We start from the raw sequence: 56,461 nt of genomic DNA on the forward strand, positions 1-56,461 counted from the left end.
TGTTTCATACGGTGTGATGTAGGCTAAAATAAATCAACCGTGCGAAATAATATGAGGTGCGCCACTGATGTGCCAGAAGGGTGGGATCGCCACTGTGGCGAGCGAATCGTTCCGTGTGCCGCTCCGGTGGCGGGATCTCGACAACCAGGGCCACGTGTATCACGCCGAGTACCTGACCCTGTTCGATCAAGCCCGGACCGCATGGCTGCATTCAAGCCTGGGAGTGCGTAACCCGGACGAGTATGTGATCGCGCGTATCGAGATCGATTATCTGGACGAGTTGGTGGTGGAGATTGCTGGGCCGCCTGCCGTAGACGTCTCCTTCACGATTGAAAAGCTCGGCAACAAGAGTGTCACTACCAGAGAGACGATGACCCGCCCGGACGGTACCCAGGTGGCTACGGCATCCACAGTGCTCCTCATGTGGGACCGGGACACGCGACGCACCCGCCGTTTGAGCACGGAAGAACGCTCCCTCATTATTCCGTACCTCTCTTCGGTGAGGAGTGAACCATGAACCAGGTTCCAGTCATCGTCGCTTCGGCGCGTACACCCATAGGCCGTGCCTTCAAAGGGTCGCTTGTCGAGGAACGGCCGGACGACATGGTGGCAAAGGTCATCCGTTCAGCTTTGGAGCAGGTCCCGCAGATTGAGGCCGGGGACATCGACGAGATTCTCGTAGGTTGCGGTTCGCCGGGCGGTGAACAGGGCTTCAATATCGCCCGGGTCGCCGCCGTGCTGTTGGGCTACGACACAGTGCCGGGGGCTACGGTGAACCGTTACTGCGCCTCGAGTGTGCAGACCACCCGCCAGGCCGCGCATTCGATCCTGGCAGGCGAGGCGAGATTCGTCGTGTCTGCCGGCGTGGAGTCTTGTACGTCTTACAAAAAAGGGGAAGCCGATTCCATCCCGGACACGATGAATCCGGCTTTTGATGAAGCGCAGACTCGTACGAGCCAGATGGAACGGATCTCCGCTACGGCATGGAGTGACCCCCGCGCCGACGGCCGGCTTCCGGACATCTATATCGCGATGGGACAGACGGCGGAGAACGTCGCGAACTTGCACGGCGTGACGCGCGCCCATCAGGACGAATACGCATTGTTGGCGCAACAGCGCACGGCCGCAGCCAGTGAACGCGGATTCTGGGCACGGGAGACGTCGCCCTATGTCAGGCGGGACGGCACTGTGGTTGAAGCTGATGACTCGCCTCGGCCGAACACCACAGCGGAGGCCCTGGCCGCCCTGGCGCCAGCGTTCCGTGAGGGCGGCACGGTCACTGCTGGCAACTGCTGTCCGCTTTCTGACGGCGCATCTGCCCTCATCATCGCGGGCGACCAAGACGCCGCGAATCTGGGACTTCAGCCCAAAGCACGGATCCAGGCTACAGCTGTCTCCGCCCTCAGCCCAGAGATCATGGGACTCGGTCCGGTGGAGTCAGTGCGGAAGGTCTTGGCGTACGCCGGCATGACCCTCGCGGATATCGACCTTGTTGAACTCAATGAGGCGTTCGCTGCGCAGGTGATTGCCTGTCAGCGTGAACTCGATATTCCCTTGGACAAGCTCAACGTTAACGGCGGAGCCATCGCGATCGGCCATCCCTTTGGATCAACCGGGGCACGGATGACTAATACGCTCATCCACGCCCTTGAAGAGCGTGACCTGGAACGCGGGATCGTCACCATGTGCGTGGGGGGCGGACAAGGCATGGCCATGATTGTGGAGAGGATCTGATCGTGGCAGAGCGGTACCTGTCCGGGGCCCTCGGATTCGCCGACCTCAGGCCCGGCATGTGTTTTGAATCTGCGGGCCGGACGGTGACCGAAGCGGACATCGTCGCCTTCGCCGGGCTCAGCGGTGATTTCAACCAGCTCCACGTCGACGAAGAATGGGTCAAAGGCAACACTCCGTTCCGGAGTCGCATCGCGCACGGCTTGCTCGTTCTCTCCGTGTCGAGCGGGTTGCGTACACCTGGCTACGACGCTCTCAATATCCAGGCATATCTCTCAGTGCACCGGGACATGGTCGCCCCCACGTATCCGGGAGACACCATCGTCGCAGTGAACACGGTGACAGACGTTCGTCCCAGCGGGAGCCGGCCGGGCCACGGGGTGGTGCACATCGCGGTGGAAGTTCGGAACCAAGAGGGCGAGTGCGTGCAGCGCGGAACAGACACACTACTGATCGGGCCGCGCGAGGCCTGAGACGGGCACGTATAGCGCCTGCGACAGCGCGGCGCTTCCATGCCCGGGCCGGGCATGCGAGGAGAGGAGAGGTCCGATGAGTGAAGCCGGGAGGGCGGTCCTTATCACTGGTGCCGCCCGGGGAATCGGGCGTGCCACCGCGGAACGGCTCGTGACGGCAGGAGTCCGCGTTGCCGTCGCGGATATCCGCAGCGAGGCGGCTGAAGCCACCGCACAGGAACTCGGTGAAGGCGCCTTGCCGTTGACTCTTGACGTCTCCAGTCGGGAGTCTTGGCGTCATGCCTACAGCGTCTTGCAGGAGCGTTGGGGTAGCCTCCACGGACTGGTCAATAACGCAGGCGTGCTCCGTGATCGCACGCTGCTGAAGATGGACGACGAGGAATGGCAGCGGGTGATCGATACGCACCTGCGCGGAACCTGGCTGGGCTGCCAGATCATGCAGCCGCTCCTGGCTGAGGATGGCGGTGCGATCGTGAACGTCTCCTCCTCGGGCAGGCACGGAGCGTACGGCCAAACCAACTACTCTGCGGCGAAGGCCGGCATCGTCGGTCTGACCAAGACGGTGGCGATGGAGTTCGCCCGCTACCGGATACGTGCCAATTGTGTGGCCCCCGGCGCTATCGAGACTGAGATGACGTTGTCCGTACCAGAACGCGTCCGCCAGACCTGGCTCGAGAACATCGTCCTCGGACGTCTGGGGCAGCCGGAGGAGATCGCCAAAGCCGTCGTCTTCTTGCTGTCAGAAGAAGCTTCCTACATCACCGCGCAGGTGCTCGATGTGAATGGAGGCGAACTGCACGCATGACCACTTTCCCCTTGACGGGCTACCGTCCGTCCACGCCAGTGGCCGATCTGCTCCGGCAGGTGGCTACTCAGCCAGACAAACCACTGCTCTTGTGGGAAGACGGGCAGTGGAGTTACGCGCAGTTCGCCGACTACGCCAGACGCTGCGCTGCGCACCTGCGTCGGGGTGGGATCGAACCCGGTCAGCGGGTGGCCATCATCGCCCGGAACTCGGCGTGGCGGCAGGCATGGCAATACGGCGCATGGTGGATCGGAGCGGTCGAGGTCTCGGTGAACTACGACTTGAACGGCGAGCTGCTCCGCAATGTCCTTGCCGACGCTGAACCCGCTGTGATTGTGCTGGACGAAGAGTTCCGGGACACCGTCAGCGCGGCGTTCCCAGGGCATCCGACGCTCCTGGAGACGACGGGCGTGCCGGGCCGAAGTGATGAGGTATGCCCACAAGAACTCGACGAGCTAGCCGGAACCCCCAGACCTGGTGACCTTGCCTCGTTGATCTACACCTCCGGTACCACCGGCCCCTCAAAGGGGGTCATGCTCCCAGCCGGGTACCCTTCCGGACACGGCTACAGCATCCGGCACGTGCTGGATCTCAGGCCGGATGACGTGGGGTATTTCGTTCTCCCCTTCTTCCACGCTGATTTCCACGTCGTGATGGCGGCCGTCGTTCAGTCCGGCTCCGCGGTGGCCTTCCGGCACAAGTTCACCGCATCAGGATTCTGGGACGAGGTGAGGAGATACGGTGCCACATGGTGCTGGGTCGTTGGCTTCGTGCTCTCTGCGGTCATGGCGCAGGGAATCGAGGTGGCCCGAGGGCACACGATGCGACGGTTCCTTGGCGCCCCCATCCCCGAAGGCGCCTACGAGTTCTTCGAGGATCGCCTGGGAGTCACGATCCTCACCATGTACGGGCAAACCGAAGCTGACGGGCCGACATTCGACACGTTCGAACGCCGTCGCAGAGGTGCCGCTGGCTGGCCGAGCGTCGGCTTCGAAGTCCAGATCCACGACGACGATGGTGTAGCTCTCCCGCCCGGCGAGCCCGGCGAGCTCGTCTATCGCCCGCGTTATCCGCATATGACCATGCTTGGATACTGGAACCGGCCCGACGCCACGGTGGCTGCCTGGAGAGACCTGTGGGTCAGATCCGGTGACCAGGCCAGGATGGATGAGGACGGATTCCTGTATTTCATGGGTCGCATGACCGACAGCATTCGGCGTCGCGGCGAGAATGTCTCCGCGTACGAGGTAGAGACGATTCTGCGGCGGCATCCCGGCATCGCCGAGTGCGGCATCGTAGGGGTGCACGACGAGTTCAGCGGAGAGCAGGAGATTAAGGCTTTCGTCGTCCCGGAGGACGAGGATCGCTTCGATGTGGACGATTTCGTTCGCTACTGCCGGGAACACCTCCCTCGGTACGCCGTGCCGCGGTTCTTGGAACTGACCGCTATGGAGAACATCGTCCGTAGCGCGGGAACCGGCGTTGTGCAGAAACACCGCCTACTCAGCTTGCGGGAAGAGCAACGGCGAGCCGTATACACCATCGATGTTTCACCGGAACAGGACCGCCTGTCGGACGGTTCCGTGCCGGAGTGCGCAAAAGCTGAAGGTCCCCCTACGCGAGGAGCAGCCACATGAATGACGAGTGGAAGGCCAAACTCACTGAGTTTGAGTCCCGTCGGAAACGTGCCCGTGAGCTCGGCGGACAGCGCCGGATCGACCGCGCGCACACAGCAGGACGGTATACGATTCGTGAGCGCTTGGAACGCGCCGCGGAGAGCTTCTCCGAGGTGGGAGAATTCGCCACCTATGACGATGTCGACGCGCTGGGAAACCTACGCGGACAGCTGCCGGCCAGTTACGTTATGGGCCTGGGCACGTTCGCAGGGCGGCACGTCGCCATCGGCGGCGAGGACTTTACTGTCCGTGCCGGTGCGCCGCAGACGTATCTGGATCGGATGAAAGGCGGCCTCGGCGGTTTCATCGAGGATCTCGCCCATGAGTATCGCATCCCCCTTGTCATGTTCATGGAGGGGGTCGGCGGCGATGTTGCTGCGCAGGGGGAGAAGGGCCATTCCTACCTGGTCAGCTCTCTGTCGTGGAAGCGCTCCTATGAGCTGCTGGCCGAGGTACCCGTCCTGGCCATGGTTTCCGGTGCTTCTGCCGGCGGCACCGCCGGGCGGACGGTACTCAGCCACTTCTCCGTGATGACAAAGGACTCGGTCTTCTTTGCCGGCGGTCCGCCTTTGGTCAAACGGGCTCTCGGTAAAGATCTCACCAAGGAGGAACTGGGCGGAGCCCAGGTGGCCACCCGCTCCGGTGCCATCGACAACCTGGCCGAAGACGAGGACGACGCCTTCGAACAACTGAAGACGTTCCTGTCTTATATGCCGCAGAATGTCTGGGAGATGCCGCCGCGTGGCGAGCGGACGGATCCAGTGGACCGGCCCCTCGATGAGATTCTCGATATTCTGCCCACCAACGGGCGTAAGCCGTATAAGGCGGTCAGTGTCATCGAGCCGATCGTGGACCGGGGTTCCTTCTTCGAGATCGGCAAGTACTGGGGTAAATCCGTCACGACCGGATTGGCGCGCCTGGACGGGATCCCGGTCGGCGTGCTGGCCAGCAACCCTATGCACCTGGGCGGTGCCATGGACGCTCAGGCGGCGGAGAAGCAGATCCGTTTCGTGGACATGTGCTCGACATTCCACCTGCCGCTGGTGTACCTGGTCGATGTGCCGGGTTTCATGGTGGGCCCGGACGCGGAGCGCAACAACGTGGTGCGCTGGGGTATGCGCGCCATTCAGTCTCTCGTGGAGGCAGAAGTGCCCGTGGTCACCGTGCAGGTGCGGAAGGCATACGGCATGGCAGTCTCGGCCACGTCAGATCCGGACGGTTTGAGTCTCCGCATCGCCTGGCCCACAGCTGAATGGGGCGACCTCCCTGTGGACGGTGGCGTGGACGCCGGATTCCACCGCGAGATCGAGGAGGCGGAGGACCCGGACGCGTACCGAACGGCCGTGCAGCAGCGGATGCGCGATCTGGCGGATCCGTGGCGCACCGTGGAAGCGTTCGGGGTGGAAGCCATGATTGACCCCAGAGAGACCCGGGCGATGGTTGCTGACTTCCTCAATGCTTCGTTGCACAAAGTCCGTACCGACCTGGGACCCCAGAAACGCCAGTGGACCATCCGCCCGTGAGGCTCGAGAAGAAGGGACATGCCGCCATGGCCACACACCACGCACCCACCGATGCCACCGTCTGGAAGATCGTCAAGAACGTCGGCGACGTCGTCGCGGAAGGTGAGGAGATCGTCATCCTCGAATCCATGAAGATGGAAGTTCCGGTGCTGGCAGAGCAGGACGGCACAGTGACGAAGCTGCACGTCGAGCCGAACCAGGCCATCGCCGAGGACGAGCCGGTCGCGGACGTCGAATGAACGCGACGAGCCACTTGAGGTGGACTCGGGACGTTCAGATCGCACTTGCGGTCAGCGCCTCGGGGAGCCTGGTCGAGGACAGGAGGAGACGACGATGATCACGAAGGTCCTCGTGGCCAACCGCGGCGAGATCGCTGTGCGGGTCCTTGCGACACTACGCCGACTCGGCATCGCCAGCGTGGCCGTGTATTCCGAGGCGGATGCCGAGGCGCTGCACACCAGACTTGCGGATGAGGCTGTGTGCATCGGCCCGGCGCCGACCTCCGACAGTTATTTGCAGGCCGAACGAATCATCGAGACAGCGCGCTCCTGCGGTGCTGATGCGATCCATCCCGGTTACGGGTTCCTGGCGGAGAACGCTGGTTTCGCTCAGGACTGTGAGGACGCGGGGATCATCTTCATCGGGCCTCGTCCGGAGACCATCAGGGCGATGGGGTCGAAAATCTCTGCGCGCGCACTCATGGATGCTGCCGGAGTGCAGACCGTCCCCGGCACCCTGGAAGCACTTACCACCCTGGAGGAGGCCTACGTTGCCGCGGAGGGGATCGGTTATCCCGTCGCGGTGAAGGCCTCTGGAGCAGGCGGGGGAAAGGGCTTCCGCGTCGCTCAGGGACCGGATCAACTGGAGAGCGCTTTCACTGGGGCTCGAGGAGAAGGGGAACGCTTCTTCAGCGACGGAACGGTTTACCTGGAACGGTACCTGGACGATCCACGCCATGTGGAGGTTCAGATTCTCGGGGATGTTCACGGTAACATCGTTCACCTCCATGAGCGGGATTGTTCGATCCAACGGAGGCATCAGAAACTCGTCGAAGAAGCTCCGTCTCCGGTGGTGGACGCCGAGTTCCGCAGTCGGATCACGGACCAGGCCCTGGCCGCTGCTCGCGCCGTGGGCTACGTCTCGGCCGGCACCGTCGAAGGTCTGGTCGCAGGAGGGGAGTTCTACTTCCTGGAGATGAACACGCGTATCCAGGTGGAGCACGGCGTGACCGAACTGGTGACCGGCGTGGACATCGTCGAACAACAGCTGCGGATCGCCAACGGCGAGGAACTGAACCTCCGGCAGGACGATATCCGCATCCGTGGGCATGCCATCGAATGTCGCGTCAACGCGGAGAACGCGGCGAAGGGCTTCCTCCCGGCGCCGGGGACGATTACCGCGTATCAAGAGCCCCACGGCGACGGTATCCGGGTGGATTCAGGCGTAGAGACCGGTACGAAGGTCCTGCCGTTCTACGATTCGCTCCTGGCGAAGGTGCTCGTCGTCGCGGAGGACCGGGCGGAAGCCACGAACAGGATGATCGCGGCTCTGGAAGAGTTTCAACTGGAGGGGCCCAAGACACTCATCCCGTTCCACTTGGCGTTACTGCGGTCAGGAGAATGGCGAAGCGCCGGCACGGCGCGGGAGATCGTAGCCGATCCAAGAGCCTTCCTGGATCGCGGATGACGGAACAGTACGAATTCGACCATCTTTCCATCGGGCTGCAGGACCCTTATGCCGGGGCTACGGAGTTGAGGTCCCGTTTGGGTGCGGTGCCGCTCATCGGCGGAGTCCTGGACGATTTCCGGTATGTCCTGGCCCATGTCGGTACGGTGGATCGTGGCGGGCGGTTAGAGATCATCGGACCTGGGACGGCAGGCACGGGATTCATGAACCGTTTTCTGGCCAGGCACGGCCCGATGGCGCATCACCTCTCCTTTTCCGTCCCCGATCTCGCCGCGACGCGGACGCAGCTCCAGGATGCAGGCTTCACCTGGGTGCGGGAAGACCTGGGCTATCCTCGTTGGCAAGAGCTTTTCCTCCCGCCAGACGACGTGCATGGCCTAGTGATCCAGATCGCCAGCACACAGACGCCCCTCCCGCCCCTGCGGGAGCTCTTGGCTACCCGGAAGCGGAACTACGGGGTGATGCCGAACAACCGGGGCGCCCGCCAACCGGATTGGTGGGAAAGCGTATGGGACGTGCCGGTGGAGAATCGCGCCGTGCTGGGACCCGTGCTTCTGGACAGCACGGATCCGGCCCGTACGCATGTTCTGCTGCACTGGATTCTCGGCGCTGAGGTAGTAGCACACTCACCGGTGCCGGGCAGTCGCCTATATCGGTGGCCGACTGGGGAGATCGCTGTGCGTCGGGCGGCCACCGGTGGAGTTCGGACGGTGCTGTTGACCCAGAGCGCGTTGCCGGACGTGCGCATCGGAGGAGTCGTCCTCAGCCGCACCGACGCCCTGGGCGGCATCGGTAATCCGGGCGAGCATCCATCATAAAACGGACTCCAAGGTCCCAGGAGGAGCGCATGAGTACATCTACTGACGTCCGCCAAGAACGTCCGGGGGTTCTGCATGTGCGGATCAACCGGCCGGAGGCCAGGAATGCGATCAATGATGTCGTCGCAGGGGAGCTGGCCAGAACGTTCGAGTCGGCCGAGAACTCTCGGGAGGTCCGGGTTCTGGTGCTCTCGGGCGCGGGCGAAGGGTTCAGCGCGGGACTGGACCTCAAGGCGTTTGCGGACCACGGCGAGACCGGTGAGGTTCCGGGCCGCGGCTTTGCCGGAATCGCGAAGCGGCCTCCCTCGAAACCGCTGATCGCCGCAATCGAGGGGTTCGCCCTCGCCGGCGGTTTTGAGCTCGCGTTGGCGTGCGACATGATCGTGGCGTCCAGGGATGCGAGAGTGGGGTTGCCGGAGGTCAAGCGGGGCCTGGTGGCCGACGGCGGCTCGCTTCTTCGCCTTCCGGAGCGGATGCCCTTACCGATCGTGATGGAACTGGCGCTGCTAGGCCACACCGTTCCGGTGGAAACACTCCATCGCTGGGGAGTCGTCAACCGGGTCACTGAACCGGGTGGGGCGGTGACCGAAGCACTGGAGCTGGCCTCGGCGATTGCCGCCAACGCTCCGTTAGCGACTGCGGCCACCAAACAGGTACTGGCGCATTCATCCCGGGCGTTGCATGCTGCTGGCTGGGAAGAGCAGGCTCGAATCACACAGCCGGTGTGGGCCTCGGAGGACGCTCGGGAGGGGGCGCGCGCTTTCAAGGAGAAGCGGGACCCGGTCTTCCGAGGTTCCTGATGTACGTGACGGCGACTGCTTCAGGCTCAGACCGGGGCATGCGGGATTTTGACAGCACGCCAACTGTCGTCGATGAAGGAGATCGTCACGGTGCCGCCGTCTGTGAGAAGCGGAACGAGAACGTCAGGGTCCAACAGCGCGTGCATAGACAATCCGTCGGTCATCGCCACGAGCTCTACGGCGAGGGTTGAAGCCTCCCGTGAGCTAGCGATAGAACCTTCCTCTTTGCATTGCTGAATCAGCCTAGTTGCGGCATTGCGCCAGTTTCGGAGGTACTGCGCCACCTCCTCCTGTGTGTCTGCTTGCGCGTTCGACTGCGCGTAGTACTCCAGGAATATCTTCGTCATCGCGACTCGCCGCTCATCGAGCGGGAGAATGCTCTCGGTCATTCGGTGTAACCGTTCCATCGGCGTGGCATCGCCCCGGTGCAGGATCCTTTTGAGTTCCCGTCCTTGGAGTTGAGCGGCTCGCCGGAGCGCTCCGAGCATGAGTGCTTCTCGGGACTCGAAGTAGTGATTGACGGTGCCCGCGGACCACCCCGACTGCTTGGCGACGTTCCGCGTGGTGACGGCCTTGGTGCCACCGTTGGCGATGAGCGTGAGGACCGCGTCGGCGATCTCGTTCCTGCGCTCACCGTGATCGACAATCTTCGGCATCGAGACTCCCGTTGTGACAGGTTTCGGCATATGGCGTCCAGGCCTGATGGCCTTGCCGCGGTATTGCGAATGTACACGAGGAGCTGGGCCGCGACTTCCGCCGCGGCCCAGCTCCTCGTTATGGTGTATGCGGATGTTCAGCTGGCAGGCCTGGTGTCAGTGCCCTTACCGCTCCCCCGTCTGACGAGAGCCCTGTCCTTGAAGAAGATCAGGTAGACCCCCCGCGTCAGCAGCGGTAAACCGAAGATGATGAGCATTCCGTAGGCACCGGCGGTGTAACCCTGCGCCACGAGATCGATGATGCCGAGACGCGAGATCAGCAATGCCGCGACTAAGACCACGACCGCTGTGATGCCTCGGGTTCGTGCGGACAACGGTCGCCTTCCGAAGTCTTCGAGATTGACGCTGATGCGGGTGAGTGAGCCTTGGATCAGACCGACAGCCGTCGCCAGCAAGGTCCACCCGACCAGAAGGCCGAAGACCACCACGACCCAGTTGCCGTAGCCGCTGAGCATGGACAGCCACGGGATGGGGGATTCCATCACATCGGCGTCGGGATAGAAGGACATCAAGGAGAAGAATGTGAGGAACAGCGGAACAGCGATTAGCCAACCCAGGTTGAATGCTGCCCACGCGGCATCGGACCTGCTTCGTTTGTACCGGGATGCGGGCATGGACGAGGGAAAGATCACGAGATAAAGAGCTCCATACACCAGCCCGGAACGGATCGTATCCCACAACGTGCTCTCTGGGTTGAGCGGTGGAGCACCGGAGGTCATGGTCTCGACCATCTCGTCCGCTCGAGTACTGAGCACGAGTACCGCGAAGAGAACGAATCCGGCGGTCAACAGGATGGTACCCGTGCTGTTGAACTTCTCCATCAACTCCTGTCCGTAGAAGAGCACGACCGCAACGATGACGACCAACGCCACCGACGTCACCCAGCTCGGTATGCCAAGAGTGTCGTGCATGATGTTGCCGGCCGCGGAGATCAGCACACCGACGATCGTGAGGCCGAGCATCAGGTACAGCAAGTCGTACAACCAGTGAGCCGGTCCTACGAGTAGCTTCAATAGGCTTCGGTAGTCGAAGATCTGGTACTTGCGGCACAGTTCGAACACCAGGAATGCGAAAACGGTGAGAATGGCGAAAGTCGCAAGGACGGACAGCCACCCCTGCGGGCCGAAGCGGGCCGCGTACTCGACGCTTTCACGGCCTGTGGCGTAGGCCCCGCCTATTGCTACCGACTGAAAGATGAGGCCCCCGAGAAAGAGGCGCTTGAAGACCCCGGGGGAGGACTGGACGGGTGCGGTTCCGTTTGTTGTGGCCATGTGTGCTCCAGGGTGCAGGCAGCGGGCGCTGCAGGACATAGCCCGTCCGTGTGTGCTAGAACACTTTATTTCGGACGGTTGAACTACAACCTAGGCCAAGCAGACGTGTGATTCAAGACACGGGCGCGTGAGTTACGGCGATTTAATACGACGCCACAGCAGAAGCGGCCCGCCCCGTGTCATCCAGGGGCGGGCCGCTTCGTCTGCTCTGGAGCCCGGCGCGGCAGGTGGTGGCGCGGCACCGCGTACGGGCAGCCGGATATCAGCTCAAGGCGTCGATGAGCGTTCCGCTGAAGGCGTCCAGATCACCGGGGTTGCGGCTGGTGATGAGGTTGCCGTCCACGACGACCTCGGTGTCCTCCCACTGGGCGCCTGCGTTCTTCAGGTCCGGCTCGAGGGAGGTGTAGGAGGTGAGCCGGCGGCCCTCCGCCTGCCCGGCGTCGATGAGGACCCAGGGAGCGTGGCAGATCGCGGCGACGGTCTTGCCCTGCTCGAAGAAGGACCGCACGAAGGCGACGGCGTCCTCGTTGATGCGCAGGCCATCGGCGTTCAGGGTGCCGCCGGGCAGAACAAGCGCGTCATAGTCCGCGGCCTGGGCCTCGGCGACGGGCTTGTCCACCGGGAACGAGTCGCCGCGGTCCCAGTCGTTGTTGAGCGCATGCACCTGGCCCTCATCCGGAGAGACCAGCACGGTGGTGGCGCCGGCATCACGCAGCGCCTGCCATGGATGCGTGAGCTCCACCTGCTCGACGCCCTTGCTGGCGAGGAATGCGATGGTCTTGCCGTTCAGCGTTGCCATGTTCACTCCTATCCGGGCCGGCGATCTGTCCCGGGGCTCCTCCGGTCCGGAGCCCCGCGCCGCCCTTCATACGGTTGTCCTTGAGGTAGCGGGACAGCGCCGCTGATTATTCCTTCGGTTCCGCTGGCGCGGGAGTCCGGATCGTTCCCGGGCCGCGCTCCGGTCCGGGATCTGCATGAAACATCTCGCTGCCCGCGGGCCGCGGCGGGCTGAACACGGTTCGCGCGGCCTTCGTCGCCTGCCGTACCGCCACCTGCCAGGTAGCGCCAGCCCGAGGCGGCATGGGAGCCGGCCGCCGCCAGCACTCGGCCCGGCGCCAGGATCAGCCGCGGCGGTACTGGGCGATGATGGGGCACTCGAACGGATCGCGTGCGGCCAGTCCGACCCGGTTCAGATAGGCGATGACGATGCCGTAGGACCGCCACAGGCTGGTCTCCGTATACGGCACGTCCTCGATCCTGCAGACATCGCGGACGATCCTGCGAGCTGCGGCAAGGTGAGGACGCGGCATGCTCGGGAAGAGGTGATGCTCGATCTGGTAGTTCAGGCCGCCCATCAGCCACGTCGCCCACCAGCCGCCGGCGATGTTCCGGGAGGTGCGCACTTGCTTGGAGAAGAAGTCGAGTTTGGCGTCCCGGGCGATGACGGGCATGCCCTTGTGGTTCGGGGCGAAGGATGCGCCCATATAAACGCCGAAAACGGCCAGCTGCACGCCCAGGAACGCGAACGCCATGCCCAGCGGCAGCAGCCAGAACACCGGCACCAGCACGACGGCGAACCGTGCCGTGAGCATGCCCAGCTCCAGCCAGCGGCCCTTCACCTTGCCGGGCGAGACCAGGTACCGCACGCTCTGGTAGTGCAGGTTGAGCCCCTCCAGGGTCAGCAGCGGGAAGAACGCCCAGCCCTGGTAGCGGGTGATCAGCTTCTGCAGACCTGTGGCGCGGGTGGCATCCTCCGCGAGGAAGGAGATGGTGTCCACCGCGATATCCGGGTCCTTCTCCACGCGGTTCGGGTTGGCGTGGTGGCGGGTGTGTTTGGAATCCCACCACGAATAACTCATCCCGACGATGGCCGTGCCGAGGACACGGGCGAGCCGGTCATTGGCCGGGCCGGTCGTGAGGATCTGCCGGTGTGCCGCCTCATGTGCCAGGAACGCCACCTGGGTGAAGAGGATGCCGAGGGCGCCGGCGATGAGCAGCTGGAACCAGCTGTCGCCCAGCAGCAGGAAGCCGGTGATGCAGCCGGCGAAGCCGAGGGCCAGGACGCCGCCGACGAGCGCGTAGAACCAGCGCGTGCGGTTCAGGAGCCCGGCTTGGCGGACGGTTTTGGAGACCTCGGCGTAGGTACGCACGAGTGGCGGGAACGTAGACGCATCCGCGTACTGGGTTGAGACGGCAGGGTGGACGGCGATGGGGGAGGGTGAAGAGATGAGCACCTGCTTAATCGACGGCGACACCGCTGTGCGCCGGAAGTGAGGCGGCCGACCCGAACGCCAGGCCGCTATTGTCAGGCTAACAGCGCCGATCCCGCCGGCCGCCGGTGCCCGGTGCTTTCACCGGCTTTCCGCTTCGGACGCCCAGCTCGGGGTCAGGGGGCGGCCGGTGCGGGTCTTACCGGCACATACGGCCCGGCGGCCCGAGCATGCGGGTGGGCGCCCGGCATCCCGGAGGGGTACTCGGGGCGGCGTCGGCCCGGAAGGCAGACCCGTCGGACCGGCCGTGGTCCGGCAACGCAGTCACCTTCCCTCGCGACCGGGAACCCATATGTGTGCCCCTGGCCCGAAACAGACAGCGTCCAGAAGGCAGGGGCGAACCGGCCGGATGTGAATGGCGGAAGGCCCCTCGCCCGGTGTTCTCAAGGGCGAGGAGCCTTCCGACCTGCGCGGAGGATAGGGGATTTGAACCCCTGAGGGCGTTAACCCAACACGCGTTCCAGGCGTGCGCCATAGGCCGCTAGGCGAATCCTCCGGGAGGACACTCTACCGGAACCGGCGGGCGAACGCAGAATCGTGGGCGTCCGGACGTCCTCCGGGCGTCCAAGGGTCCGAGAGCCGGGGGGCGCCCGCCCGCGAGCACAGGTGAGCAGATGAGCCGGGGCGCCCGCCCGCGCGCGAGCACCCGTGAGCAGATTAAGCACAGCGGTCGTCATCGGCGGCCGGTCAGATACTCCTCGTCGGCTGTCAGTCCGGCGGCTGGGGCGACCCCGGTGTGCGCGGGCGTGCAGCACCATCATGAGGCCCCTTACCTGGCAGGCTCCGGCTGAGCGCGGATCCGGTGCGATTCGGCACAGCGCGCACGGCTCACGTAGACTGGTCTCCGGCTCCCCGCGCGGCGTCATCCTGTGAACTCCCCCAGGGCCGAAAGGCAGCAAGGGTAAGCGGGCTCTGGCGGGTGCGCGGGGAGTCCTTTTATGCCTCTTCCCCCGGGATGAACGGACTCTCTCCCGTGGGGCGAGCGGACTCGTTCCGGCGTCGTCGCTGCGTTCTCACTCTCCATGATCGTCTGCGGCCAGATGACGACTCCTCACTGCGACAGCCAACACCACGCCAGTCTGCGCAGAAGGCATGACCTTCCGGGTTGATACCGAGAGCGTGTGCGGCCCGGGTGTGTCACCGGCCCCGTGCGGCCCAGCCCTTCCCGCCAGCGCATGGCCTTCGCGTTACGATCGCGCCGCCGACGATGCGGTTCTGGTGCAAAGAGTTGGCGCCAGAGAAGGTCGTACTTCGTGCCGCACCCGCTCATCCCCCTTCTTCGTGCCGCGCCGCTACTCCGGCCTTGCGGTCTTCTCGCCGCCCTGTACCAACAAAAACCACTAGACCAACAAGAACCACTAGACCAGCAAGAACCACTAGATTGCGTGTCTAACTAGTAAGGCATACCATCTAGCTGTGAATCCGAGTCAGGAGTGGCCTGCGGAGTGGCTCCGCGGAGTGCTGGAGATCTGCGTGCTCCGCGCTCTGGCAGCTGGCCCCACGTACGGGTACGAGATCTCCGCGCGGCTCGAAGCGAGCGGCCTGGGAAAGGTCAAAGGCGGGACGCTCTACCCGCTTCTGAAACGCTTCGAGGCCAAAGACTGGGTGGAGGTCGAATGGAAACCCGGTGAGGGCGGTCCGGGGAGAAAGTACTACGAGCTGACCGGTGAGGGCCGTTGGCGGCTGGCGGAGATGACCGCCCTCTGGAAAGAGTTCGCCGCCGTGACCGGCGGGCTGCTCAGTGAATCCGAAGCAGCCTCTACCGCCGATGAGAAGTGAGGACAGCATGACCAAGAAGAAAGAACACCGGTACACGCTGGAGGAAGAGATCGCTCCCCACATCGACCCGCGGTGGTCGGAGGAGTTCATTCTTGAGCTGCGCCTGACCGGTGTCTCCGGTAAGCAGATCGGCGCGGCCCTGGCGGAAGCGGATTCCCACTGCGCAGAGAGCGGTGAAAGCGCCGAGGAGGCTTTCGGCGCGCCTGCCGTCTATGCACGCAGCCTGGATCTTCCCGTGCAGAGCGAAGACCGGAGCCTTAGCCGGGGGCCGCTCCCCACCGTGGTGAAGCTGACGGGCATGCTCATGCTCGTCTGGGCCGTGTCCTCATTCGTGCAGGACCAGCCGGCCTCGATCCGGCTGGGCGGCATGCTCAGCCTCGTCCTCCTCGCCGGGTTAGTGGTCTTCACGATGCGTAGTGCCGAGGCGGTCCTCAGGCTGGCGGTGCAGAGAACGGGACTCGTCATCCTGGCGAACGTCCTGGTCGTGGCCACGGTGGTGCTGCTCTCGTGGTTCCTCAGACAGGAGCTCTTCTACGTTCCCTCCGTGCTGCTGATGACGGTGGGAGCTGCGGCGCTGGTCGCCGGGACGCTCTGGGAGTTCGTGATGCTACGGAACAGGCCGGCGGCGTCCGGCGACCTGCTCATCTCCCCGCTGGAGGGGCACGAGGCGGCGGCTCGCAGGGGTGCGGCCCTGGGATGGGCGGAGTATGCCCAGGTGTTCCTGCTTCCGGCGGCGACCGGCGTCATCGTGCTGCTGTTGATCCTGGTGGGCTGAAGGACGCAGCATGGACCGCGGGGCTTCCCGTGGTTTTCCGACCGGCAGGAGAGACGATGACCAACCAGCAGGTGGGTGACGCACTCGTGGCGTTGTCCCGGTGGATCGACGAGGGCAACGCGGACCGCGACCGGGAAGCGGTGACCTGGGGGCGCCTTGCCAAGATCGCGGAGGAACACGGCGAGGCGATCGCCGCGTTCATCGGGGCCACCGGTCAGAACCCCCGCAAAGGCGTCACCCACAGCATGCAGGACGTCAGGGACGAGCTTCTCGATGTCGCCGTCACCGCACTGGCCGCCTACGAGCACCTGGACGCCCATAGAGGTCGTGCGCTGATCGAGCTGGAGAAGAAGATCACGACGGTGGCGGCACGGGCGGGAGCCACGGCGCCTCCCGCCGGGAAGTAGAGTGCTGAGCAAGCTGGGAGTACCCATCGTCTGCCGCAAGGAGGCCCGTTGATCACCGTCGATGCGCAACGTCTGAAGAAGGACCTCATCGATCTGGGAAGCATCGGGCGCACGCCGTCCGGCGGGCTGAGCCGGACCTCGTTCTCCGCGGAAGACCTCAAGGCCCGCGAGTGGTTCACCGATCGCTGCACTGAAGCCGGGCTGAAGGTGGAGACCGACGGCATCGGCAATCTCATCGTGTCGAGCCCGCGTGCGGACGCCCTCACTGATCCGAGCCTGCCCGCCGTCTGGTCGGGCTCCCACATCGATACGGTGCCGGACGGCGGCGCCTTCGACGGGGCGCTCGGTTCGATCGCCGCGCTGGAATGCCTGCGCCGCATCCATGAGACCGGGGCGGCGCTGAACCGTCCGGTCCGCTGCGTCGTCTACGCCGACGAGGAGGGCAACTATGCCAGCCTGCTTGGCTCCCGGGCATTGACCCGGGGCTTCTCCCGCGCCGAGCTGGAAACCCTGACCGGTCGCGACGGGGACCGGTTCGCCGACACCTTCACCGCGGCCGGCGGGGACCTGGACGCCGCAGCAGCGGCGAAGCTCCCGGACGGCATCGTCGATTCCAGCGTCGAACTGCACATCGAGCAGGGTCCCGTGCTGGAGGAACGGGGAATCGACATCGGCGTGGTCACGGGCATCGTCGCCCTCGGCAGCGGCACTGTCACGTTCCACGGCCGAGCTGATCACGCCGGCACGACGCCGATGAATGCCCGGCAGGACGCCGGTGTCGCGGCCGGCGCCTTCCTGGCCTCCCTGCCGGAGGTCGCGGCGCGGGCCGGCGAGCGCGCTGTCGTCACCGCCGGGATGGTGACGTTCATACCCGGCGGCGCCAATGTCGTGCCGGAGGCGGCACGGGTGACCCTCGACTTCCGCGAGCCCACGGCCGATGGCGTCGCAGTGCTGGAAGCACTGCTCATCGCCCAGGCCCACGAGATCGCCGCCGCCCACGGGCTCGAATGCACGGTGGACTTCGCGCCGACCGTGCCGCCGGCACCGCTGGACGAGGGCGTCCAGGCCATCATCGCCGACGCGGCCTCTGCACGCGGACTCAGTCACATGCCCATTCCCTCCGGTGCCGGGCACGACTCGCAGAACATCGCCACCATCGCGCCCACCGGGATGATCTTCGTGCCCAGCGTCGGTGGCAGGAGCCACTGTCCCCAAGAGAACACCCGGTGGGACGACGTCGCACGCGGTGCGCAGGTGCTCATGGATACGATCCTCGCGCTCGCGAACCGGTGAGCCGGCATGCCGCCGTGATCGGCGGACCGTCTCCTTTCAGCTGGCGTTCACGACGTCACGGGGAAACACATCTAGCGCGGCCCGCCGCGGGCCGAACAGGGCTTACGCGGATGCCATGACATCCGTCACGGCGAAAACCTGACACGCGGCCTGCGCGGGTTGCCGTCCTGACGACGACACTGCTGTCATGAACATGATCAGCACAGACAGGAACGCGGCACCCGTCATCGAGGTCCGCGAGGTCTCTCGGGGCTTCCCCGACGGCGATGGCGGCTGGATCACCGCGGTGGACCGGGTCACCCTCGGCTTCCAGTCCGGCGAGGTGACCGCCCTCCTGGGCCCCAACGGCGCGGGGAAAACCACGTTGATCGACATGCTGCTCGGCCTGAGCGCACCGGAGTCGGGCACCATCGTCGTCGCCGGTACCGCTCCCCGTACGGCGGTGCGGGAGGGCCGCATCGGCGCGCTCCTGCAGACCGGCGGGTTGCTGCCGGATCTCACCGTCAAGGAGACCGTGCGCATGATCGCCGCGCTGTACCGCGACCACGCACCGGTCGAGGAGGTCATGGAGACCGCTGGCCTGACCGATTTCGCCGCCCGCAGGGTCGGCAAGTGCTCCGGCGGACAGCAGCAGCGGCTCAAGTTCGCCCTCGCGCTGCTGCCCCGACCCGCGATCATCGTGCTGGACGAGCCCACGACCGGGATGGACGTCACCGCGCGGCACGAGTTCTGGGAGCGGATGCGGGCCCAGGCCGAGACCGGGACCACGGTCATCTTCGCCACGCACTACCTGGAGGAGGCCGAGCAGTTCGCGCGCCGCACGGTCCTCATGCACCGCGGACGCGTCATCGCCGACGGCCCCACCGCCGAGGTGCAGCGCAAGGCCGGAGCCGCCAATGTCACCGTCACCTGGTCGCCCACCGAGGATGACCTCGCCGCCCTGCCCCGCATCGCCTCCGCCGAACGCCGCGGCGGGCAGATCACCTTCCGCACCGAAGACGCCGATGCCCTGGCCAGACACCTGCTGACCGCCACCACGGCGCACTCGATCGCCGTCCGCCCGGCGAGCCTGGAAGAGGCGTTCATGCTGCTCACCGACGGCGTCCGAGCAGACGGACAGGACGGTGCGGACGGCGTTGCCGCCCCCGTGGCTCCCGCGGAGCGTCCGGCCACCACCGAAGGAGCGTCCCGATGAACCTCGCCACCTACATCGCCATGGATTTCTGGCGGAACTTCCGCAATGCCGGCAACACCTTCTTCATCGTGGTGCTCCCGGCCATCCTGTTCCTGTTCTTCGGCGTGAACATGGACAACACGGATCTCGCGGTGGGCCACGGGAACGTCAGCGCCTGGATCATGATCGGCATGGCGACCTACGGCGCCATTACCGCCACCACCGCCCTGGCCGGCTCCGCGGCAGTGGAGATCCAGCAGGGCTGGGGACGGCAACTGGCGTTGACGGCGCTCCCGCACGGAGGGTTTGTCCTGGCCAAGACCTTGATCGCGCTGGGAATGGCGGTTCTGCCCGTGGCTGTTCTCAACGTTCTGGCGCTGGTCACGACGGCCCAGATGCCGCCCCTCACGTGGCTGGCGTCGGCGGCCCTCACGCTTCTCGGTTCAGTGCCGTTCGCCTTGTACGGCCTGGCCGTCGGGCTGCTGTTCCGCTCCGACGCGGCCGTGGGAGCGGCGTCCGGGGTCGTCGTGGTGCTGGCGTTCTTCGGCAACGCTTTCAACCCGATGGCGGGCGTCCTCCTGGACATCGGGCGTTTCACGCCGATGTACGGCCCGGTGGCGCTGGCCCGGTACCCGCTCATGGAGGGAGAGATCGTCGGCACCTCCGGGCCGGTCGGAACAGACCCGCTATGGGGCATCCTGCTCAATGTGGTCGCGTGGAGCGTCGTGTTCGCCCTCGCCTGCCTGCTCCTCCAGCGCCGGCGTACCGCACGGCAGTGAGCCTTCGGAAAAGACCCGCACCGTGAAAGGCTAAGAGCCATGGGACACGCATCGGCGCCCGGCCGGGATGAGCTCAAGGAAACCGGGAAGGCGACGCAGAGGCACCTCGCCGCCCGGCATATCGCCGGTTTCGTCTACGCCGGCATCTGGGCGGTCTTCCTGGTGGTGCCGGCGATCGGCACGGCCTACAGCGATGCCGCCCTGCCGTGGAAGGTCCTCGCTTGGACCGCTACCGCGGTGTTCACAGCCGGGTATCTCGCCCTGGCCTGGCGGTGGTTCTCCGATGAGGCGGAAGATCCCATGCTGGCCGGTCAGGGCGCGGTGCCGTCGCAACGGGAACTGGTGACCGGCGTGCTCGTGCTCGCCGCCGTCGCGGTCCTGGCGATCCCCGGCGCCGGTGCTTATGTCTCGGCCTTCGCCCCGTACCTGTCCGCGCTCATCATCTTCACCCGGCCACCACGTCTGGGTGTGCCCCTGGGCCTGCTGATCTGGGCGGTGCCCAGCACACTCGCGTATCTCCTGGACGGCGGCGGTGTGCTCTGGATCGTGCTGGGTCCCGGGATCGGTTTCGCGTTCATCGTGATCATCCGGCTCACCGAGTACTACGACACCCGCGACCGGCAGCGGGCAGAGGAGCTGCGGCACGCGGCCGAACGCGACGCCATCGCACGGGACGTCCACGATGTGCTCGGCCACTCGCTCACCGTCCTGTCCATCAAGGCGCAGCTGGCGGCGCGGCTGCTCGATTCCGACCCGGCACGGGCCAGGGACGAGCTCACCCAGATCGACGCTCTGGCGCGCGAATCCCTCGGCCAGATCCGCTCCACCGTGTCCCGGCTGCGCACCCCCGAACTGCGCGGCGAGCTCGATGCGGCCCGCAGCGCCCTGGAAGCGGCGGGCATCGACGCGGAGATCACCGTCGGGACGGACACAGCGGCCCACGCAAGGATCGGCACCGCCCTCGGCCGTGGGGCTGGCACAAGGACCGGCACGGGGAGCGTCGATGCCGGTGACCTCCGGGACCCTGGCGGTCTGCTCGCCTGGGCGCTCCGGGAGGCGGTGACGAACGTGCTCCGGCACTCCGGCGCCGGCCGCTGCCGGATCCAGCTCGCGCCGGGCCTGCTGCGGGTCGCCGATGACGGGACCGGGATGACCGGGCAGGAGGGCAACGGACTGCGGGGTCTGCGCGAGCGGGCGCGGGCCGCGGGCGCCACGGTCCGCCTCACGCCCGCGCACCCGCATATGGAGGGCACCAGCCCGCAGCGTCCGGGCACCCTGATCGAGGTGAGGAAGTCATGAGCGAGCAGATCACCGCCGGGCGCCCCATCCGGGTCGTCCTGGCCGATGACCAGGACCTCGTGCGTGGCGGCCTGGCCGCGCTGCTGAACCTGGAACCGGATCTGGAGGTGGTGGGCCAGGCCGGCCGCGGGGACGAACTGGAGGATCTCGTCCGGCGGACGCGCCCGGACGTCGCCCTGGTCGACATCGAGATGCCCGGGATCGACGGCATCGACGCCACCCGCCGGATCGTCGAGGCCGGCCTGGGGTGCCGGTGCCTGATCGTCACGACGTTCGGGCGCCCCGGATACCTGCGCCGCGCCATGGACGCCGGTGCCTACGGCTTCGTCGTGAAGGACACCCCCGCCGAGCAGCTCGCCCAGATGGTGCGCAAGGTGGCCGCCGGGCAGCGGGTGGTCGATCCGGCGCTCGCGGCCGACTCACTGGCCGGGGGAATCGACCCGCTAACCGAGCGGGAACGGGACGTCCTCCGGGCGGCCGCCGACGGCGGCTCGATCAAATCCGTCGCCGCAGCCCTGCACCTGTCCGCCGGGACGGTACGCAACCACCTGTCCAGTGCCATCGGCAAGACCGGGGCGGAGACCCGTTACGAGGCAGCCCGGCTGGCGCGCGAACGCGGCTGGATCTAGCGCCGGGCCAGCAGGCCGCTCAGGACGGTCAGCAGCATCAGTAGTACACGGCCAGCGGCCCCTTGGGCCCCTGGATCACCTGGACCGCGGTGTTGAACACCCGGGTGAGGACCTCGTCGCGCATGATCTCCTCGGGCGTGCCGTACTCCGCGATGGTCCCGTCCTTCATGGCGAGGATGCGGTCGGAATAGTGCGCCGCGAAATTGATGTCGTGCAGCACGATGACCACGGTGCGGCCCAGCTCGTCGGCGGCGTTGCGCAGCTGCGACATCATCTGCACGGCGTGTTGCATGTCCAGGTTGTTCAGCGGCTCGTCCAGCAGCACGTAGTCGGTGTTCTGTGCCAGCACCATCGCCACATAGGCGCGCTGGCGCTGGCCGCCGGAGAGCTGGTCCAGGTACCGGTTCTCCAGCTCGGTGAGATTCAGGAAGTCGATGGCCTCGGAGATGTAGTGCTCGTCCTCCGCGGTCAGCCGTCCCCGCGAGTAGGGGAAGCGACCGAAACCCACCAGCTGGCGGACGGTCAGCCGGGTGACGAAGTGGTTCTCCTGGCGCAGGATGGACAGGATCCTGGCGATGGCCTTCGACGGCGTGTTGACCACATCGTGCCCGGCCACCTGGATGCTGCCGTGGTCGATGTCCAGCAGCCTGCCGATCATCGTCAGGATGGTGGACTTGCCGGCACCGTTCGGGCCCACCAGGGCGGTGATGCCGCCCTGCGGGATCTGCACCGTGACGGGGCCGATGCGCACATCGGAGGCGTAGTCCTTCCGCACACCGGTCAGTTCGATCACAGGCGCCCCTTCCGCAGCAGGAACACGAGGAAGACGATGCCGCCGACCAGCTCGACGACGATGGTCACCGCGCCGCCGGCGTTCCAGACGTGGCGGAGGGTGAAGTAGGCGGCGGCGAGGATGGTGTAGCCGAACAGGAAGCCCATCGGGAACAGCAGCCGGTGCGAGTAGGTGTCGGCGAACTGGTAGGCCAGCATCGCTGAGAGGAATCCCAGGAACATCATCGGGCCCACCAGGGCGGTGGCCATCGCGATGAGAATCGAGACCAGCATCAGCACGACGATGAGTGCCCGCTTGTGGTTCAGCCCGAGGTTCAACGCGGCGGTCTTGCCCAGCGACAGCACGTTCAGCTTGGGCGCCCACAGCCAGAGCACCACGGTGACGGCCAGCGCGATGGGGATGGCATAGGGCAGGTAGTCGGCACGGGCATTCGAGATGTTGCCGAACAGCCGGGCGGTGAGGACGTCGAACTCGCTGGGCGTGAGCATCCGCTGCATGAAATTGGACAGCGAGCCCAGCGTTCCGCCGATCACGACGCCCACGAGCAGCATGATGTGCACATTGGAGAAGCGGCCCGAGAGCAGCCAGGTGTACAGCATGGTGGCCAGGAGCAGCATCGCCACGGTCTGCAGGAGGAACGGCGTGACGCCCACGAGCATGGCCGCCGCCGGGACGCCGAACAGGTAGACCAGCGCCGTCTGGATGGCGGTGTACAGCGAGCCGAAGCCCATGATGCCTGGGGTGATGATGCGATTCCCCACGGCGGTCTGGAAGGCGATGGTCGCCATGGCATGGCAGAGCGCGACGACGCCGATCGTCAGCAGGGAGTCCCGGCGCATCCCGGCGATGGTCCAATAGCCCTCGGAACCGAACGGCATCGGATTGTTCCAGGTCATGATGGCGACGGTGAAGCCGATGGCGAGCACCACCAGGACGGTCATGACGAGTGCGTACGTGCGCAGGTGACGGGCGTCGGAGAACGGCCCGGATTGACGGCGCCCGGACAGGAGCGGCAGCAGGGTCCTCCGGCGGCGCGCGAGGGGCGGAACGCCGGCGGTGACCTGGCCGGAACCGGCCGTGCTCATCCCGGTGCGGCCGGCGATGCCGCCGGTGTCGGCACTGGCGCTGCGGTGCGCGGTTCTCGCGTGCGGCTGGATCGTCATACCGCTAGGCCTCCCTTGCGGCGCTGGCGCAGCAGCAGGCCGACGAACACGATTCCGCCGACGAGTCCCAGCACCAGGCCGACGGGAATCTCGAAGGGCGCGCGGATGACCCGGCCGATGAGATCGCAGACGGTGACGGTGCAGATGCCGACGAGGCACACCCAGGGCAGGTTGGAGCGCAGGTCGTCGCCGCGGAACAGCGCGACGATATTGGGCACCACGAGACCCAGGAACGGCAGTGTGCCCACGACGGTCGCGGTGACGCCGGTGGCGATCGCCACCATCGCCGTGCCCAGGAACAGGACGAAGGCGTAGTTCAGGCCCACATTGGTGGCCATGTCCTTCCCGAGGCCGGCCACCGTGAACTGGTCGGCGACGAGGAAGACCAGGACCGTCACGGCCAGCACGATCCACATCAGCTCGTACCGTCCTTCGATCACACGGGTGAAGGAGCCGGCGAACCAGATCCCCAGGTTCTGCAGGTTGTCCGAGACCAGCGCCAGGTAGGTGGTGAAGGAACTGACGACGGCGCCGAGCATGATGCCGATGATGGGGACGATAAGGCTGGACTTGAGCGAGACCCGGCGCAGGAAGAGGAAGAAGACCATGGTGCCCAGGAACGCCATCAGCGTGGCGCCGGACATCCTGGCGAAGAGGCTGGCGGTGGGGAAGAACCACATCATCAGGATCAGCCCGAGCCCGGCCCACTCGGTGGTGCCGGTGGTGGAGGGCTCGACGAAGCGGTTCTGGGTGAGCAGCTGCATGATCACGCCGCACATGGCCATCGACGCGCCGGCCAGGACGAGCGCGATGGTGCGGGGTATGCGGGTGACGCCGAACATCCAGAAACCCTCGGCGCTGAAGACGTCGTATTGCCCGGTGGCCAGGGAGAGGAGGAGCAGCGCCACGGTGATGGCGAGGCCGATGAGCAGGGCGGGCGTGAAGAGCCGCTGCCGGCGCTGCCCGCGTCGTGTTCCCGTCGATGCCGCGGCGCCCTGCGCGCCGTGCCCCGGAACGGGGTCGCCGGGCCGGAGCGTGGTCCGGTCCGGATGTGGTGCGGGGGAGAGCGGCATGGGCGGGTGTTTCGTCCTGATCTGGGTCGTAGCCGGAAGGCGCGGTCAGTAAGTGTGCGCATCCTCATCTATGTGAGGCAACCCTTCGATGATGTCATCCACAGCCGAGGATGTGAAGCGCGCGCCAGCCGGGTCCGTCGAAGGGGGCGAAAGGACGCATCGGCGCCCAGGCTGAAGAACCCGGGCGCCGATGCGAAAGGCGCGACAGGGAGCGCCGGGCTTCCCTACTGCTGGGACTCCAGGGCGTCGGCGAAGCTGTTGAGGAACTCCGTGTAGGCCTGGATGTCCTCGGTGAGATACATGTTGTCGGGGGCGTAGACGATATTGCCCTCCTGCACCGCGGGCACGTTCTGCAGTGCGGGGCTCTCCTCAATGAGCTCGGCAGCGGGCTGGTAGTCCGGCTCATCGGAGTTCATGGCGTCGCGGTCCAGGACCAGCATCCACTCCGGGTTCGCCTCGGCGATCGCTTCCACCGAGATGTCGTCGCCGTGCGACTCGTCTTCCGCCTCGCTCTCCAGCGCCGGGACCAGTCCGAACTCGGTGAACAGCGGACCCACGGAGCGGCCATCGCCGGGTGCGGCGTAGTTGATGGTGCCACCAGAGGTCAGGACGCCCATGACGCTGGCCTCGCCGTCGTACGCGGCTTCCACCCGCGCGGCGGCGGCGTCCAGATCGTCGACGAGTCCCTGGGCCGCCTCCTCCTCGCCGAAGAGCGCACCGAGCTGCTCGGTCTTTTCCCGCAGCCCGTCGAAGAACGTCTCGGGATCGCGCGTGGCCTGGTCCCATTCGAGGATGACGGAGCCCTCGGGCAGGAGTGCTTCGATGTCCCCGTAGTACTGGGCGAAGCGCTGGCCGTTGATCACCACATCGGGCTGGGCCTCGACGATGGCCTCCAGGTTCGGTTCCTGGTGCGAGCCGAGGTCGATGAGGTCCTGGGAGCCGTAAGCGGATTCGCGGGCCAGGCCGAGGGGCGCTGCGGTCAGTTCCACGCCGAAGGCTTCCAGGGTGCGGAAGGAACGGTTGTCGGTCGCGACGATGCTCTGCGGATCGGCGGGGACCTCGTGAGCGCCGTGGTCGTCCTCGATCTGGATCGTCTCGCCGCTCCCGGCGGCCTCGGATCCGGTGCCGGTCTCGTCCGAGGCGCCGCCACAGGCGGTCAGGGCGAGGGCGGCGCCAGCGGCGAGGGCGACGGTGGTGCTGCGGTGACGGCGGAGCATGATGCGCATCCGGTGATCTCTCCTTGAGTGTGGTCAGGGCGGGAGGTTCGCGGCTCGTCTCTCAGCGTTCGCGCACTCAGAGTTAGCCGAGCCTTAAGGAACTTACCCGAACCTATCCCGGTCAAGGGAGGATCGTCAAAGGATTGCCTTACTTCACTTCCGCGATGTGAGGGAAGTCACTCTCGCGCGTGGTCAGTTCACTGTGAAAGTCGCCGATCGGAGGCCGAGGGACGTGCGCAGCTGGGTCCCGCTGCGGGTCGCGGTCTGGCCCGTGCTCGAGGTCGCGGTGGCCTGGCGGACCATGCTGCCGGCGCTGTTGTTCGCCACCTGAATGCTCACCACATCGGACAGGCCGAAGGCGCGGGCCATATCCGACTGGCTGATGGTCGCGGTCCACGAGCTGTACGGGTTGTTCGCCGCCGCGGTGTGCGCGGCCGAATCGTCCCGGGACTGCAGATAGGGGGTGTTGCTGCCCCACACATCGGCGCCCGGATTCGTCCGGCCTCCCGAGGAGGACGAGTACACCGCGTCGATCAGTGCCCCGTTGTGCCGGACCACCCGGGCGCGGGTCACGGTGGAGCCCGAGACGGTCTGGGTGGCGCGGACCGCGCGCACCCAGTTGCCGGCGGCGTTCTCCTGGTTCCAGCCGCGGAACACCTGGGACTGCACCTCGTCGTAGACGTGGCACTCGCAGGCGGACTTCACCGAGGCCATGTTCCGGTAGGCGTAGGTGCGGGCGGCGATCGCCTGGGCCTGCAGTGCCGCGTCCCGCCAGCCGTTGGGGACCTCGGCCACGCCGGGCAGGTACTCGGAATTGACCTTCAGCACGTTGATGACGTTGAGGTTGCCGCCGGTGCGGCGGACTTCGATGCGGCCGTGCCGGTAGGTGCCGGTGGAGCCGCTCTGGGCATGACTGACCCCGACCGTCGCCGCCGAGCCGGACCAGTACCGGGTGCCCTCCCACTCCACGGTGATCCACCCGGCCTGCACGGTGCGGCCGTCGATGGAGGCGCGCACCTGGCTGCCGGAGGTGTTCACCGTGATCTGCCCGCTGGAGGCGACCGTGGTCGGACCGGCCTTCACCCGCAGCCGTCCACCCGAGGGCGTGATGGTGATCGAGCTGCGGTCGGCCAGCAGCTGGACGCGGATGTCGTCATCGGCGCGGGCTGTGATCTCCTCCACCTTGGCGGGGTTGTAGTAGTGCTCGAGGATCTGCGTGGCGCTACGGCCCTGCGCCGCCATGCCCTGGGCGCCGTACTGGCTCATGCCCACGCCGTGACCGAATCCGCGGCCCTCCAACCGGAACGACGAGGGTGCCCGCTGGACGTGCACCCGGGCGCCCTCGCCGCTGCGCCAGGTGATGTAACCGCCCTCGAAGTCCTGCCGCACGCCGCCACCGGAGGAGTACTCGCCGCTGGTGGGGTAGCCGAGGCTGCCGTTCTCCCAGCCGGCGTTGCGCCAGGCGGTGCGGATGCCGCCCCAGGTGGCGTGGGCGCCGTTGCCGGGGCTCCAGTGGACGGAGCCGCCCTGGAATTCCTGGAAGCAGCCTCCGCCGCGCAGGGTGCAGCGTTCGCCGCTGGTGGGATAGCCGAGTTTCCCGTTCTCCCAGCCGGCGTTGCGCCAGGCGGTGCGGATGCCGCCCCAGGTGGCGTGGGCGCCGTTGCCGGGGCTCCAGTGGATGGAGCCGCCCTGGAATTCCTGGAAGCAGCCTCCGCCGCGCAGGGTGCAGCGTTCGCCGCTGGTGGGATAGCCGAGTTTCCCGTTCTCCCAGCCGGCGTTGCGCCAGGCGGTGCGGATGCCGCCCCAGGTGGCGTGGGCGCCGTTGCCGGGGCTCCAGTGGATGGAGCCGCCCTGGAATTCCTGGAAGCAGCCTCCGCCGCGCAGGGTGCAGCGTTCGCCGCTGGTGGGATAGCCGAGTTTCCCGTTCTCCCAGCCGGCGTTGCGCCAGGCGGTGCGGATGCCGCCCCAGGTGGCGTGGGCGCCGTTGCCGGGGCTCCAGTGGATGGAGCCGCCCTGGAATTCCTGGAAGCAGCCTCCGCCGCGCAGGGTGCAGCGTTCGCCGCTGGTGGGATAGCCGAGTTTCCCGTTCTCCCAGCCGGCGTTGCGCCAGGCGGTGCGGATGCCGCCCCAGGTGGCGTGCGCGCCCGTGGACTGGGTCCAGTGGATCGAGCCGCCGCGGAACTCCTGGAAGCAGCCGCTGTTCCTCAGCGTGCACCGTTCCGGCCCGGTCGGCTGGCCCAGAGCACTGCCGGCACCGCCGAGCGAACGGTACAGGTTCCCGATCGCGCCGGCCACGGGGTACGAGGCATGGACGGGGGTGAGGCCACTCATGCTGAGCGCGAAGCCCAGGGCGAGGGCGATGATGGAGCGGCGGGCCCGGAGACGGGCCGTCGAGGCGGCACGAGGTGCCCGCGGGGAAGTCGGCATACTCAGATCATAGGGAGCCGGATGCTTGACCGGTAGAGCGCCTCGCCGCAACGATGTACAGAACGCCCGCGATGATGTGAAGCGCCGCGCCGGTCCACAGCAGCGCGTGCGCGCCCGGGAGCAGCCAGGCCGGCTCGAAGCCGCCCGCGGCGACGGCGGTGACCAGCCCGGTGAAGAGCACGAAGCTGCGGGCCTTGCCCGCCAGGGACACCGTGAGGGCGCCGGAGGCGGCGGCCCGGCCGGCCAGCACGACGACGAGCAGATCGACGATGACGACGATCAGCACCACCGGCCACGGGACGAGCCCGGCCCACGCCAGAGCGGTGGCCACCACCGCGATGCCCAGCCGGTCCGCCACCGGGTCGAGGATCTCGCCGGTGCGGGACTGCCAGCCGAACCTCCTGGCGAGCCAGCCGTCGATCCAATCGGTGTACGCCCACAGCGCCACCAGCACCAGCAGCGGCCAGCCGAAGTGCTCGGCGGCGATGAGCCAGCCAGCCGGGACGAGGAGGATCAGCCTGATCAGGGTGATGCCATTGGGGATGGTGGCCCAGTCGGGGCGGACGCCAGAGGAGGCATCCCGGCCGGTCTCCGGTCCCATCGTCCCTCCCCTGACGTCCGCGCGCCGGCGCCTGGAGGCGCCGCCCTGCCACGTACTGCCAGCTTAACGCCCGCGCCGGCGGGCCGTGCCACGCCGGGCGGCCGGCGGAGGGACAGCGTGGAGAACGTCGCGCCGAACCGGCGATCTCCCCGAACCGGCCGGACGTCTATATGATCTGGCTATGAGGCGCCTGCTCTCCCTTCTCATCGCCGTGCCCCTGAGCCTCCTGGCCCTGCCCGCGCTCTGGACGGTCGACCCGGCCCGGATCGGCGCGCAGCTCGCTGGCGGCCCTCCTTTGCTGGACCCCTTCGCCGCGGTGCTCGGCATCCTCGGTGTGCTGCTCCTGGCGGCCGCGGCCGCCTCGGCGGCACTGTCCTCCCTGGGGGCTCTGGTGGCCGGGGCGATCCATGTCCTCGCGGGGCTGGTCCTGTTCGCCGTGCCGCCCGGGCAGCGCTACCCCGTCGTCATCGATGCGAGCGGTACGTTCGGCACCGGCGGTGCCATGGACAGGGGCATGCTGGAGTACACCGTCTCGGGGTCCTGGATCATGGTGGGCGTCCTGCTGCTGGCCGCGGCCGGTGCGGCGAAGCTCCGCCGTCCCGCCGCGCCGCCTCCCGCCCTGATGGCGGTCCTCACGCTGGGAGGCTTCCTCGTGATCTCCGCCGGCGTGGTGCTCGGTCTGCTGGCGCCGGAGGGCGTCACCCGGGCTTTCGCCACCCTCCTGTTCGAGGGCTTCGCCCTCCCGGTCCTCGGCATACTCGCCGGGGCGCTGCTGGCCGGTGGCGGCGTCCTGGCCTCCATCTGGACGCGTCTGCCGCTGTGGCTGGCCGGTGCCGTCCTCCTGGTCCTGGGCCTGGTGTTCGTCTTCATGCCGTGGCTGCCGTTCGGGTTCGGGCTGAGAAGCGCCGCCTGGGTCTTCCTCCCGCTGTGGGGCGGCGTGATCCTCGGCGCCGCGGCCGGTGTCCAGTTCCGCCGCAGGGCCGTCCCGGGCGGCCCTGCGCCCAGCCGGACGGCGGCACCCCAGGCGTAGAATCGGAGCTATGGCTCCGGTGATCCGAGACCCCATGGCCGGCATCGGCTGGCCCTTGCCTCGCGGCGGGGCTTCTGACGCCTACCGTCTGCTGGATCCGGCACGTACGACCGTCATCACGGGCGCGGGCATCAGCACCGATTCGGGCATCCCGGACTACCGCAGCCCGGGTTCCCCGCCACGCAACCCGATGACGGTCCAGACTTTCCGCTCGCATGAGCGCAATCGGCGTCACTACTGGGCCCGCGCCTATGTCGGCTGGGCCCGCCACCGCGTCATCCAGCCCAATCAGGGCCACCGCGACCTGGCGGTGATCGACCCGGCGTGGACGGTCACCCAGAACGTCGACGGCCTGCACGCCGCCGCCGGCAGCCGCCGCCTGATCGAGCTGCACGGCGCCCTGGACCGGGTGGTCTGCCTGGACTGCGGCACGGTCTTCGACCGCGACTGGCTGCAGGAGGAACTCACCCGGCTGAACCCGGGGTTCCTGGAGCGGCTGGAGATCTCCATGACCGATGTGGAGTCCAATCCCGACGGCGATGTGGAGCTGGCGCAGACCGCCGGCTTCCGCATCCGCGACTGCGCCGTCTGCGCGGGGCCGCTGAAACCCGATGTGGTGTACTTCGGCGAGGCCGTCCCGCGCGAGCGGACCGCAGAGGCCGAGGCGGCCATCGACGCGACCGAGGCGGTGCTGGTACTGGGATCCTCGCTCGCCGTGCATTCGGCGCTGAAGCTGGTCCGCCGCGCGGTCCGCGCCGGCAAGCCGCTCGTCATCGTCACCGATGGCCCCACCCGGGCGGACGCGGACGCCGATGTCCGCCTCGTCACCCGCGTGGGTCCGTTCCTGGCCGGGTGGCGCCGATGGCTGAGCCAGAAGGGCCGGACCCCTGTGCGGATGTCCGTACCCGCCCGTAAGGTGGGGGCATGAGCTCACTCGCGAAGGAAGAGCGCGCCGCCTTGGCTTCGGCCCTGCGCCGTGTGGGTCCCGATGCTCCGACCCTGTGCGAGGGCTGGGACGCCAGGGACCTCGCCGCGCATATCGTCACGCGCGACGCCCGGCCGGACGCGATGGTGGGGAAGTCGCTGCCGTTCGTCGGCGGCAAGGCGAAGAAAGCCATCGAGCAGATCGAGGATCTGGACTTCACCGAGCTGGTGCAGCGGATCGAGGCGGGCCCGCCGTCCTACAGTCCGGCACGGCTGAGCCCGGTGAACGACCTGGTCAACGCCACCGAGTTCTACGTCCACACGGAGGACGTGCTGCGCGCTCAGCCGGACTTCGATCCGGAGCATCCCCGGCGCGTCTCCGAGGAGCTGAGCAAGAAGCTCTGGAACGTCAACGCCGAGACCATGCTGCGGGCCGCCGCCTACAAGCGGCGCGAGCGCATCACCTACTTCTCACCGGGATTCGGCGCCATCACGGTCGGCAGGAGCAAGGACCCGCTGGTCACGGTCCAGGGCCGGCCCGAGGAGATCGTGCTGTGGGCCTTCGGCCGGCATGAGAAGGCCCAGGTCATCGTCACGGTCGCCTGAGCCGGGCACGGCCTCCGCAGGTGCCGCGGGTCTCAGCGGCCGAGCCGCTGCCGGTCCCACCAATTGGCGTGCCGGGCGCTGAACGTGCCCCAGCCGACGTTCCCGGTCACCCGGATGAGCGGGCTGCCGGGGCGGGGTTCCACGGCGACCTTGGAGCGGATGCTTCCCCAGGTCTTCTTCAGCCCGTCGACGTTGACGCCCCAGTCTTCCGGCACCACGACGAGCGTGGTACCCCAGCTGGAGGTGACGTCCAGGCTGATGACCGAGTGCGGCGTGCTGGCTTCCAGGAAGTTCCACTCCACGGTCGCCATCGACGGATCCGAGCGGAGATAGGCCGGCACGGTCCAGCGGCCCCTGCGGCGGGTGTCCTCCATCCCGGCGCTGAGCTCGAACGGATTGTCCGGGCTGCTGCCCGCGGCCTGGGCCGGCACGGGCACATGGCCCGCTGCGGCACCGTACGACGGCGCCGGCGGGAAGCCGCCCTGCGCCAGGCCGGGATTGCGTGCCGCATAGGCCTGCGAGGGCGGGACGATGGGCAGATCGGCCACCAGCGGGTCCAGGTCCGCGAAGGTCTTCGCCTGCAGCGCCGACTCGATCCGCTCCGTCAGCTCCTCCAGTTCCAGGCGGCCTTCCGCGGCGGCCTCGTGCAACTGCTCGACCACCGCATCACGCTCGGCGTTGCCGACGCGGGTGCGCAGGACGGGGTTCTCGTCGGGGGAGTGGCTCGCGGACATGCCCCTATCTTCGCACTGCCTCCTGCCCGGGGCCACGAGCGCCGCCGCGCTCTTCGCGGATGAGTCCGGTCTGGCCGGTACGGGTTCAACCGCTGGACATGCAGACCGGCCACCTGGCGCTCGCGGACTCCTATGGACTGCGCGTCGCGGACGCCGCACATCTCGCCATCGCAGTGGTCGCGGTCAGTGGTCGCGGGCGCGGACCGGACCGGTTCGCCACGAACAACCGGAACGACTTCCCGCGCGCGATCACCGGGATCGGCATCGTCTATCCGGACGGGCTGCCCGAGCCCTGAGCATCCATAGCCGGCCGGCGCATCGGGACATGCGGGATGCCTGCCTCCATGTACTCGTCTCCGCGGCGCTGGTAACCGAATCCGGCGTACCACTGCTCAAGATAGGCCTGTGCGCTGATGGCGATCTCCTCACCGGCCCAGCGCTCGTGCGCGGCACGCAGCAGCCGGCCGGCCAGGCCCTTGCCGCGCTGATCTTTCCTGGTGGCGACCCGGCCCAGATGCAGAATGCCGTCGGCGTCGCGGTAGACGCGGATGTAGCTGGTCGGTCCTTGCGCGTCGGCGAACCAGAGGTGCACGGTGCCCGGCAGGAGGTCCAGATCGTCCACCTCCGGCTCCTCGCAGTGCTGTTCGAAGGCGAAGACGAGGTCCCGGATCTTCCAGATCCCGTAGACCTCGGCGGCGGTCAGCCCGGGGCCTTCCACGATGCGCGGCTCGGCAGTGCTCATGACCTCCATCATGCCGTGTTCTCCGCGGTCGTGGCCGTCATCGTGCCCGCTGTCCGTGCCGGCCGATAGTCTTCTCTGCGTGACCTCCTCCCCGACTTCGCCGGTGGCGGTGCTGGACTCCGTCTTCGGCTACGACTCCTTCCGCGGTGACCAGGCGGAGATCATCGACCACGTGGTCTCCGGCGGCGACGCCGTGGTGCTCATGCCCACCGGCGGCGGGAAGTCACTGTGCTATCAGGTGCCCTCGCTGGTGCGTCCGGGCACCGGGGTGGTGGTCTCTCCGCTGATCGCCCTCATGCAGGATCAGGTGGACGCGCTGGCCGCCCTGGGCGTGCGGGCGGCCTTCCTGAACTCCACCCTGGACTCCCGGACGAGCGCCGCCGTCGAGGCCGATCTCCTCGCCGGGCGGCTCGATCTGCTCTACCTGGCCCCGGAACGGCTGGTCCAGGAGCGCACCCTGCGGCTGCTGGACCGCGCCCGGCTCGCGCTGTTCGCCATCGACGAGGCGCACTGCGTCTCCCAGTGGGGGCACGACTTCCGCACCGACTACCTGGGGCTCTCGGTGCTGCATGAACGCTTCCCCACAGTGCCGCGCATCGCGCTGACGGCCACCGCCACCCGGGCCACGCACGAGGAGCTCACCTCCCGGCTGCGCATGGAGGGCGCCCGGCACTTCGTCGCCAGCTTCGACCGGCCCAATATCCGCTACCGGATCGTGGAGAAGCAGCAGCCCCGCGCCCAGCTGCTCCAGTTCCTGCGCACGGAGCATCCGGGAGACGCCGGGATCGTGTACTGCCTCTCGCGCCGCAGCGTGGACCAGACCGCGGAGGCGCTGCGGGCCGCGGGGATCGACGCCCTGGCCTACCACGCGGGACTGACGGAGCAGGAGCGCGCCGAACGGCAGGCGCGGTTCCTCCGGGAGGACGGCGTGGTCATGGTCGCCACCATCGCCTTCGGCATGGGCATCGACAAGCCCGATGTGCGCTTCGTCGCGCATCTCGATCTGCCGAAGTCCGTGGAGGGGTACTACCAGGAGACCGGCCGGGCCGGCCGCGACGGGCTGCCGGCCACGGCATGGATGGCCTATGGGCTCTCGGACGTGGTGCAGCTGCGCCGGATGATCGACCAGTCCGAGGGCTCGGAAGCGCATAAACGATCGCAGCGGTCGCACCTGGACGCGATGCTCGCCCTGTGCGAGACCCTCGGCTGCCGCCGGCAGCAGATCCTGCGCTACTTCGGTCAGGACTCGCCGCCGTGCGGCAACTGCGACACCTGCCTGGAACCGCCGGCCGGCTGGGACGCCACGGTACCGGTCCAGAAGCTGCTCTCCGCCATCATCCGGCTGGACCGGGAACGCGGTCAGCGTTTCGGTGCCGGGCAGATCGTCGATGTGCTCCGGGGGAAGGACAATCCGCGTTCGGCGCAGGCCGACCACGCCGCGCTGAGCGTCTGGGGTATCGGCGCGGACCTGGACGAGCAGGCGTGGCGGGCCGTCATCCGCCAGGTGCTGGCCAGGGACCTGATCGCTGCGGTAGGGGATTACGGCACCCTCGTCGTCACGGAAAAAGCCGGGCCGGTGCTGCGCGGGGAGGAACGCATCGAACTGCGCAAACCCTCGGGCACGGGCGCCGGTGCGCGTTCCCGGGCCCGCGGATCCGGGGAACGGACCGCGGCGGCGGCCCTCTCCGGGGCGGAGGCGGAACTGTTCGAACGGCTGCGCGCCTGGCGGGCCCGGCAGGCCAAAGAGCAGGGGGTGCCGGCGTACGTGGTGTTCGCCGATGCCACCCTGGCCGGGATCGCGGAGTCCCGGCCGGCCACGCTGGGCGAACTGCGAGGAATCAGCGGAGTGGGCGACAAGAAACTGGAACTCTACGGAGAGTCTGTCCTGGGCGTCGTCGGGGCAGCGGGCCCGGAACCTTCCTGAGCGAGCCGGAGCGCATCGCCACCTGTCCGTGGCACCACGTACCCTTGTCATGTGTCCACCGCTCTCTACCGCCGCTACCGCCCCGACACCTTCGACGAGGTGATCGGCCAGGAGCATGTCACGGACCCGCTCAAGGCCGCGCTGGCGCGGAACCGCGTCAATCACGCGTACCTCTTCTCCGGGCCCCGCGGCTGCGGGAAGACCACCTCTGCGCGCATCCTGGCCCGGTGCCTGAACTGCGCCGAGGGCCCCACGCCCACCCCGTGCGGCCAGTGCGACTCGTGCCGTGAGCTGGCCCCCGGCGGCGGGGGCTCGCTGGACGTCATCGAGATCGACGCGGCCAGTCACAACGGCGTCGACGACGCCCGTGATCTGCGGGAACGGGCCGTTTTCGCGCCCGCTCGGGACCGGTTCAAGGTGTTCATCCTCGATGAGGCGCATATGGTCACCACGCAGGGGTTCAACGCCCTGCTGAAGCTGGTGGAGGAACCCCCGCCGCATGTGAAGTTCATCTTCGCGACGACCGAGCCGGACAAGGTGATCGGCACGATCCGGTCGCGGACGCACCACTATCCCTTCCGGCTGGTCCCGCCCGAGCGCCTGGTGCAGTACCTGGAACAGCTGAGCGAGCGCGAGCGCGTCCCCGTCGGCAAAGGCGTGCTGCCGCTCGTGGTGCGTGCCGGCGGCGGTTCGGTGCGAGACACCCTCTCGGTGCTGGACCAGCTCATGGCCGGCGCGGGTGAGGACGGCATCGACTACGAGCGGGCGGTCGCGCTGCTCGGATACACGCATGCCGCGCTGCTGGACGATGTCGTGGACGGCCTGGCCGCCGGCGACGGTGCGGCGGTGTACCGCGTCGTGGAGCGCGTCATCGAATCCGGCCACGACCCGAGGCGGTTCGTGGAGGACCTGCTGGAACGGTTCCGCGATCTGATCGTCATCGATGCGGCCGCCGATGCCGCCCCCGCCCTGCTGCCGGATCTCCCGGCGGACCAGCTGGAGCGGATGATGCTGCAGGCTCGCGGACTCGGTGCCGCGGAGCTGTCCCGCGCCGCGGACGTCGTGCACGCCGGGCTGGGCGAGATGTCCGGGGCGACCTCGCCCAGGCTGCAGCTGGATCTCATCTGCGCCCGGCTGCTGCTTCCCTCGGCGGAGGGATCGGCTCAGGCCCTTCAGGCTCGCCTGGAGCGGATGGAACGACGCATCGGCATGGGGGCGACCGGCACCGCCGCCGGCGGGACAGGCGCCATCGCTGAGCCGTCCGTGGCGCCCGCCCGCGCCGCCAGCCACACCCGCGGCCGCGAGTCCTCCCCGGAGCCAGCCGCCGCGCTGCGGCAGGATCAGTCTCCGGCAGCCCAGTCAGCTCCGCCGGTCCAGGCGAAGACGCCGCCCCCGGCCGCAGGCTCGGCCGGACCCGTGACAGCCCCGCAACCGGTCACAGAATCAGCTACAGAATCAGCCACAGAACCGGGACCGGCGTCTTCACTGTCCGCCCCGGCGCAATCCGCGCAGCCACAGCCAGCAGAGGCCACCCCGTCAGTGGCGGCGCAACCGGAGTCCGCACAGCCTGCGCAGGCTGAAGAGCCCGCACAGTCACAGCCCGCACCGGCGGGAGAGGACCCTCGCGCCACGGCTGCAGAGACCGCGTCCCACGGGCAGGGGACACCAGGGGCGCCAGGCCCTGGCGGCACTGAGATCGACGCGATCCGGCGCGGTTGGCCGGGGATCCTCAACGAGCTCTCCGGCATCCGCAAGCTCGTCTGGGCGCTGGTCAACCAAGACGCCACGGCCCATTCCTTCGAGCGTGGTGTGCTCACGCTCGGCTTCCGCACGCCTGGCCTGGCACAGCGCTTCACCAAGAGCGATTTCGGCCCAGCCGTGGCGCAGGCCGTCCAGCAGCATCTGGGCATCTCCTGCACCGTCGCCGCGATCGCCGATGACGGCCCGGCCGGACATCCCCCTGCGGGGCAGGATCCGGAACCGGACGGGCCTGGCCCGGTGCCGCAGGGTCCGCCGGCCACGCAGCAGGGCGCGCACGTGAGGCAGCCGGAGGCTGCTCGTTCCGAGGTGCACCCCGCCGGCGTTGATTCCGGCAGCCAGGACGCCGTCCCCGCCGATGCCAGCCCGGCTGGCGGTGAGGCCCCGCCGCCCCCCAGGAACGAGGGGATACGCTCCGCGGCACCGGCACAAGAGTCCAGCGGCGCCGTGGACGAACCCGTTCCCTCCCCTTCCTCCGTGGAAGATCACTGGCGGCCGGTGGAGCCTCCCTCCAACGACCCCGAGGATCCCTGGTACACCCCGGCTGAGGACTGGGGGGAGCCAGGCCTCGAACCCGAGCGACCTGACCAGAACCAGCCCGCCGCCGGGCCGGCCCCGGAACCGCAGACGAGCGCGGGGGACCGCTGGGTCGAGGCCCCGGCGCCCATCGTCCCGGCCCCGGAGGACCTCGACGAGGACCCCGAGCCGGCCTCGGCGTCGGCGCCGGAGAGCGAGGGCTACCAGCCGACCGATTACCTCGGCGCCTACGCGGACCTGGAAGGGGCTTTCGATGACCACCCGGCCCAGCCCGCGCAGCCTGCCGGGCCGTCCGGCGCGACCCGGGGCAGTGGTCCCGGCGGGCCCGAGGCGCATGGTGGCTACCCCGTCACCGGCCAGCCCGCTGACACGGAGAGCGCGCTGCACGCGGGCCCGGAGTCCGCTGCCGCGGGCTCGCGGATCGCCGAGGCGCAGCGCGGGCGGGAAGAAGCCGCCGCACGCCTGCGGCAGTTCTTCACCGAACCGTCGGTCACCGGCGCCACCGCCACCAACGGCGGCGGACCCGGGAACAACGGCGCGGTCCCTGCGAACGACGGCGCCCGCTGGAGTGAGAGTTCCACCGTGCCCACCAGCACCGGCCCGTCGAGCAACGGCATTGGCCCCTCGGGCAGTGGGACTGGCCCCCCGGGCAACGGCGCTGGCCCTTCGGGCAATGGGACCGCCTCTTCCGGCAATGGCACGGGGCCGAAAGCAGGCGGCGCGGCGGCACATCAGGAACCGGGTCACGGTACACCGCGGCCGGGCCCCTTCCAGCAGCCGGTTCCGTCCCGCGACGGGACGTCCGACCAGCCCGGTCCCTTCCAGCAGCCGCAGCCGGCCCGCGGGGACGGCGCTCAGGCACCGGGCGGCCAGCGTCACGGCCGGGGCACCGGCGGCCGCGGCGCCCGGCAGGCGGCGGACCCCCAGCACCATGAAGACGATGTGGTCAGCGCCGACGATCCGGACGAGGCCACCCGGTACATGGAGGCTCCGGCGCTGATCGAGCAGAGGCTCGGCGGCGTGATCATCGAGGACATCAGGGAATGAGCATGCTCTACGACGGCGCCATCCAGGACCTCATCGAGGAGTTCAACAAGCTCCCGGGGGTCGGTCCCAAGTCCGCGCAGCGGCTCGCCTTCCACGTCCTGCAGGCGGATCCGGACGACGTCTCCGCCCTCGCGCAGGCACTTGTGGAGGTCAAACGCCGGGTCCGCTACTGCGAGACCTGCGGCAATGTGGCGGAGCGCGAGCTCTGCGCCATCTGCGAGGACGCCCGGCGGGACGGCTCCATCATCTGCATCGTGGAAGAGCCCAAGGACGTCATGGCGATCGAGCGGACCCGGGAGTTCCGCGGGCTCTACCACGTGCTCGGCGGTGCCATCGACCCCATGCGGGGGATCGGGCCGGACCAGCTGCGGATCCGTGAACTCCTCGGGCGGCTGCAGTCCGATCAGATCGAGGAACTCGTCATCGCCACCAACCCCAATGTGGAGGGCGAGGCCACCGCGACCTACCTGACCCGGCTGCTCCTGCCGCTCGGCGTCACCGTGAGCCGGCTCGCCTCCGGCCTCCCGGTCGGCGGCGACCTGGAGTACGCCGACGAGGTCACCCTCGGCCGGGCCTTCGAGGGCCGCCGCGTGCTGACCGCCTGAGGATGCCCGGCCCCGAGCGTCTCCCCCATCGGCCCTGAGCCCGGCGAGTTCTCGGCCCTGAGCCCGGCGAGTTCCGGCGTCCGGAGCGACCGCCGGAATGGTGCGCCACGGGTCCTCCGTATCGGCAGGTGAGACGCGCGCCCGACCGCGGATGAGCCGGGGCGCCCGGTCATGGAACAATATGGCGGGAAGCCCAGCAGGAAGCAAGGAGAATCAGCGTGAGCTTGGTCGTGCAGAAATTCGGCGGATCGTCCGTAGCGGATGCCGAATCCATCAAGCGCGTGGCCAAGCGCATCGCGGAATACAAGAAGCTGGGGCATGACGTCGTCGTGGTGGTCTCGGCGATGGGTGACACCACCGACGAGCTGATCGACCTGGCCGAGCAGGTCTCGCCGGTGCCTCCCGCCCGGGAGCTGGATATGCTGCTCACCGCCGGAGAACGCATCTCCATGGCGGTCCTGGCCATGGCGATCGCTAATCTGGGCTTCCGTGCCCAGTCCTTCACCGGCAGCCAGGCCGGGGTGATCACCGATGAGGCCTTCGGCAAGGCCCGGATCATCGACGTCACCCCCGGCCGCATCCAGCAGGCCATCGCGGAGGGGAACATCGCCATCGTCGCCGGGTTCCAGGGAGTCAGCCAGGACACCAAGAACATCACCACCCTGGGACGCGGCGGCTCGGACACCACGGCGGTCGCGCTGGCGGCGGCCCTGGACGCCGACGTGTGCGAGATCTACACGGACGTCGACGGCGTCTTCACCGCCGATCCGAGGATCGTGCCGGCCGCCTCGCGCATCAACGTCATCAGCTATGAGGAGATGATGGAGATGGCCGCCTCCGGCGCCAAGGTCCTCATGCTCCGCTGCGTCGAATACGCCCGCCGCTACCGGGTCCCTGTGCACGTCCGCTCCTCCTTCTCCCAGCGGCCGGGCACCTGGGTCACCGACGCCCCGGTCCCGGAGGAATTCGCCACCGACCCGCTCGCACCGCAGGAACTGGAAGAGGACACGACAATGGAACAGGCCATCATCTCCGGGGTCGCGCACGACCGCTCCGAGGCCAAGGTCACGATCGTGGGCGTCCCGGACGTGCCCGGCAAGGCCGCGGATATCTTCAGGACGGTCGCCGCCGAGGAGATCGACATCGACATGATCGTCCAGAACGTCTCCACCCGCGAGCAGGGCCTGACGGACATCTCCTTCACGCTGCCCAAGACCGACGGTGCCCGCGCGCTCAAGGCGCTCGAGGACCGCAAGCAGGCCATCGGCTTCGGTCAGGTCCAGTACGACGATCAGATCGGCAAGCTCTCCGTGGTCGGCGCCGGCATGCGCTCGCACCCGGGCGTGACCGCCACCCTGTTCGAGGCGCTGTCCAAGGCCGGCGTGAACATCGATATGATCTCGACCTCGGAGATCCGCATCTCCGTGGTCACCCGTGCCGACCTCTTGGATCAGGCCGTGCGCGCCGCCCATACCGCCTATGGGCTGGATTCCGAGGAAGGCGAGGCCGTGGTCTACGGAGGTACCGGACGATGAGTGCACTGAACGTCGGCGTCGTGGGCGCCACCGGCCAGGTCGGCGGGGTCATGCGGGCCTTGCTGGAGAACGATCCCGGCTTCGAGATCGGCGAGCTGCGGCTGTTCGCCTCGGCGCGTTCGGCCGGCTCCACGCTGCGCTGGCGGGACCGCGAGATCACCGTCGAGGACGCCGCCACCGCGGATCCGTCCGGACTGGACGTCGCCCTGTTCTCCGCCGGCGGCGCCACCTCCAAGGCGCAGGCGCCGCGGTTCGCGGCTGCGGGCGTCACCGTGGTGGACAACTCCTCCGCCTGGCGGCTGGACCCGGACGTCCCCCTGGTCGTGAGCGAGGTCAACCCGCAGGAGATCGCGAACGCCGGCAAGGGCATCATCGCGAACCCCAACTGCACCACCATGGCGGCGATGCCGGTGCTCAAGGCGCTGCACGACGAGGCCGGTCTGGAGCGGCTGCAGGTGGCCACCTACCAGGCGGTATCCGGTTCGGGACTGGCGGGCGTCGAGGAGCTCTTCGGCCAGATCGAGGCCGCCCTCCCCGGTAGCCGCGGGCTGGTCCACGACGGGCAGGCCGTCGGCTTCCCCGAGCCCGGCGTGTACCAGCGGCACATCGGCTTCAACGTCATCCCGCTGGCCGGCTCGATCGTCGACGACGGCGAGGGCGAGACCGACGAGGAGAAGAAGCTGCGCAACGAGAGCCGAAAGATCCTCGGGCTGCCGGATCTGCGCGTGGCCGGCACCTGCGTGCGCGTGCCGGTGTTCACCGGGCACTCCCTGAGCATCCACGCCGAGTTCGCCTCCGCGATCTCGCCGGAGCGTGCCCGCGAGGTCCTCTCCGCCGCTCCCGGGGTGGCGCTCTCAGACATCCCGAACCCCCTGGAGGCAGCGGGCAAGGACCCCAGCTTCGTGGGCCGGATCAGGCAGGACCAGTCCGCTCCCGAGGGCAAGGGCCTGGTGCTCTTCGTCTCCAACGACAATCTGCGCAAGGGCGCGGCGCTCAACACCGTGCAGATCGCCCGGTTGATCGCGGAAAGCCGCTGAAGGACTGTTCTCCCTGAGCCTGTGTGGAACTGCTCTCGCTGAATCCATGAGGGCCGGCGGCGCTGAGCCTGCCGAGGCACGTTGACGCATAACGGGACGCTAATTAGATCCATTATCACCGCAGGAGTAGGCTCGGGGCGTGAACCGACGCACGCAGATCGCCCCGAGCCTTATCCGTTCCCAGGCCGGACAGCGCCGCCGTCCCGCTGTCGTCATCGGCGCTGTGGTCTCGGCGCTGACGCTGGTCGCCGGTTGCGGCTCCGGGCAGGGCGCCGATGCGGGCCAGGGTGATTCCGGCGCGCTTCAGGTCGTCACCTCCACGGATGTGTACGCCGATATCGTCAGCACGATCGGCGGGGACCTGGTCGAGGTGACCCCGATCATCGACGACCCCGCGATCGACCCGCACTCCTACGAGGCGACCGCTCAGGACCAGCTCGTTCTCTCCCGCGCCGATGTCGTGGTCATCAACGGCGGCGGCTACGACGAGTTCGTGGAGATGATGCTCGCGGCGGCAGACTCCGAGCCTCCGGTCGTCAACGCGGTCGAGGCCTCCGGTCTGGAGGGCGCCGACGACGCCGGACACGATCATGAGCATGGCGAGGAAGCCGGTGACGAGCACGAGCACGGCGAGGAAGCCGGCGACGAGCACAGCCACGACCATGACGAGCACGAGCACGGCGACGAGGCTGGCGACGAGCACGGCGACGATCATGAGGGGCACGATCACGAGCACGACCACGGCGCCTTCAACGAGCATGTCTGGTACAGCATCCCGGCGATGGAGAACCTCGCCGCTGCGGTCGCCGAGGAACTGACCGCCCTCCTGCCCGAGGATGCCGGCACGATCCAGGCGAACGCCGAGGCGCTCACCGGGGAGCTCGAGACGCTGCACGAGCGCCTGCACGGCATCGAGGAGGAGCACGCCGGCACGGTGGTGGGCGTGACGGAACCGGTGGCGCTCTACCTGTTCGAGGACATGGGCCTGGAGAACGCGGTGCCGGAGGACTTCATCTACGCCGTGGAGTCCGGGAGCGATGTGCCTCCGCTGGTCCTGCGCGACACTCTGGAGACAGCGCAGTCCGGGGACCTGCAGCTCCTGGCGATCAACACGCAGTCAGCCGGGCCCGAAGCCGAGGATCTCCGCCGTGCCGCCGAGGAGGCCGGCACCCCGGTCGTGGAGGTCGTCGAGACGCTCCCGGAGGGCCTCACCTACGCGGTCTGGATGAACGACGTGATCACGGCCGTCGAGGATGCACTCGGCTGAGCCGCCCGTCCCGCTTCGCGCCGGCGTGCCCGGCCGGCATGGTCCAGCCCGGCGCGGCCGCCATGCCCTGCACTACGCTTGAACTGTCATGAACCCACCCGTCGAACTCCGTGATGCCGGCCTGCGCTTCCACGACCGCGTCCTATGGCAGCACCTCGATCTCTCCGTCGAACCCGGGGAGTTCCTCGCCGTGCTCGGGCCAAACGGCACGGGCAAGACCTCTCTGCTGAAGGTCCTGCTCGGCCAGCACGCACTGTTCCAGGGCACCGCCCGGATCAATGGCCGGCCGGCGCGGCGCGGCAACTCGGACGTCGGATACGTCCCGCAGCAGAAGGGCCTCGACGAGCACGTCCCCATGCGCGGCCGGGACATGGTGCGGATGGGGATCAACGGGCATCGCTGGGGCCCCGGCCTGCCCAGCCGCAGGTTGCGCGCCCGGGTGGACGAGCTGATCGCGCAGGTCGGCGCGGAGGACTTCGCCGATGCTCCGGCCGGGGTCCTCTCCGGCGGGGAGCGCCAGCGCCTCCGGGTCGCGGCGGCGCTGGGCTCGGATCCCTCGGTGCTGCTGTGCGATGAGCCGCTTCTCTCCCTCGACCTGCACCATCAGCAGGTCGTCTCGAACCTGCTGCACCGCCAGGCGGCGGAGCACGACACGACCGTCCTGTTCGTGACGCATGAGATCAATCCGGTGCTGCCCTACGTCGACCGCGTGCTCTATCTGGCCGGCGGGCGCTTCCGGATCGGCACGCCCCGGGAGGTCATCAACACCGAGACGCTGAGCGAGCTGTACCGCTCCCGGGTGCGCGTCGTCGAGGTGGACGGGCAGCTGCTCATCGTCGGCGGCGACGAGGGCGCCGCCCACCATCATGAGCCGCCCGCGGATGCGGCGCCGGAGGGGAGGATCCTGTGAACGGCCTCTTCACCTTCGAGGACTACGGGGACCTCGTCCTGCTGCTCTCCGACTCCATCTGGGCGGCCGCGCTGCTGGGCGTCGTGGGCGGTTTGATCAGTGTCTTCGTCATGGCGAGGGACATCGGCTTCGCGGTGCACGGGATCAGCGAGCTGTCCTTCGCCGGTGCCGCGTTCGCCCTGCTGATCGCCGCCGACGTCGTGATCGGATCCATGGCCGGCGCGGTGATCGCCGCTGTGGCCATCGGGCTCGGCGGCGCCAAAGTGGGGGAGAAGAACGCCATCATCGGCGTCATGATGCCCTTCGGGCTGGGGCTGGCGATCCTGTTCCTGGCCCTCTACGACGGCCGGGCAGCCAATAAGTTCGGCCTGCTGACCGGCCAGATCGTGGCGATCCGCCCCGATCAGCTGCAGCTCCTGGTCTGGTGCGCCTTGCTGGTGCTGGTCCTGCTGGCGGTGCTGTGGCGGCCGCTGATGTTCGCCAGCGTCGACCCCGAGGCGGCGCAGGCCCGTGGTGTGCCCATGGCCCGCCTGTCGGTGGTGTTCATGCTGGTGCTCGGCGTCGCGGTGGCGCTGAGCGTGCAGGTGGTCGGCGTGCTGCTGGTGCTGGCGCTCCTGATCACCCCGGCCGCGGCGGCGACGCAGCTGACGGCCTCGCCGCTCTGGGTGCCGGTGCTCAGCGTCGTCTTCGCCGTGACGTCCTCCGTCGGCGGGATCCTCATCGCCCTCGGATCTCCGGCGGTGCCGATCAGCCCGTTCGTGACGACCATCAGCTTCGCCATCTACCTGGTGTGCAGACTGTTCGGCGGGCGGCGCCTGGCCCGTCACCGCAAGCTCTCCACCCGGCGCGCCGCCGCGCACGCGTGAACCGGAGCCCCCGCGCCGCGGGCAGCGAACGCTGCGGACGGCTGCCCCTGGGGTGAAGCACTAATGCCGGGTGAGCTCACGCGGAGTTAGTGCGCAACCCGGAACCAGCGCGGCTCGTTGAACGCGCCGAACGCGGCCGGGCGGCTAGTGCGGCTCGTCGAACCCAGCGGGTCCGCCGGGCCGCCACGCCAGGCCCTCCCTGGCGCGCACCAGCTGATGGGCCGGCAGGACGCCGCCGGTATGCAGCTCCTCGAGGGCTTCCGGGGCGAACCAGCCGACCGCGGTCGACTCCTCATCGGCGACGCGCGCTGTTCCCGCGTGCAACCGGCACCGGAACAGCGCGGTGAGGTAGCTGGCTCGATCCCCGTTCGGATAACGGACCTCGTCGCCGCTGCGTAGGCTCACCAGCCCCTCGATCTGCACCGTGACATCGCACTCCTCGGCCAGCTCACGGTGCAGGGTCCGTGCCGGTTGCTCACCGGGTTCGACGATGCCGCTGGGCAGCGCCCAGTACCCCAGGTCGCTGCGCCGCGTCAGGAGCAGGCGGTCATCGGCGTCCAGGACGACGCCGGCGACCCCGGAGAGGAACAGCGGCGCGTGCCCGACTCGCTCACGCAGGGCACGGAGGAACTCAGGCATCGGCATGTGCCTCACGCTAGCGCAAGCAACCGGCCCGCCCGTCACCAGCCGTGATCGGGCTCGCAGGCGTCGTGGGAGGACGGTTCCACCTGGATGGTGGAGTGGCTGATGCCGTACTCCCGGTGCAGCAGATCCGATGCCGCGTCCAGCACGTCGTGACTGCCGCCGTGGGCCACCAGATGGACGGTGGCCACGGGCATTCCGGAGGTCAGCGTCCAGATGTGCAGGTCATGCGCGTCTTCCACGCCGGGAAGCCCGGTCAGGGAGGTCATGACCTGCTCCGGGTCGATGCCGCGTGGGCTGTGCTGGAACAGGACGCTGAGCACTTCGCGTCCCAGGACGACGGCCCGGACCACGATGAACGCGCCGATCGCCAGCGCCGCCACGGTGTCCCACAGCGGGTTTCCGGTGGCGATGATGAGCACGCCGGCCACCAGGACGCCCACCGAGCCGATGGTGTCCGCGAGCACCTCCAGATAGGCGCCTTTGACGTTGATGCTCTCGCCGCTGCCGCCGCGCAGCAGGGCGAGGGCGGCGATGTTCGCCCCGAGCCCCAGCACGCCGACGACCATCATGATGCCGGTTTCGATCTCCACCGGCTGGCCGATCCGGCCGATGGCCTGAGTGAGCACGAAGGCAGCCATGCCCAGCATGATCAGCGCGGCAAGCCCGGCGGCGAGCACTTCCGCGCGGTAAAGGCCGAAGGTGCGGGTCCCGCCCGGGGCCGTCCGGGAGGCGAGCACGCTTGCGGTCAGCGCCGTGGCCAGGGTGATGACGTCGGCTCCCATATGCGCGGCGTCGGTGAGCAGCGCCAGCGAACCGGAGAGGATGCCGCCGATCAGCTCCACCAGGAAGAACCCGCCGATGATCGCCAGCGAGAGGGTGAGCCGTCCGCGGTGGCGGGAGCTGGCGGGGGCGTGGGAGTGGCCGGCGCCCATGCGAGGACCTCCAATACATAAACGACTACTAATATATATGGTCCCAGCTGGGAGCGCCCTGCGTCAACGTCGCGGAATGTGACGTCCGTTGCGCCGGCCCGCCCCGGGCGGGGCGGGGACGCCGCGTGCCCAGGCGGGCCGCAGGCTGAGTGCGCGCGTAGCATGAGGGCGACCCGGTCATCGGGCGACAGCAGGATGCGGCAGACGCCGAACGAGAGCCTTCGAGGAGACGACATCAGCATGAGCACGGTCGGGCACGTGGCGGGGACGGCAGGGCGCATCTGCGCGGGAGTCGCCGCCGCCGGCGGAGCGGTTGCGGCGTGGTCGTTCCTGGTCGAGCCGCACTGGTTCGTGCTGCGCCGGGCGACGCTGCCGGTCCTGCCGTCAGGCTCGCCGTCGCTGCGGCTCCTGCACATATCGGATCTGCACCTCGTGCCCGGCCAGGCCCCCAAGCGCCGATGGGTCTCCCAGCTGGCGCGCCTGGAGCCCGATCTCGTGGTCACCACGGGCGACAACATCGGCTCCGCGCGGGCGCTGCCCGATCTGTTCGACTGCCTGGAACCGCTGCTGGAGCGGCCCGGAGCCTTCGTGTTCGGTTCCAACGACTACTACGCGCCGGTGGTGAAGAACCCGCTGGGATACCTGCTCGGACCCTCGAGCCGCGGCCGGCCCCGGCACGGTGCGCTCCTGCCGGTCGAGGATCTGCGGTCCGGTCTGCGGCGAGCCGGCTGGCTCGACCTGAACAACGCGACGGGTGTCCTGAACCTGGGTGATCTGCGAGTGTCCCTGGCGGGCATGGACGATCCGCACATCGGACGGCACCGCTGGCCGCAACCAGCGTGGGCTCCGGCCGGGGACGCGGAGGCCCTGCAGCTGGGCGTCGTCCACGCGCCCTACCGGGCGGTCCTGAACCGCTTCGCGCGGGCCGGCGCCGATCTGGTGCTGGCCGGGCACACGCACGGCGGTCAGGTGCGGATCCCGTTCTGGGGGGCGCCGGCGACCAACTGCGATCTGGGGCGGGATCAGGCACGCGGCGTGATGGCCTGGGACCGGGCCGTCGTCAATGTCTCGGCGGGGGTCGGCTGCGCGCCGATGGCGCCGGTGCGGTTCGCCTGCCGCCCCGAGGCCTCGCTGCTGACCCTCGTGGCGCGCTGAACGTTCCAGGCCGGGGCCGCCGGGGCGGCTCCGGGGGGCGTGCCGGGGCCGCCGCATGGGCGTCAGCTGAAGAAATGCGGAGGATTCTCCCACCAAGAGAACGCGGGCCGGGCTTGTGCCTCTCGGTAGACTTCAGCATATGGCGTCTTCCGAGTCCACGTTCTCAGGCACGTTCAGCGCCCTGTTCCAGTTCATCGCGGTCAGCGTGATCACCGGTGTGGTCGGCGCTGGCCTGGCGATCCCTGCCGTCGGCGCGGCATCGGCCGGTGCCGAAGGCGCGGTAGACATCTTCGACGCGCTGCCGGCGGAGCTGGAGGAGCGGCCGCTTGCTCAGCAGTCCGTCATGCTCGCCGCCGACGGCTCCGAGATCGCCCGGTTCTTCTGGCAGAACCGCGAGGAAGTGCCGCTGGAGGACATCTCGCAGCGGATGCAGGACGCCACCGTCGCCATCGAGGACGAGCGGTTCTTCCAGCACGGCGGCGTGGACATCGAGGGCATCGCCCGCGCCGCGGTGGTGAACCTCATCTCGGACAGCACTCAGGGCGGTTCGACGCTGACGCAGCAGTACGTGAAGAACGTGCTGATCGAGAACAGCCACGCCGAGGGCGATGACGAGGGCATCCAGGAGGCCCGCCAGAGCGACGGCGTGGCCGGCTACGCCCGTAAGCTCCGCGAGGCCAAGCTGGCCGTAGCGGTGGAGAAGCGGTACTCCAAAGAGGAGATCCTCAACCGCTACCTGAACATCAACAACTACTCCGGCTCGCCCAACACCTACGGCGTGCAGGCGGCGGCGCACCACTACTGGGGCATCCCCGCCTCGGAGTTGAACCTCCAGCAGTCGGCCATGCTGGCCGGGATCGTGCAGAATCCGTCCCGCTTCAACCCGGAGACGAACCCGGACGAAGTGCTCCAGCGCCGGAACGTCGTGCTGGGGAACATGCTGCGCCACGACTTCATCACGCAGGAGGAGTACGACGAGGCGACGGCCTCCGATCTGGACCTGGACGTGCACCGCACGCCGAACGGCTGCTCTGCCGCCGAGGGCATGGAGTACTTCTGCGACTACGTCACCTCGGTGATCGCCAACTCGGACCTGTACGGCGAGGACGCCGAGGAGCGGGTGCGCTATATGCAGCGCGGCGGCCTGACCATCCAGACGACCATCAACCCGGAGATGCAGCGCATCGCGGTGGAGCAGGTGCACAACCGCATTCCCGCCGACGACCCCTCCGGCGCGGGCCACACCATCGTCACGGTGGAGCCGGGGACCGGCAAGGTCCTGGCGATGGCGCAGAACCGGAACTACACCGTGAACCAGAACGAGGAGGAACACGACCCCTCGGCCACGAGCGTCAACTACAACGTGGACCGGCTGCATCGCGGAGGCAACGGATTCCAGGTCGGCTCGACGTGGAAGCCCTTCGTGCTAGCGGCATGGCTGAAGTCGGGTCGTTCGCTCTCCACAACCGTGGACGCCACGAAACGGGTCTTCCCGGCGAGTTCCTGGACCTACAACGGCTGTGACAACAACGCCGGGGACGCGGATCCGAGCAACGCCGGCGACGGCCGCGGCAGCTCCTCGATGACTGCGCTGCAGGCCACCACGGGCTCGGTCAACACGGCGTACACGGCGATGGCCAACCAGTTGAACATGTGCGACATCCTGGACACCGCGATGGATCTGGGCCTGAAGCAGGGCAACGGCCAGCCACTGGACACGCCGATGGACAACGGGCTGACCGAGGCGCTGCTTCCGTCGTCCGTGCTGGGTACGCCCAATATCGCGCCCATCGACATGGCAGCGGCGTACGCGACGTTCGCCAACCGCGGCGAGTACTGCGCACCGCTGGCGCTGGAAGGCATCACCGCCCGGGACGGTGAGGAGGTCCCCGTGCCCGAGCAGGACTGCCACCGGGCGCTGGATGAGGACGTCGCCGACGGCGTGGCCTGGGCGCTCAGCCAGACGTTCAACGGCGGCACCACCTCCGGCCTCGGGATCGGGGTCCCGGCTGCCGCCAAGACCGGTACGACGAACTTCGAGGTCGGCGCGACCTGGCTGCTCGGGTTCACCCGCACCATGTCCACTGCCGTGTGGACCGGCGATCCGGAAGGGCGTCGCGACTGGCGCCGGAACAGCGAGGGCGTCGTCCGCGGCAACATCTACGGCGCCACCATCTCCGGTCGTACATGGCAGGCGTACATGTCCCGCGCGGTGGAGCACACCCAGGGCAACACCGGCTTCCCGCGCCCAGGCTCCTCGGTGATGGGATCGAGCCCCCGCAGCACAGGCGGCGGTGACCGCGGCGGAAACGGTGGCGGCGGAAACGGCGGCGGCCAGAACAACAACGGTGGCGGCGACAACGGTGGTGGCGGCGACAACGGCGCCGGCCTCGGCGGCGGCTGAGCCCGCAGCCTTGACGGGCGGCACCGGCCGTTAAGCTGGGCGTGGGACGGACGCTCGCCGAGCGGACGATGCCGGTGCGATTCCGTCCCGGGCAACCCCGCTTTACGGAAAGGACCGCCGGGATGACCACGTGGGAATACGTCACCGTGCCGCTGATCGTGCACGCCACCAAGCAGATCCTCGACCAGTGGGGTGAAGAGGGCTACGAGCTGGTGCAGGTGGTGCCAGGGCCCGACGGCAACGGCCTCGTGGCGTACATGAAGCGCCCCAAGGACTGACGGAAACCTCCGTCTCATCGACGAGAACACAGGAGTGATGGCAGTGGAAGCAGAGACCCGCATCAGCGATCTCGGTGTGGACAAGCGGCTCGCGGACCTGGGCCTGAGCCTCCCGGAGGTGGCCACCCCGGCCGGTGCCTACATCCCGGCGCTGCGCACCGGGAACGTCGTGCAGACCTCCGGGCAGCTCCCGCTCGTGGACGGCGCGCTGCCGGCCACCGGCCGCCTGGGTGCCGAGGTCAGCCTCGAGCAGGGATACGAGCTGGCGCGCCAGTGCATTCTGGGTGCGCTGGCCGCGGTGAAGTCCGTCACCGGTTCGCTCGATGACATCGCCCAGGTCGTCAAGGTCACCGGCTTCGTCTCCAGCGCGGTCGACTTCTACGACCAGCCCAAGGTGGTCAACGGCGCCTCCGAGCTGCTCGGCGAACTCTTCGGCGAGGCCGGCCGGCACTCCCGCTCGGCCGTGGGCGTCGCGGCGCTGCCGCTGAACGCACCCGTGGAGATCGAGCTCCAGGTGCTGCTGCGCGGCTGATCGCCATGTCACGTCCGCTGCGCCTCGTACGCGCCGCCAATCCGGGCCCGATGACACTGGAGGGCACCAACACCTATGTGCTCCTGGCCGATGACGCCTCCACCGCGCTGCTGATCGACCCAGGACCGGCGCTGGAGGACCACCGGCAGGCCTTCCTGCAAGCCACCGGCGGGGCGCGCATCGAGGGCATCGTGCTCACCCACCATCACGCGGATCACTCCGAGCTGCTCCAGACCGCCGACGACTGGGCTCCCGGTGTGCCGGTCTACGCCGCCGACGAGTCCTTCCAGCGTTACGCGCCGGCCCCCGGCCAGGGGCAGGAACTGGTATTCGGCCCCGGGCCGGGTGACCAGGTCGTCTTCGAGCTGACCCCCGGCCACACCCGGGACTCCTTGTGCCTGCTGTGGCGCGATGTGCTGTTCGCCGGTGACACGATCCTCGGCCGCGGTACCACGGTCGTGACCTATCCCGAGGGCACGCTGGCCGGGTACCTCGCGAGCCTGGACCGGCTGATCGGCCTGGCCGACTCCGGCAGGTTCACCGCCATCGCGCCGGGGCACGGCCCGTGGATCGACGCGCCGCTGGAGGTGCTGCACCACTACCGCAGCCACCGGCTGGAACGCCTCGACCAGGTCCGTGCCGCGCTCGACGCCGGCGCGGAAAACGCCGAGGACATCGTCCGGCAGGTGTACGCCGGGCTGGGCGAGGACCTCGTGCCGGCGGCCGTGCAGAGCGTCCGCGCCCAGCTGGAGTACCTGCGGCAGCAGGGCTGAACGAGCGCACAGCACACAGAAAAACGACGACACCCGGCGGGGAGATCTCCGCCGGGCGCCGTCGTCTGCTGCTTCAGCTGCTGGGCTTCTGCTGGGCCTCTACTGTCCTCTACCGGGCCCGGGCGGCCATCCGGTCCAGGTCGAGCAGGACGACGGCGCGCGCCTCCAGGCGCAGCCAGCCGCGCGCGGCGAAATCTGCCAGCGCCTTGTTCACGGTCTCGCGGGAGGCGCCCACCAGCTGGGCCAGTTCCTCCTGGGTCAGCTCGTGGGCGACGAGAACACCATCGGCGGCGGGCCGGCCGAACCGGTCGGCCAGGTCCATAAGCGCCTTGGCCACGCGGCCGGGCACATCGGAGAAGACCAGGTCGCCCACCGTGTCGTTGGTCTTGCGCAGGCGCTGCGCGAGTGCCTTGAGCAGGTTCAGGGAGGCATGAGGATGATCCCCCAGCCAGGTGACCAGGTTGGGGTGCTTGAGCGTCAGCAGCTCGGTCTCGGAGACGGCCGTGGCGGTCGCGGAGCGCACACCCGGGTCGAACAGCATGAGCTCGCCGAACATCTCGCCCGGGCCCAGCACGGACAGGAGGTTCTCGCGGCCATCCGGCGCGGTGCGCCCGAGCTTCACCTTGCCGGAGAGCACCAGGTACAGCTCGTCGCCGCTGTCGCCCTCGTGGAAGAGTTCAGTCCCACGGCGCAGAGTCAGCGGGGTCATCAGGTCCACCAGCGCTTTGATCGCCTCATCGTCGATGCCGGCGAACAACGTGGCGTTCTTCACGCTCTCGATATCCACGAAACCTCCCGTTAATAAAGCTCAACTACGGTAATCTACCGCGTCATCGGCGCCTTCACCATGCGCACGGTGTACGGATACGCTTGAGTCGTGCCCACAGTGCTTGAGAAGAGTGCCAGGAGATTCGCCACAGAGACGCCGCTGGGGCGCACCCGGCGGGCGCGGAAGATCCACCGGATCCTCACTGAAGTCTATCCGCATGCGCGGTGTGAGCTCGACTACGAAACGCCATTCCAGCTGCTCATCGCCACCGTGCTTTCCGCCCAGACCACGGATGTCCGGGTCAACTCGATCACTCCCGCCCTGTTCGCGGCCTACCCCGAACCGGCGGATCTGGCTGCCGCGGATCCGGCGCGGGTCGAGGAGATCGTCCGTCCCACCGGCTTCTACCGGGCCAAGGCGGCCAACATCATCGGCCTCGCCCAGGTGCTCGTGGACCAGCACGCGGGCGAGGTGCCGCCCCAGCTGGAGGCGCTCGTGCGGTTGCCCGGCGTCGGCCGGAAGACGGCTCACGTCGTCCTCGGCAACGCCTTCGACGTCCCGGGGCTCACGGTGGACACCCACTTCGGGCGGCTGGTGCGGCGCTTCGGCTGGACCCGTGAGGAGGACCCGGTGAAGGTGGAGCAGGCCATCGGCGAGCTGTTCCCCGCTAAGGACTGGACCATGCTCTCGCACCGCCTGATCTTCCACGGCCGGCGCATCTGCCATGCCCGCCGGCCCGCCTGCGGCGCCTGTCCCGTGGCGCAGCTGTGCCCGTCCTTCGGCACCGGGGAGCCCGATCCGGTCAAGGCCGCGCGGCTGCTGCGCTATGAGATGGCACCGGTGGAATGAGTGCACCGGAGGGCCTGCGGCGCCTGGTGGAGGCCCGCGGCCAGGAGAGCTGGCTGAGCCACCGGCCGGCCGGCGGCGGGGCACGGGAGGCGGGAGTGCTGCTGCTCTTCGGCCGCGGGACGGCGCCGCGCACCCCGGCGGGCCTTCAGGAGCGCGCACGGCTGGAACCGCTCGGCGCCGGCGATCTGGACATCCTGCTGCTGCAGCGCTCCACCGCGCTGCGGCACCATGCCGGGCAGGTCGCCTTCCCCGGCGGCGGGCTGGAGCCCGGCGACGCCGATATCGTGGCCGCGGCACTGCGGGAGGCCCAGGAGGAGACCGGGCTCGACCCGGCCGGTGTGGAGGTCGTCGGCGCTCTCGCCCCGGCGCACGTCCCGGTTTCCGGCTTCGACGTCACACCCGTGGTGGCGTGGTGGCGCCAGGAGAGCCCGGTACGGGCCGTCGACGCGGGGGAGACGGCCCGCGTGGCCCGCATCCCGGTGGCGGATCTGACCGCCCCGGAGAACAGGGGCCGCTACCGGCACCCGCGCGGAGTCGTCACCACCGCCTTCGATCCGGGAGTGTTCCAGGTGTGGGGATTCACCGCCATCGTGCTGGACTACGTGCTCGACCGGCTGGGCTGGACGACGGACTGGGACACCGGCCGCCGCATCGCGATCCCGCCGCCGTAAGAAGGCCGCAAAAGAAGAACGCCCCTGTTCCCTTCAGCCGGGAACGGGGGCGTCTTCTCGCACTTGTCTTCGCCTACCGCGGTCCTGCCGCCGCGGCGCTTCCGGACGCGTCCGCGATGCGGTGGACGGCGGGGGCTGGACCGCCTCAGCGCCGAGGTCCGCCGGGGTTCTTCAGCGCGCGGCGGAACGACGCGACGGCGCCCTTCGCCTCGGCGATCGCCGTCTTGGGCGTCGGGTTGGCGGACTTCAGGATCGGCACGGCGCTCACCACGAGGACCACGGCGACGATCGCCAGGGCGGCGAACACCACCAGGAAGCTCAGCCACCACGGCCAGCCGGCCCCCTCGTGCAGCGCGGCGACCACCGCGAACAGCGCCGCGAAGGCGCCGAAGTACAGGAACACGAGTCCGCCGATCGCCAGGCCGGCGCCGATGCCGAGTTTCTTGGCGCCCTCGGACACCTCGGCTTTGGCGAGCGCCTTGCTCTCGTTCGCCAGCGCCCGGGTGTCGGAGCCGATGTCCTTGATCAGCTGTGAGATCGAGCGCTCGGCCATGGGGGTCTCCTCTTGAGCTCTTGACGCCTACGGATCGGTCCCGCCCCTCGCCGGCTCCGTCCCCGGAGGGGCCGGAACCGCCGGGAGAGGCGCTTAGCCTCATCCTAACGGGCACCGCACCCGCCCCGCGGCGAAGGGGGCGGGTGCGGCCAGATGGACTCAGCTGCCCTTCTTCAGGTTCTCCTGGATCAGGTCCATCACGGAGGAGTCCGCCAGCGTGGTGGCGTCGCCGACCTCGCGGTTCTCGGCGACGTCGCGCAGCAGGCGGCGCATGATCTTGCCCGAGCGGGTCTTGGGCAGCTCGGAGACGACCAGGACGCGCTTCGGCTTGGCGATGGGCCCGATCTCCTGGCCGACGTGCTGCCGCAGCGCCTCGGTGATGCCCTCGTCCTCGGCATGGGAGGAGCGCAGGATCACGAACGCCACGACGGCCTGGCCGGTGGTCTCATCCGCAGCGCCGACCACTGCGGCCTCGGCGACCGCCGGATGGGAGACCAGGGCGGACTCGATCTCCGTGGTGGAGAGCCGGTGCCCGGACACGTTCATGACATCGTCCACCCGGCCCAGGAACCAGATGTCGCCGTCGTCGTCGCGGCGGGCGCCGTCGCCGGCGAAGTACATCCCCTCGAACGTCGACCAGTAGGTGTCCTTGAACCGCTGCGGATCCCCCCAGATGCCGCGCAGCATCGACGGCCACGGCTCCTTGACCACGAGGAAACCGCCGACGTTGTTCTCCAGCGGCTGGCCGGCGTCATCGACGACGTCCACCACGATGCCCGGCAGGGCGCGCTGGGCGGAGCCGGGCTTGGTGGCGGTCACGCCCGGCAGCGGGGAGATCATCAGCGCGCCGGTCTCGGTCTGCCACCAGGTGTCCACGATGGGTGCCTTGTCCCCGCCGATCACGCGGCGGTACCACATCCACGCCTCGGGGTTGATCGGCTCGCCCACCGAGCCGAGCACCCGCAGCGAGGACAGGTCGTACTTCTCCGGGATGTCGTCGCCCCATTTCATGGCGGCGCGGATCGCGGTGGGCGCGGTGTACAGGATGGTGACCTTGTACTTCTCCACGATCTCCCACCAGCGGCCGCGATGCGGGGTGTCGGGAGTGCCCTCGTACACCACCTGGGTGGCACCGTTCGCCAGCGGTGCGTACGTCAGGTACGAGTGCCCGGTGATCCAGCCGATGTCGGCGGTGCACCAGTAGACGTCCTTCTCCGGCTTCAGATCGAAGACGTTCTTGTGGGTGAACGCCGCCTGGGTCAGGTAGCCGCCGGTGGTGTGCAGGATGCCTTTCGGCTTCCCGGTCGTGCCGGAGGTGTAGAGGATGAACAGCGGGTGCTCGGAGTCGAAGCCCTGCGGGGTGTGCTCGGGGGAGGCCGGGTCGACCACCTCGTGCCACCACAGGTCCCGGGACTCGTCGAACTCGGTGTCCTGCCCGGTCCGCTGGACCACGAGGACCTTCTCCACGGTGGTCTCGGACTTCGCCAGCGCGGCGTCGACGGCGGGCTTGAGCGCCGAGGGCTTGCCGCGGCGGTAGCCGCCGTCGGCGGTGATGACCACCTTGGCCTCAGCATCGACGATCCTGCTGTGCAGCGCATCGGCGGAGAATCCCCCGAAGACGACGCTGTGGGTGGCGCCGAGCCGGGCGCAGGCGAGCATGGAGATCACGGCCTCGGGGATCATCGGCAGGTAGATGGCGACCCGGTCCCCGGCTGCGACGCCCAGCGAGGCCAGGGCGTTGGCGGCCTTGCTGACCTCGTCCTTGAGCTGCGCATAGGTCAGCGTACGGGTGTCGCCGGGCTCACCCTCGAAGTGGATGGCGACGCGCTCTCCGTTGCCGGCCTCCACATGCCGGTCCACGCAGTTGTACGCCACGTTCAGGGTGCCGCCGACGAACCACTTGGCGAAGGGCGCCTCGCTCCAGTCCAGGGTCTGCTCGAAGTCCCGTTCCCAGCTGATGAGCTCACGGGCCTGCTCGGCCCAGAACGCGAGCCGGTCCTGCTGGGCCCGCTCGTAGAGGTCCGCGCCGGCGACGGCTTCGCGGGCGAAGTCCTCCGGCGGGGGGAAGGTGCGATTCTCGTGGAGGAGGTTGCTCACGCCCTTGCTGTCCTCTGCCATGATGTTCTCCTTCTGACCCTGTCGTCGTTGACGTGTGATGTCATGTGACATGTGGCACAAGCCCGACTTTAGTGCGTGATCC

Annotated in this window: 54 protein-coding genes, 1 tRNA gene and 1 other RNA gene; 38 read left to right on the plus strand and 18 right to left on the minus strand. The window is 68.4% G+C overall.

Going from position 1 to position 56,461, the window contains the following annotated elements; all coding sequences use genetic code 11:
- The first annotated feature begins 94 nt into the window (after positions 1-94).
- From IEW13_RS14070 to IEW13_RS14115, 10 genes are all read left to right on the plus strand, one after another.
- Positions 95-517, plus strand: a complete 423-nt coding sequence (locus tag IEW13_RS14070) for an acyl-CoA thioesterase (RefSeq protein ID WP_188551558.1) — start codon at positions 95-97, stop codon at positions 515-517.
- Entirely contained in the window at positions 514-1,734 is a 1,221-nt protein-coding gene (locus tag IEW13_RS14075; protein ID WP_188551559.1) for an acetyl-CoA C-acetyltransferase, read from the plus strand. Before IEW13_RS14070 ends, IEW13_RS14075 begins: the two co-directional genes overlap by 4 nt.
- A gap of 2 nt (positions 1,735-1,736) precedes the next feature.
- Positions 1,737-2,204: a MaoC family dehydratase gene (locus IEW13_RS14080; protein WP_229745186.1), complete on the plus strand. Its 468-nt coding sequence runs from the start codon at positions 1,737-1,739 to the stop codon at positions 2,202-2,204.
- A gap of 76 nt (positions 2,205-2,280) precedes the next feature.
- Positions 2,281-3,009 (plus strand): SDR family oxidoreductase, encoded by a 729-nt coding sequence (locus IEW13_RS14085; RefSeq protein WP_188551560.1) that lies wholly within the window; start codon positions 2,281-2,283, stop codon positions 3,007-3,009.
- On the plus strand, positions 3,006-4,646 hold the full coding sequence (locus IEW13_RS14090) for an AMP-binding protein (RefSeq protein ID WP_188551561.1): 1,641 nt from the start codon (positions 3,006-3,008) through the stop codon (positions 4,644-4,646). Before IEW13_RS14085 ends, IEW13_RS14090 begins: the two co-directional genes overlap by 4 nt.
- A complete protein-coding gene (locus IEW13_RS14095) occupies positions 4,643-6,208 on the plus strand; it encodes an acyl-CoA carboxylase subunit beta (RefSeq protein WP_188551562.1) in 1,566 nt (521 codons plus the stop codon). Before IEW13_RS14090 ends, IEW13_RS14095 begins: the two co-directional genes overlap by 4 nt.
- A gap of 26 nt (positions 6,209-6,234) precedes the next feature.
- Positions 6,235-6,447 carry an acyl-CoA carboxylase biotin carboxyl carrier protein subunit gene (locus IEW13_RS14100; RefSeq protein WP_188551563.1) on the plus strand — a complete coding sequence of 71 codons (213 nt, stop codon included), beginning with the start codon at positions 6,235-6,237 and terminating at the stop codon, positions 6,445-6,447.
- A gap of 94 nt (positions 6,448-6,541) precedes the next feature.
- Positions 6,542-7,894 carry an acetyl-CoA carboxylase biotin carboxylase subunit gene (locus tag IEW13_RS14105; RefSeq protein WP_188551564.1) on the plus strand — a complete coding sequence of 451 codons (1,353 nt, stop codon included), beginning with the start codon at positions 6,542-6,544 and terminating at the stop codon, positions 7,892-7,894.
- Positions 7,891-8,712 carry a VOC family protein gene (locus IEW13_RS14110; protein WP_188551565.1) on the plus strand — a complete coding sequence of 274 codons (822 nt, stop codon included), beginning with the start codon at positions 7,891-7,893 and terminating at the stop codon, positions 8,710-8,712. The genes IEW13_RS14105 and IEW13_RS14110 overlap by 4 nt, the downstream gene beginning before the upstream one ends.
- Before the next feature lie 29 nt (positions 8,713-8,741).
- A complete protein-coding gene (locus IEW13_RS14115) occupies positions 8,742-9,512 on the plus strand; it encodes a crotonase/enoyl-CoA hydratase family protein (protein ID WP_188551566.1) in 771 nt (256 codons plus the stop codon).
- A gap of 26 nt (positions 9,513-9,538) precedes the next feature.
- Here the strand turns inward: IEW13_RS14115 and IEW13_RS14120 are convergent, their stop codons facing one another.
- From IEW13_RS14120 to IEW13_RS14140, 5 genes are all read right to left on the minus strand, one after another.
- Complete coding sequence (locus IEW13_RS14120; RefSeq protein WP_188551567.1) at positions 9,539-10,168, minus strand: TetR/AcrR family transcriptional regulator; 630 nt, start codon at positions 10,166-10,168, stop codon at positions 9,539-9,541.
- A 137-nt stretch (positions 10,169-10,305) separates the two neighbouring features.
- Entirely contained in the window at positions 10,306-11,499 is a 1,194-nt protein-coding gene (locus IEW13_RS14125) for a YkvI family membrane protein (RefSeq protein WP_188551568.1), read from the minus strand.
- A 262-nt stretch (positions 11,500-11,761) separates the two neighbouring features.
- Positions 11,762-12,298, minus strand: a complete 537-nt coding sequence (locus tag IEW13_RS14130; RefSeq protein ID WP_188551569.1) for a type 1 glutamine amidotransferase domain-containing protein — start codon at positions 12,296-12,298, stop codon at positions 11,762-11,764.
- 322 nt (positions 12,299-12,620) lie between these two features.
- Positions 12,621-13,733, minus strand: coding sequence for a fatty acid desaturase family protein (locus tag IEW13_RS14135; protein ID WP_373283583.1), 1,113 nt, complete (start codon positions 13,731-13,733; stop codon positions 12,621-12,623).
- A 447-nt stretch (positions 13,734-14,180) separates the two neighbouring features.
- Positions 14,181-14,265 (minus strand) — tRNA-Ser (locus IEW13_RS14140).
- A 347-nt stretch (positions 14,266-14,612) separates the two neighbouring features.
- Between IEW13_RS14140 and ffs the strand changes: the two genes are divergently transcribed.
- The 9 genes from ffs (at position 14,613) to IEW13_RS14185 (ending at position 21,904) form a co-directional block, all read left to right on the plus strand.
- Positions 14,613-14,708, plus strand: an RNA gene (gene ffs / locus IEW13_RS14145) — signal recognition particle sRNA small type.
- A 477-nt stretch (positions 14,709-15,185) separates the two neighbouring features.
- Positions 15,186-15,548 carry a PadR family transcriptional regulator gene (locus tag IEW13_RS14150; RefSeq protein WP_188551570.1) on the plus strand — a complete coding sequence of 121 codons (363 nt, stop codon included), beginning with the start codon at positions 15,186-15,188 and terminating at the stop codon, positions 15,546-15,548.
- 7 nt (positions 15,549-15,555) lie between these two features.
- The gene (locus tag IEW13_RS14155; protein WP_188551571.1) at positions 15,556-16,323 is read left to right on the plus strand and encodes a hypothetical protein; all 768 of its coding nucleotides are present in this window, start codon (positions 15,556-15,558) and stop codon (positions 16,321-16,323) included.
- 56 nt (positions 16,324-16,379) lie between these two features.
- On the plus strand, positions 16,380-16,730 hold the full coding sequence (locus IEW13_RS14160; RefSeq protein WP_188551572.1) for a MazG-like family protein: 351 nt from the start codon (positions 16,380-16,382) through the stop codon (positions 16,728-16,730).
- 48 nt (positions 16,731-16,778) lie between these two features.
- A complete protein-coding gene (locus IEW13_RS14165) occupies positions 16,779-18,023 on the plus strand; it encodes a Zn-dependent hydrolase (RefSeq protein WP_188551573.1) in 1,245 nt (414 codons plus the stop codon).
- 187 nt (positions 18,024-18,210) lie between these two features.
- Positions 18,211-19,218, plus strand: coding sequence for an ABC transporter ATP-binding protein (locus IEW13_RS14170; RefSeq protein WP_229745187.1), 1,008 nt, complete (start codon positions 18,211-18,213; stop codon positions 19,216-19,218).
- Complete coding sequence (locus IEW13_RS14175; RefSeq protein WP_188551574.1) at positions 19,215-19,976, plus strand: ABC transporter permease; 762 nt, start codon at positions 19,215-19,217, stop codon at positions 19,974-19,976. The genes IEW13_RS14170 and IEW13_RS14175 overlap by 4 nt, the downstream gene beginning before the upstream one ends.
- A 39-nt stretch (positions 19,977-20,015) precedes the next feature.
- Positions 20,016-21,275 carry a sensor histidine kinase gene (locus IEW13_RS14180; protein WP_188551575.1) on the plus strand — a complete coding sequence of 420 codons (1,260 nt, stop codon included), beginning with the start codon at positions 20,016-20,018 and terminating at the stop codon, positions 21,273-21,275.
- The gene (locus IEW13_RS14185; RefSeq protein WP_188551576.1) at positions 21,272-21,904 is read left to right on the plus strand and encodes a response regulator transcription factor; all 633 of its coding nucleotides are present in this window, start codon (positions 21,272-21,274) and stop codon (positions 21,902-21,904) included. The genes IEW13_RS14180 and IEW13_RS14185 overlap by 4 nt, the downstream gene beginning before the upstream one ends.
- 37 nt (positions 21,905-21,941) lie before the next feature.
- On the opposite strand, the gene IEW13_RS14190 is transcribed toward IEW13_RS14185, so the two are convergent.
- The 6 genes from IEW13_RS14190 to IEW13_RS14225 form a co-directional block, all read right to left on the minus strand.
- The gene (locus IEW13_RS14190) at positions 21,942-22,697 is read right to left on the minus strand and encodes an iron ABC transporter ATP-binding protein (protein ID WP_188551577.1); all 756 of its coding nucleotides are present in this window, start codon (positions 22,695-22,697) and stop codon (positions 21,942-21,944) included.
- The gene (locus tag IEW13_RS14195) at positions 22,694-23,860 is read right to left on the minus strand and encodes an iron chelate uptake ABC transporter family permease subunit (RefSeq protein ID WP_229745188.1); all 1,167 of its coding nucleotides are present in this window, start codon (positions 23,858-23,860) and stop codon (positions 22,694-22,696) included. The genes IEW13_RS14190 and IEW13_RS14195 overlap by 4 nt, the downstream gene beginning before the upstream one ends.
- Positions 23,857-24,933, minus strand: a complete 1,077-nt coding sequence (locus IEW13_RS14200) for an ABC transporter permease (protein WP_188551578.1) — start codon at positions 24,931-24,933, stop codon at positions 23,857-23,859. Before IEW13_RS14200 ends, IEW13_RS14195 begins: the two co-directional genes overlap by 4 nt.
- A 224-nt stretch (positions 24,934-25,157) precedes the next feature.
- The gene (locus IEW13_RS14205; protein ID WP_229745189.1) at positions 25,158-26,159 is read right to left on the minus strand and encodes a siderophore ABC transporter substrate-binding protein; all 1,002 of its coding nucleotides are present in this window, start codon (positions 26,157-26,159) and stop codon (positions 25,158-25,160) included.
- Between the two features lie 183 nt (positions 26,160-26,342).
- Positions 26,343-28,577, minus strand: a complete 2,235-nt coding sequence (locus tag IEW13_RS14210) for a SpoIID/LytB domain-containing protein (RefSeq protein WP_229745190.1) — start codon at positions 28,575-28,577, stop codon at positions 26,343-26,345.
- Between the two features lie 7 nt (positions 28,578-28,584).
- Positions 28,585-29,178, minus strand: coding sequence for a CDP-alcohol phosphatidyltransferase family protein (locus tag IEW13_RS14225; RefSeq protein WP_188551579.1), 594 nt, complete (start codon positions 29,176-29,178; stop codon positions 28,585-28,587).
- A gap of 181 nt (positions 29,179-29,359) precedes the next feature.
- On the opposite strand from IEW13_RS14225, the gene IEW13_RS14230 reads away from it, so the two are divergent.
- From IEW13_RS14230 to IEW13_RS14240, 3 genes are read left to right on the plus strand one after another with little or no spacing between them, the layout of a single operon-like run.
- Positions 29,360-30,208: a hypothetical protein gene (locus IEW13_RS14230; RefSeq protein ID WP_188551580.1), complete on the plus strand. Its 849-nt coding sequence runs from the start codon at positions 29,360-29,362 to the stop codon at positions 30,206-30,208.
- A 10-nt stretch (positions 30,209-30,218) separates the two neighbouring features.
- The gene (locus IEW13_RS14235) at positions 30,219-31,136 is read left to right on the plus strand and encodes a Sir2 family NAD-dependent protein deacetylase (RefSeq protein WP_188551581.1); all 918 of its coding nucleotides are present in this window, start codon (positions 30,219-30,221) and stop codon (positions 31,134-31,136) included.
- Positions 31,133-31,738, plus strand: a complete 606-nt coding sequence (locus tag IEW13_RS14240; RefSeq protein ID WP_188551582.1) for a TIGR03085 family metal-binding protein — start codon at positions 31,133-31,135, stop codon at positions 31,736-31,738. The genes IEW13_RS14235 and IEW13_RS14240 overlap by 4 nt, the downstream gene beginning before the upstream one ends.
- A 32-nt stretch (positions 31,739-31,770) precedes the next feature.
- Here the strand turns inward: IEW13_RS14240 and IEW13_RS14245 are convergent, their stop codons facing one another.
- On the minus strand, positions 31,771-32,472 hold the full coding sequence (locus IEW13_RS14245) for a DUF1707 SHOCT-like domain-containing protein (protein WP_188551583.1): 702 nt from the start codon (positions 32,470-32,472) through the stop codon (positions 31,771-31,773).
- A 98-nt stretch (positions 32,473-32,570) separates the two neighbouring features.
- On the opposite strand from IEW13_RS14245, the gene IEW13_RS14250 reads away from it, so the two are divergent.
- Positions 32,571-32,768, plus strand: a complete 198-nt coding sequence (locus IEW13_RS14250) for a hypothetical protein (protein WP_188551584.1) — start codon at positions 32,571-32,573, stop codon at positions 32,766-32,768.
- Here IEW13_RS14250 and IEW13_RS14255 read toward each other — a convergent pair.
- Positions 32,741-33,214 (minus strand): GNAT family N-acetyltransferase, encoded by a 474-nt coding sequence (locus IEW13_RS14255; protein ID WP_188551585.1) that lies wholly within the window; start codon positions 33,212-33,214, stop codon positions 32,741-32,743. The genes IEW13_RS14250 and IEW13_RS14255 overlap by 28 nt on opposite strands.
- 79 nt (positions 33,215-33,293) lie before the next feature.
- On the opposite strand from IEW13_RS14255, the gene recQ reads away from it, so the two are divergent.
- The 8 genes from recQ to IEW13_RS14295 all read left to right on the plus strand — a co-directional run bounded on the left by recQ (position 33,294) and on the right by IEW13_RS14295 (position 44,700).
- On the plus strand, positions 33,294-35,138 hold the full coding sequence (gene recQ, locus IEW13_RS14260; protein WP_229745191.1) for a DNA helicase RecQ: 1,845 nt from the start codon (positions 33,294-33,296) through the stop codon (positions 35,136-35,138).
- Between the two features lie 51 nt (positions 35,139-35,189).
- A complete protein-coding gene (locus tag IEW13_RS14265; protein ID WP_188551587.1) occupies positions 35,190-38,480 on the plus strand; it encodes a DNA polymerase III subunit gamma and tau in 3,291 nt (1,096 codons plus the stop codon).
- A complete protein-coding gene (gene recR, locus IEW13_RS14270; protein ID WP_188551588.1) occupies positions 38,477-39,085 on the plus strand; it encodes a recombination mediator RecR in 609 nt (202 codons plus the stop codon). Before IEW13_RS14265 ends, recR begins: the two co-directional genes overlap by 4 nt.
- A 218-nt stretch (positions 39,086-39,303) precedes the next feature.
- Positions 39,304-40,620, plus strand: coding sequence for an aspartate kinase (locus IEW13_RS14275; RefSeq protein WP_188551589.1), 1,317 nt, complete (start codon positions 39,304-39,306; stop codon positions 40,618-40,620).
- Positions 40,617-41,657, plus strand: a complete 1,041-nt coding sequence (locus IEW13_RS14280; protein ID WP_188551590.1) for an aspartate-semialdehyde dehydrogenase — start codon at positions 40,617-40,619, stop codon at positions 41,655-41,657. The genes IEW13_RS14275 and IEW13_RS14280 overlap by 4 nt, the downstream gene beginning before the upstream one ends.
- Positions 41,658-41,796: 139 nt before the next feature.
- A complete protein-coding gene (locus IEW13_RS14285) occupies positions 41,797-42,924 on the plus strand; it encodes a metal ABC transporter solute-binding protein, Zn/Mn family (protein WP_229745192.1) in 1,128 nt (375 codons plus the stop codon).
- A gap of 88 nt (positions 42,925-43,012) precedes the next feature.
- A complete protein-coding gene (locus tag IEW13_RS14290; RefSeq protein WP_188551591.1) occupies positions 43,013-43,834 on the plus strand; it encodes a metal ABC transporter ATP-binding protein in 822 nt (273 codons plus the stop codon).
- Complete coding sequence (locus IEW13_RS14295) at positions 43,831-44,700, plus strand: metal ABC transporter permease (RefSeq protein WP_188551592.1); 870 nt, start codon at positions 43,831-43,833, stop codon at positions 44,698-44,700. The genes IEW13_RS14290 and IEW13_RS14295 overlap by 4 nt, the downstream gene beginning before the upstream one ends.
- A 144-nt stretch (positions 44,701-44,844) precedes the next feature.
- Here the strand turns inward: IEW13_RS14295 and IEW13_RS14300 are convergent, their stop codons facing one another.
- The gene (locus tag IEW13_RS14300) at positions 44,845-45,345 is read right to left on the minus strand and encodes an NUDIX domain-containing protein (RefSeq protein WP_188551593.1); all 501 of its coding nucleotides are present in this window, start codon (positions 45,343-45,345) and stop codon (positions 44,845-44,847) included.
- Between the two features lie 35 nt (positions 45,346-45,380).
- The gene (locus tag IEW13_RS14305; protein ID WP_188551594.1) at positions 45,381-46,277 is read right to left on the minus strand and encodes a cation diffusion facilitator family transporter; all 897 of its coding nucleotides are present in this window, start codon (positions 46,275-46,277) and stop codon (positions 45,381-45,383) included.
- A gap of 240 nt (positions 46,278-46,517) precedes the next feature.
- Between IEW13_RS14305 and IEW13_RS14310 the strand changes: the two genes are divergently transcribed.
- The 5 genes from IEW13_RS14310 (at position 46,518) to IEW13_RS14330 (ending at position 51,419) form a co-directional block, all read left to right on the plus strand.
- Positions 46,518-47,432 carry a metallophosphoesterase gene (locus tag IEW13_RS14310; RefSeq protein ID WP_188551595.1) on the plus strand — a complete coding sequence of 305 codons (915 nt, stop codon included), beginning with the start codon at positions 46,518-46,520 and terminating at the stop codon, positions 47,430-47,432.
- Between the two features lie 139 nt (positions 47,433-47,571).
- Positions 47,572-49,836 carry a transglycosylase domain-containing protein gene (locus tag IEW13_RS14315; protein WP_188551596.1) on the plus strand — a complete coding sequence of 755 codons (2,265 nt, stop codon included), beginning with the start codon at positions 47,572-47,574 and terminating at the stop codon, positions 49,834-49,836.
- Between the two features lie 122 nt (positions 49,837-49,958).
- Positions 49,959-50,114, plus strand: coding sequence for a Sp36 family protein (gene sp36 / locus IEW13_RS14320; protein WP_188551597.1), 156 nt, complete (start codon positions 49,959-49,961; stop codon positions 50,112-50,114).
- 37 nt (positions 50,115-50,151) lie between these two features.
- Complete coding sequence (locus IEW13_RS14325) at positions 50,152-50,646, plus strand: RidA family protein (RefSeq protein WP_188551598.1); 495 nt, start codon at positions 50,152-50,154, stop codon at positions 50,644-50,646.
- A 5-nt stretch (positions 50,647-50,651) separates the two neighbouring features.
- A complete protein-coding gene (locus IEW13_RS14330) occupies positions 50,652-51,419 on the plus strand; it encodes an MBL fold metallo-hydrolase (protein ID WP_188551599.1) in 768 nt (255 codons plus the stop codon).
- A gap of 109 nt (positions 51,420-51,528) precedes the next feature.
- On the opposite strand, the gene IEW13_RS14335 is transcribed toward IEW13_RS14330, so the two are convergent.
- On the minus strand, positions 51,529-52,206 hold the full coding sequence (locus IEW13_RS14335) for a Crp/Fnr family transcriptional regulator (RefSeq protein ID WP_188551600.1): 678 nt from the start codon (positions 52,204-52,206) through the stop codon (positions 51,529-51,531).
- 90 nt (positions 52,207-52,296) lie between these two features.
- On the opposite strand from IEW13_RS14335, the gene nth reads away from it, so the two are divergent.
- Both nth and IEW13_RS14345 read left to right on the plus strand, forming a co-directional pair.
- Positions 52,297-53,037, plus strand: coding sequence for an endonuclease III (gene nth / locus IEW13_RS14340; RefSeq protein WP_188551601.1), 741 nt, complete (start codon positions 52,297-52,299; stop codon positions 53,035-53,037).
- Positions 53,034-53,708 (plus strand): NUDIX hydrolase, encoded by a 675-nt coding sequence (locus IEW13_RS14345; protein ID WP_188551602.1) that lies wholly within the window; start codon positions 53,034-53,036, stop codon positions 53,706-53,708. Before nth ends, IEW13_RS14345 begins: the two co-directional genes overlap by 4 nt.
- 145 nt (positions 53,709-53,853) lie before the next feature.
- On the opposite strand, the gene IEW13_RS14350 is transcribed toward IEW13_RS14345, so the two are convergent.
- Together IEW13_RS14350 and acs are read right to left on the minus strand one after the other, a co-directional pair.
- A complete protein-coding gene (locus tag IEW13_RS14350) occupies positions 53,854-54,261 on the minus strand; it encodes a phage holin family protein (RefSeq protein WP_188551603.1) in 408 nt (135 codons plus the stop codon).
- A 159-nt stretch (positions 54,262-54,420) separates the two neighbouring features.
- Positions 54,421-56,379, minus strand: coding sequence for an acetate--CoA ligase (gene acs / locus IEW13_RS14355; RefSeq protein WP_188551604.1), 1,959 nt, complete (start codon positions 56,377-56,379; stop codon positions 54,421-54,423).
- Between the last annotated feature and the right edge of the window lie 82 nt (positions 56,380-56,461).

The organism is Sediminivirga luteola (assembly GCF_014639315.1).
In the GTDB taxonomy this organism is placed as follows: Bacteria; Actinomycetota; Actinomycetes; order Actinomycetales; family Brevibacteriaceae; genus Sediminivirga; species Sediminivirga luteola.

Coding starts and splice junctions, on each gene's coding strand:
- IEW13_RS14120 (WP_188551567.1), bottom strand. CDS start 10,168: ATGCCGAAGATTGTCGATCACGGTGAGCGCAGGAACGAGATCGCCGAC.
- IEW13_RS14155 (WP_188551571.1), top strand. CDS start 15,556: ATGACCAAGAAGAAAGAACACCGGTACACGCTGGAGGAAGAGATCGCT.
- IEW13_RS14100 (WP_188551563.1), top strand. CDS start 6,235: ATGGCCACACACCACGCACCCACCGATGCCACCGTCTGGAAGATCGTC.
- acs (WP_188551604.1), bottom strand. CDS start 56,379: ATGGCAGAGGACAGCAAGGGCGTGAGCAACCTCCTCCACGAGAATCGC.
- IEW13_RS14195 (WP_229745188.1), bottom strand. CDS start 23,860: ATGACGATCCAGCCGCACGCGAGAACCGCGCACCGCAGCGCCAGTGCC.
- IEW13_RS14290 (WP_188551591.1), top strand. CDS start 43,013: ATGAACCCACCCGTCGAACTCCGTGATGCCGGCCTGCGCTTCCACGAC.
- IEW13_RS14300 (WP_188551593.1), bottom strand. CDS start 45,345: ATGCCGATGCCTGAGTTCCTCCGTGCCCTGCGTGAGCGAGTCGGGCAC.
- IEW13_RS14330 (WP_188551599.1), top strand. CDS start 50,652: ATGTCACGTCCGCTGCGCCTCGTACGCGCCGCCAATCCGGGCCCGATG.
- IEW13_RS14115 (WP_188551566.1), top strand. CDS start 8,742: ATGAGTACATCTACTGACGTCCGCCAAGAACGTCCGGGGGTTCTGCAT.
- IEW13_RS14240 (WP_188551582.1), top strand. CDS start 31,133: ATGAGCTCACTCGCGAAGGAAGAGCGCGCCGCCTTGGCTTCGGCCCTG.
- IEW13_RS14105 (WP_188551564.1), top strand. CDS start 6,542: ATGATCACGAAGGTCCTCGTGGCCAACCGCGGCGAGATCGCTGTGCGG.
- IEW13_RS14090 (WP_188551561.1), top strand. CDS start 3,006: ATGACCACTTTCCCCTTGACGGGCTACCGTCCGTCCACGCCAGTGGCC.
- IEW13_RS14235 (WP_188551581.1), top strand. CDS start 30,219: ATGGCTCCGGTGATCCGAGACCCCATGGCCGGCATCGGCTGGCCCTTG.
- IEW13_RS14205 (WP_229745189.1), bottom strand. CDS start 26,159: ATGCGCATCATGCTCCGCCGTCACCGCAGCACCACCGTCGCCCTCGCC.
- IEW13_RS14315 (WP_188551596.1), top strand. CDS start 47,572: ATGGCGTCTTCCGAGTCCACGTTCTCAGGCACGTTCAGCGCCCTGTTC.
- IEW13_RS14095 (WP_188551562.1), top strand. CDS start 4,643: ATGAATGACGAGTGGAAGGCCAAACTCACTGAGTTTGAGTCCCGTCGG.
- IEW13_RS14230 (WP_188551580.1), top strand. CDS start 29,360: ATGAGGCGCCTGCTCTCCCTTCTCATCGCCGTGCCCCTGAGCCTCCTG.
- sp36 (WP_188551597.1), top strand. CDS start 49,959: ATGACCACGTGGGAATACGTCACCGTGCCGCTGATCGTGCACGCCACC.
- IEW13_RS14175 (WP_188551574.1), top strand. CDS start 19,215: ATGAACCTCGCCACCTACATCGCCATGGATTTCTGGCGGAACTTCCGC.
- recR (WP_188551588.1), top strand. CDS start 38,477: ATGAGCATGCTCTACGACGGCGCCATCCAGGACCTCATCGAGGAGTTC.
- IEW13_RS14225 (WP_188551579.1), bottom strand. CDS start 29,178: ATGGGACCGGAGACCGGCCGGGATGCCTCCTCTGGCGTCCGCCCCGAC.
- IEW13_RS14160 (WP_188551572.1), top strand. CDS start 16,380: ATGACCAACCAGCAGGTGGGTGACGCACTCGTGGCGTTGTCCCGGTGG.
- IEW13_RS14325 (WP_188551598.1), top strand. CDS start 50,152: ATGGCAGTGGAAGCAGAGACCCGCATCAGCGATCTCGGTGTGGACAAG.
- IEW13_RS14075 (WP_188551559.1), top strand. CDS start 514: ATGAACCAGGTTCCAGTCATCGTCGCTTCGGCGCGTACACCCATAGGC.
- IEW13_RS14350 (WP_188551603.1), bottom strand. CDS start 54,261: ATGGCCGAGCGCTCGATCTCACAGCTGATCAAGGACATCGGCTCCGAC.
- IEW13_RS14345 (WP_188551602.1), top strand. CDS start 53,034: ATGAGTGCACCGGAGGGCCTGCGGCGCCTGGTGGAGGCCCGCGGCCAG.
- IEW13_RS14250 (WP_188551584.1), top strand. CDS start 32,571: ATGCAGACCGGCCACCTGGCGCTCGCGGACTCCTATGGACTGCGCGTC.
- IEW13_RS14185 (WP_188551576.1), top strand. CDS start 21,272: ATGAGCGAGCAGATCACCGCCGGGCGCCCCATCCGGGTCGTCCTGGCC.
- IEW13_RS14245 (WP_188551583.1), bottom strand. CDS start 32,472: ATGTCCGCGAGCCACTCCCCCGACGAGAACCCCGTCCTGCGCACCCGC.
- IEW13_RS14305 (WP_188551594.1), bottom strand. CDS start 46,277: ATGGGCGCCGGCCACTCCCACGCCCCCGCCAGCTCCCGCCACCGCGGA.
- IEW13_RS14125 (WP_188551568.1), bottom strand. CDS start 11,499: ATGGCCACAACAAACGGAACCGCACCCGTCCAGTCCTCCCCCGGGGTC.
- IEW13_RS14110 (WP_188551565.1), top strand. CDS start 7,891: ATGACGGAACAGTACGAATTCGACCATCTTTCCATCGGGCTGCAGGAC.
- IEW13_RS14255 (WP_188551585.1), bottom strand. CDS start 33,214: ATGAGCACTGCCGAGCCGCGCATCGTGGAAGGCCCCGGGCTGACCGCC.
- IEW13_RS14310 (WP_188551595.1), top strand. CDS start 46,518: ATGAGCACGGTCGGGCACGTGGCGGGGACGGCAGGGCGCATCTGCGCG.
- IEW13_RS14210 (WP_229745190.1), bottom strand. CDS start 28,577: ATGCCGACTTCCCCGCGGGCACCTCGTGCCGCCTCGACGGCCCGTCTC.
- IEW13_RS14280 (WP_188551590.1), top strand. CDS start 40,617: ATGAGTGCACTGAACGTCGGCGTCGTGGGCGCCACCGGCCAGGTCGGC.
- IEW13_RS14180 (WP_188551575.1), top strand. CDS start 20,016: ATGGGACACGCATCGGCGCCCGGCCGGGATGAGCTCAAGGAAACCGGG.
- IEW13_RS14170 (WP_229745187.1), top strand. CDS start 18,211: ATGAACATGATCAGCACAGACAGGAACGCGGCACCCGTCATCGAGGTC.
- IEW13_RS14130 (WP_188551569.1), bottom strand. CDS start 12,298: ATGGCAACGCTGAACGGCAAGACCATCGCATTCCTCGCCAGCAAGGGC.
- IEW13_RS14085 (WP_188551560.1), top strand. CDS start 2,281: ATGAGTGAAGCCGGGAGGGCGGTCCTTATCACTGGTGCCGCCCGGGGA.
- IEW13_RS14200 (WP_188551578.1), bottom strand. CDS start 24,933: ATGCCGCTCTCCCCCGCACCACATCCGGACCGGACCACGCTCCGGCCC.